General features: G+C 51.2%; 53 protein-coding genes (2 of these 53 only partly in view). 32 read left to right on the forward strand and 21 right to left on the reverse strand.

The genetic code is table 11. The annotated features are described in order from the left end of the window. Both deoD and LQV63_RS18260 read right to left on the reverse strand, forming a co-directional pair. Positions 1-525: the 5' portion of a purine-nucleoside phosphorylase gene (gene deoD / locus LQV63_RS18255; RefSeq protein WP_233697805.1), read on the reverse strand. It extends 180 nt beyond the left edge of the window; 525 of the gene's 705 nt are visible here — the first part of the coding sequence; its start codon is at positions 523-525; its stop codon lies beyond the left edge, outside the window. 273 nt (positions 526-798) lie between these two features. Next, positions 799-1,539 (reverse strand): Crp/Fnr family transcriptional regulator, encoded by a 741-nt coding sequence (locus LQV63_RS18260; protein WP_233697806.1) that lies wholly within the window; start codon positions 1,537-1,539, stop codon positions 799-801. A gap of 163 nt (positions 1,540-1,702) precedes the next feature. Here LQV63_RS18260 and deoB point away from each other — a divergent pair, with 163 nt between their 5' ends. The 7 genes from deoB (at position 1,703) to LQV63_RS18295 (ending at position 12,158) form a co-directional block, all read left to right on the forward strand. Continuing rightward, entirely contained in the window at positions 1,703-2,884 is a 1,182-nt protein-coding gene (gene deoB / locus LQV63_RS18265; protein WP_233697807.1) for a phosphopentomutase, read from the forward strand. Positions 2,885-3,021: 137 nt separating this feature from the next. Further along, positions 3,022-4,056 (forward strand): BMP family lipoprotein, encoded by a 1,035-nt coding sequence (locus LQV63_RS18270; protein WP_233697808.1) that lies wholly within the window; start codon positions 3,022-3,024, stop codon positions 4,054-4,056. 64 nt (positions 4,057-4,120) lie between these two features. After that, positions 4,121-5,653: an ABC transporter ATP-binding protein gene (locus LQV63_RS18275; RefSeq protein WP_233697809.1), complete on the forward strand. Its 1,533-nt coding sequence runs from the start codon at positions 4,121-4,123 to the stop codon at positions 5,651-5,653. Beyond that, positions 5,650-6,726, forward strand: a complete 1,077-nt coding sequence (locus LQV63_RS18280) for an ABC transporter permease (RefSeq protein ID WP_019422761.1) — start codon at positions 5,650-5,652, stop codon at positions 6,724-6,726. The genes LQV63_RS18275 and LQV63_RS18280 overlap by 4 nt, the downstream gene beginning before the upstream one ends. A gap of 3 nt (positions 6,727-6,729) precedes the next feature. Continuing rightward, a complete protein-coding gene (locus tag LQV63_RS18285; RefSeq protein ID WP_019422762.1) occupies positions 6,730-7,683 on the forward strand; it encodes an ABC transporter permease in 954 nt (317 codons plus the stop codon). Positions 7,684-8,001: 318 nt separating this feature from the next. Continuing rightward, on the forward strand, positions 8,002-10,683 hold the full coding sequence (locus tag LQV63_RS18290; RefSeq protein ID WP_233697810.1) for a YhgE/Pip family protein: 2,682 nt from the start codon (positions 8,002-8,004) through the stop codon (positions 10,681-10,683). A gap of 140 nt (positions 10,684-10,823) precedes the next feature. Next, complete coding sequence (locus tag LQV63_RS18295) at positions 10,824-12,158, forward strand: DRTGG domain-containing protein (protein WP_233697811.1); 1,335 nt, start codon at positions 10,824-10,826, stop codon at positions 12,156-12,158. Between the two features lie 54 nt (positions 12,159-12,212). Here LQV63_RS18295 and LQV63_RS18300 read toward each other — a convergent pair whose 3' ends face one another. The 3 genes from LQV63_RS18300 to LQV63_RS18310 all read right to left on the reverse strand — a co-directional run bounded on the left by LQV63_RS18300 (position 12,213) and on the right by LQV63_RS18310 (position 13,497). Continuing rightward, a complete protein-coding gene (locus tag LQV63_RS18300) occupies positions 12,213-12,518 on the reverse strand; it encodes a YtpI family protein (RefSeq protein WP_019422765.1) in 306 nt (101 codons plus the stop codon). A 113-nt stretch (positions 12,519-12,631) separates the two neighbouring features. After that, positions 12,632-13,135, reverse strand: a complete 504-nt coding sequence (locus LQV63_RS18305; RefSeq protein WP_019422766.1) for a hypothetical protein — start codon at positions 13,133-13,135, stop codon at positions 12,632-12,634. Positions 13,136-13,170: 35 nt separating this feature from the next. Beyond that, the gene (locus LQV63_RS18310) at positions 13,171-13,497 is read right to left on the reverse strand and encodes a YtrH family sporulation protein (protein ID WP_019422767.1); all 327 of its coding nucleotides are present in this window, start codon (positions 13,495-13,497) and stop codon (positions 13,171-13,173) included. 151 nt (positions 13,498-13,648) lie between these two features. Between LQV63_RS18310 and LQV63_RS18315 the strand changes: the two genes are divergently transcribed. The 10 genes from LQV63_RS18315 to LQV63_RS18360 all read left to right on the forward strand — a co-directional run bounded on the left by LQV63_RS18315 (position 13,649) and on the right by LQV63_RS18360 (position 23,888). After that, positions 13,649-17,287, forward strand: a complete 3,639-nt coding sequence (locus LQV63_RS18315) for a DNA polymerase III subunit alpha (protein WP_233697812.1) — start codon at positions 13,649-13,651, stop codon at positions 17,285-17,287. Positions 17,288-17,389: 102 nt separating this feature from the next. Next, positions 17,390-17,890 carry a phosphatidylglycerophosphatase A family protein gene (locus tag LQV63_RS18320; protein ID WP_233697813.1) on the forward strand — a complete coding sequence of 167 codons (501 nt, stop codon included), beginning with the start codon at positions 17,390-17,392 and terminating at the stop codon, positions 17,888-17,890. A gap of 141 nt (positions 17,891-18,031) precedes the next feature. Further along, entirely contained in the window at positions 18,032-18,220 is a 189-nt protein-coding gene (locus LQV63_RS18325) for a hypothetical protein (protein WP_019422770.1), read from the forward strand. Positions 18,221-18,352: 132 nt separating this feature from the next. Continuing rightward, the gene (gene accD / locus LQV63_RS18330) at positions 18,353-19,234 is read left to right on the forward strand and encodes an acetyl-CoA carboxylase, carboxyltransferase subunit beta (protein ID WP_019422771.1); all 882 of its coding nucleotides are present in this window, start codon (positions 18,353-18,355) and stop codon (positions 19,232-19,234) included. Then, positions 19,224-20,189: an acetyl-CoA carboxylase carboxyl transferase subunit alpha gene (accA, locus tag LQV63_RS18335; protein WP_019422772.1), complete on the forward strand. Its 966-nt coding sequence runs from the start codon at positions 19,224-19,226 to the stop codon at positions 20,187-20,189. Before accD ends, accA begins: the two co-directional genes overlap by 11 nt. 161 nt (positions 20,190-20,350) lie before the next feature. Continuing rightward, positions 20,351-21,781 (forward strand): pyruvate kinase, encoded by a 1,431-nt coding sequence (pyk, locus tag LQV63_RS18340; RefSeq protein WP_019422773.1) that lies wholly within the window; start codon positions 20,351-20,353, stop codon positions 21,779-21,781. A gap of 245 nt (positions 21,782-22,026) precedes the next feature. Continuing rightward, positions 22,027-22,524, forward strand: a complete 498-nt coding sequence (locus tag LQV63_RS18345; protein WP_233697814.1) for an acyl-CoA thioesterase — start codon at positions 22,027-22,029, stop codon at positions 22,522-22,524. 94 nt (positions 22,525-22,618) lie between these two features. Then, positions 22,619-23,020, forward strand: coding sequence for an FxsA family protein (locus LQV63_RS18350; RefSeq protein WP_233697815.1), 402 nt, complete (start codon positions 22,619-22,621; stop codon positions 23,018-23,020). 79 nt (positions 23,021-23,099) lie between these two features. Then, complete coding sequence (locus LQV63_RS18355) at positions 23,100-23,579, forward strand: YcxB family protein (RefSeq protein WP_233697816.1); 480 nt, start codon at positions 23,100-23,102, stop codon at positions 23,577-23,579. A 126-nt stretch (positions 23,580-23,705) separates the two neighbouring features. Further along, positions 23,706-23,888 (forward strand): hypothetical protein, encoded by a 183-nt coding sequence (locus tag LQV63_RS18360; protein WP_019422777.1) that lies wholly within the window; start codon positions 23,706-23,708, stop codon positions 23,886-23,888. 110 nt (positions 23,889-23,998) lie between these two features. Here the strand turns inward: LQV63_RS18360 and odhB are convergent, their stop codons facing one another. The 5 genes from odhB to LQV63_RS18385 form a co-directional block, all read right to left on the reverse strand. Then, complete coding sequence (gene odhB, locus LQV63_RS18365) at positions 23,999-25,333, reverse strand: 2-oxoglutarate dehydrogenase complex dihydrolipoyllysine-residue succinyltransferase (protein ID WP_233697817.1); 1,335 nt, start codon at positions 25,331-25,333, stop codon at positions 23,999-24,001. Between the two features lie 84 nt (positions 25,334-25,417). Next, positions 25,418-28,276, reverse strand: coding sequence for a 2-oxoglutarate dehydrogenase E1 component (locus tag LQV63_RS18370; RefSeq protein WP_233697818.1), 2,859 nt, complete (start codon positions 28,274-28,276; stop codon positions 25,418-25,420). A gap of 762 nt (positions 28,277-29,038) precedes the next feature. Next, positions 29,039-30,187 (reverse strand): ABC transporter permease, encoded by a 1,149-nt coding sequence (locus tag LQV63_RS18375; protein ID WP_233697819.1) that lies wholly within the window; start codon positions 30,185-30,187, stop codon positions 29,039-29,041. Continuing rightward, the gene (locus LQV63_RS18380; RefSeq protein ID WP_019422782.1) at positions 30,180-31,385 is read right to left on the reverse strand and encodes an ABC transporter permease; all 1,206 of its coding nucleotides are present in this window, start codon (positions 31,383-31,385) and stop codon (positions 30,180-30,182) included. Before LQV63_RS18380 ends, LQV63_RS18375 begins: the two co-directional genes overlap by 8 nt. 13 nt (positions 31,386-31,398) lie before the next feature. Continuing rightward, the gene (locus tag LQV63_RS18385) at positions 31,399-32,346 is read right to left on the reverse strand and encodes an ABC transporter ATP-binding protein (RefSeq protein WP_019422783.1); all 948 of its coding nucleotides are present in this window, start codon (positions 32,344-32,346) and stop codon (positions 31,399-31,401) included. Positions 32,347-32,553: 207 nt separating this feature from the next. Here LQV63_RS18385 and LQV63_RS18390 point away from each other — a divergent pair, with 207 nt between their 5' ends. Both LQV63_RS18390 and LQV63_RS18395 read left to right on the forward strand, forming a co-directional pair. Beyond that, a complete protein-coding gene (locus tag LQV63_RS18390; RefSeq protein ID WP_233697820.1) occupies positions 32,554-33,711 on the forward strand; it encodes a histidine kinase in 1,158 nt (385 codons plus the stop codon). A 65-nt stretch (positions 33,712-33,776) separates the two neighbouring features. Then, positions 33,777-34,418, forward strand: coding sequence for a response regulator transcription factor (locus LQV63_RS18395; RefSeq protein ID WP_233697851.1), 642 nt, complete (start codon positions 33,777-33,779; stop codon positions 34,416-34,418). Positions 34,419-34,479: 61 nt separating this feature from the next. Here LQV63_RS18395 and ytvI (LQV63_RS18400) read toward each other — a convergent pair whose 3' ends face one another. Then, positions 34,480-35,595, reverse strand: coding sequence for a sporulation integral membrane protein YtvI (gene ytvI, locus LQV63_RS18400; RefSeq protein ID WP_233697821.1), 1,116 nt, complete (start codon positions 35,593-35,595; stop codon positions 34,480-34,482). A gap of 330 nt (positions 35,596-35,925) precedes the next feature. On the opposite strand from ytvI (LQV63_RS18400), the gene citZ reads away from it, so the two are divergent. The 4 genes from citZ to LQV63_RS18420 all read left to right on the forward strand — a co-directional run bounded on the left by citZ (position 35,926) and on the right by LQV63_RS18420 (position 40,244). After that, positions 35,926-37,038: a citrate synthase gene (gene citZ, locus LQV63_RS18405; protein ID WP_019422787.1), complete on the forward strand. Its 1,113-nt coding sequence runs from the start codon at positions 35,926-35,928 to the stop codon at positions 37,036-37,038. A gap of 370 nt (positions 37,039-37,408) precedes the next feature. Continuing rightward, the gene (gene icd, locus LQV63_RS18410) at positions 37,409-38,707 is read left to right on the forward strand and encodes an NADP-dependent isocitrate dehydrogenase (RefSeq protein ID WP_019422788.1); all 1,299 of its coding nucleotides are present in this window, start codon (positions 37,409-37,411) and stop codon (positions 38,705-38,707) included. Positions 38,708-38,722: 15 nt separating this feature from the next. Next, positions 38,723-39,664 (forward strand): malate dehydrogenase, encoded by a 942-nt coding sequence (gene mdh / locus LQV63_RS18415; RefSeq protein ID WP_019422789.1) that lies wholly within the window; start codon positions 38,723-38,725, stop codon positions 39,662-39,664. A gap of 145 nt (positions 39,665-39,809) precedes the next feature. After that, positions 39,810-40,244, forward strand: coding sequence for a hypothetical protein (locus LQV63_RS18420; RefSeq protein ID WP_233697822.1), 435 nt, complete (start codon positions 39,810-39,812; stop codon positions 40,242-40,244). 69 nt (positions 40,245-40,313) lie between these two features. Here LQV63_RS18420 and LQV63_RS18425 read toward each other — a convergent pair whose 3' ends face one another. The 5 genes from LQV63_RS18425 to LQV63_RS18445 form a co-directional block, all read right to left on the reverse strand. Further along, positions 40,314-40,484, reverse strand: a complete 171-nt coding sequence (locus LQV63_RS18425; protein ID WP_233697823.1) for a hypothetical protein — start codon at positions 40,482-40,484, stop codon at positions 40,314-40,316. 45 nt (positions 40,485-40,529) lie between these two features. Beyond that, positions 40,530-41,936, reverse strand: a complete 1,407-nt coding sequence (locus LQV63_RS18430; RefSeq protein ID WP_233697824.1) for an ABC transporter substrate-binding protein — start codon at positions 41,934-41,936, stop codon at positions 40,530-40,532. 283 nt (positions 41,937-42,219) lie between these two features. Then, complete coding sequence (locus LQV63_RS18435) at positions 42,220-43,632, reverse strand: ABC transporter substrate-binding protein (protein ID WP_233697825.1); 1,413 nt, start codon at positions 43,630-43,632, stop codon at positions 42,220-42,222. A 210-nt stretch (positions 43,633-43,842) separates the two neighbouring features. Continuing rightward, entirely contained in the window at positions 43,843-45,291 is a 1,449-nt protein-coding gene (locus LQV63_RS18440; RefSeq protein ID WP_233697826.1) for an ABC transporter substrate-binding protein, read from the reverse strand. Between the two features lie 104 nt (positions 45,292-45,395). Next, complete coding sequence (locus tag LQV63_RS18445) at positions 45,396-45,752, reverse strand: disulfide bond formation protein B (RefSeq protein WP_325175901.1); 357 nt, start codon at positions 45,750-45,752, stop codon at positions 45,396-45,398. Here LQV63_RS18445 and LQV63_RS31490 point away from each other — a divergent pair. The 3 genes from LQV63_RS31490 to LQV63_RS18455 all read left to right on the forward strand — a co-directional run bounded on the left by LQV63_RS31490 (position 45,715) and on the right by LQV63_RS18455 (position 46,463). Continuing rightward, complete coding sequence (locus LQV63_RS31490; RefSeq protein WP_267934105.1) at positions 45,715-45,846, forward strand: hypothetical protein; 132 nt, start codon at positions 45,715-45,717, stop codon at positions 45,844-45,846. The genes LQV63_RS18445 and LQV63_RS31490 overlap by 38 nt on opposite strands. Positions 45,847-46,056: 210 nt before the next feature. Continuing rightward, the gene (locus tag LQV63_RS18450; protein ID WP_233697828.1) at positions 46,057-46,269 is read left to right on the forward strand and encodes a hypothetical protein; all 213 of its coding nucleotides are present in this window, start codon (positions 46,057-46,059) and stop codon (positions 46,267-46,269) included. 23 nt (positions 46,270-46,292) lie between these two features. Beyond that, positions 46,293-46,463: a hypothetical protein gene (locus LQV63_RS18455; protein ID WP_233697829.1), complete on the forward strand. Its 171-nt coding sequence runs from the start codon at positions 46,293-46,295 to the stop codon at positions 46,461-46,463. Between the two features lie 66 nt (positions 46,464-46,529). Here the strand turns inward: LQV63_RS18455 and ytvI (LQV63_RS18460) are convergent, their stop codons facing one another. Then, positions 46,530-47,648, reverse strand: coding sequence for a sporulation integral membrane protein YtvI (gene ytvI / locus LQV63_RS18460; protein ID WP_233697830.1), 1,119 nt, complete (start codon positions 47,646-47,648; stop codon positions 46,530-46,532). Positions 47,649-47,778: 130 nt separating this feature from the next. After that, positions 47,779-48,399 (reverse strand): 5'-deoxynucleotidase, encoded by a 621-nt coding sequence (gene yfbR, locus LQV63_RS18465; RefSeq protein ID WP_233697831.1) that lies wholly within the window; start codon positions 48,397-48,399, stop codon positions 47,779-47,781. Between the two features lie 256 nt (positions 48,400-48,655). On the opposite strand from yfbR, the gene LQV63_RS18470 reads away from it, so the two are divergent. From LQV63_RS18470 to LQV63_RS18495, 6 genes are all read left to right on the forward strand, one after another. Next, on the forward strand, positions 48,656-50,209 hold the full coding sequence (locus tag LQV63_RS18470; protein WP_233697832.1) for a fumarate hydratase: 1,554 nt from the start codon (positions 48,656-48,658) through the stop codon (positions 50,207-50,209). Then, on the forward strand, positions 50,206-50,343 hold the full coding sequence (locus LQV63_RS18475) for a hypothetical protein (protein WP_233697833.1): 138 nt from the start codon (positions 50,206-50,208) through the stop codon (positions 50,341-50,343). Before LQV63_RS18470 ends, LQV63_RS18475 begins: the two co-directional genes overlap by 4 nt. Before the next feature lie 195 nt (positions 50,344-50,538). Then, the gene (gene pnpS, locus LQV63_RS18480; protein WP_233697834.1) at positions 50,539-52,359 is read left to right on the forward strand and encodes a two-component system histidine kinase PnpS; all 1,821 of its coding nucleotides are present in this window, start codon (positions 50,539-50,541) and stop codon (positions 52,357-52,359) included. Positions 52,360-52,528: 169 nt separating this feature from the next. Beyond that, positions 52,529-53,254: a response regulator transcription factor gene (locus LQV63_RS18485; protein ID WP_019422804.1), complete on the forward strand. Its 726-nt coding sequence runs from the start codon at positions 52,529-52,531 to the stop codon at positions 53,252-53,254. A 549-nt stretch (positions 53,255-53,803) separates the two neighbouring features. After that, positions 53,804-54,796, forward strand: a complete 993-nt coding sequence (locus LQV63_RS18490) for a helix-turn-helix transcriptional regulator (RefSeq protein WP_233697835.1) — start codon at positions 53,804-53,806, stop codon at positions 54,794-54,796. Positions 54,797-54,855: 59 nt separating this feature from the next. Further along, positions 54,856-55,389, forward strand: a complete 534-nt coding sequence (locus LQV63_RS18495; RefSeq protein ID WP_233697836.1) for a DinB family protein — start codon at positions 54,856-54,858, stop codon at positions 55,387-55,389. 111 nt (positions 55,390-55,500) lie between these two features. Here the strand turns inward: LQV63_RS18495 and cydS are convergent, their stop codons facing one another. The 3 genes in view from cydS to LQV63_RS18505 are tightly spaced (at most 14 nt apart) and all read right to left on the reverse strand, a layout consistent with a single transcriptional unit that may run on beyond the window. Further along, a complete protein-coding gene (gene cydS, locus LQV63_RS32100) occupies positions 55,501-55,602 on the reverse strand; it encodes a cytochrome bd oxidase small subunit CydS (RefSeq protein ID WP_019422808.1) in 102 nt (33 codons plus the stop codon). A 14-nt stretch (positions 55,603-55,616) separates the two neighbouring features. Continuing rightward, positions 55,617-56,639 carry a cytochrome d ubiquinol oxidase subunit II gene (locus tag LQV63_RS18500; RefSeq protein WP_019422809.1) on the reverse strand — a complete coding sequence of 341 codons (1,023 nt, stop codon included), beginning with the start codon at positions 56,637-56,639 and terminating at the stop codon, positions 55,617-55,619. Next, positions 56,636-57,671 carry the 3' portion of a cytochrome ubiquinol oxidase subunit I gene (locus LQV63_RS18505; RefSeq protein WP_233697837.1) on the reverse strand. The gene runs 329 nt beyond the window's last position, so 1,036 of the gene's 1,365 nt are visible here — the last part of the coding sequence; the start codon falls outside the window, past its right edge; it ends in the stop codon at positions 56,636-56,638. The genes LQV63_RS18500 and LQV63_RS18505 overlap by 4 nt, the downstream gene beginning before the upstream one ends.

Here is a 57,671-nt window from a genome sequence, read left to right on the forward strand (position 1 = left end):
CACACCGTACCGTCCCAGCTTCATCGTCATTTCTTCATTGCCGCCATAGAAGAAATCAGAAGACAGAATATTGCCGACGCGCAGGTTCAACCCTTTCGCGACACCGATATCATAAGCGCTCCGCAGCAGGTCGAAGCTGGCAATTGGCGAGTAATCATACCCAGGGAACGTATGCTGATTAAGGGAAGAGTCCGTGCATACGGCTTGTGCCAGCAGGACGTCGCGCAGCTTGACGTCTTGTTGAATTGCACCGCATGTGCCTACGCGAATGAGCGTTTTGCAGCCGTAATCTTGAATGAGCTCCGTAGCGTAAATGGAGAATGAAGGAATCCCCATTCCTGAGCCCTGCACGGACACAGGCTGCCCTTTATACGTGCCGGTATACCCCAGCATGCCTCTGACTTGATTATAACAGACGGCATCCGTTAGAAACGTCTCTGCAATATACTTCGCCCGCAGCGGATCTCCCGGCATCAAGACGATGGGGGCGATGTCTCCGGCTTTCGCTTCCAAGTGAACACTCATGTTGAATCCCTCCATGTTATCGTTAATAGTGAACCAAGCGCCTTCCATTTTAAACACTCACATATTTGAAAGCGGTTACTACCTATTCTTAACGATACCATGAATCTCAATCCTGTTTCCGTGAAGCAGTCGCCCCAGATTCTGTGAACAATTTCACCAAAATTATGATTGGTATTTAACTGAAACGCTTACATTTTGGATTTATAATGAAGACAAGCCTCGTGACAAAGATAGCTTTAGGTGCGTATTAAAAGGTCGCTTTTGAACAATCCGTTAGCGTAATTTGGACGCCGAACCGCATTCTGAACGCCATTTGCGGGATGACGTAACGTCCTGCATGTCGTCGCACATGGATTGAAGCCGTTCCAAATCGGTAATGTAAATATACTTTTGCTGCATGACTAAGATGCCTTCTTCATGGAAGTCGCGCATCACTTTGGAAATGGATTCGCGTGTTACCCCAATCATGGTGGACAGCAGGTGATGCGTTAATTTACATTCAATTTTGTAAGCGGATTCATGAGGCTTTCCTAAATTGTAGTACAGATCCAGAATCAAGTTGGCTGCTTTCAGCCTAACGTCCAAATAGGACAAGTAGCGCACTTTATGATTCATTACGCGCAAATGGTCGAGTAAGCGTTGGTATGCGCGGCGCAATATTGCGGGATGCTCGTCCATCACACGCAGAAAGTCCGGTCGGCTGATGACCCAGAAGTGAGAAGGCTCCATCGTCTCGATCGAAGCGACGCGATGCTGATGGTCTGCAATCGCTTCCATTTCTCCGACGACATCGCCGGGAAACTGAAAGTTGAAAATAATTTCTTTATCTTGATGAAGGCGGTACACCTTGACCAAGCCTTCGCGAAGAATATATAAGTCTGTGCCTTGATCTTCTTCATAAATTAAAATCTGACTCTTCTTATAGCTGCGAGCTTTAAGCAAGGGGGCGATGTCTTCGCATTCTGCAGCAGTCAAATCTTGAAACATGAAGACATCGCGCAAATCATCAATCATGGGTGCCTCCTATCCCGACAGGATTGCCGGATGCAAGGACCTGTCGCAGAACTGTATTTATCTTCTATCCACATATTACATGACGGGGGCAAGTTAATCCAATAGAACGTCTTGGCAAGAACGGCGACACCAAGAAAAGGACATGAGACAGGAGTGGTTACAAATGTTCGAACGAGTATGTGTTATCGTCATGGACAGCGTAGGAATCGGGGAGATGCCTGATGCGGAAGCCTTCGGAGACCAAGGTGCGCACACGCTCGGCCATATTGCGGAGCGGGTGCCTTCCATGCGTTTGCCGAACTTGCAGGCGCTTGGGCTCAGCAATATATCCCCGCTGCCGCATATGGAAGAGGGTCCTTCCCCATCAGCATTCTACGGCAAGATGGCGGAGACGTCGGTCGGCAAGGATACGATGACGGGACATTGGGAGCTGATGGGCTTGCATGTCGCGATCCCGTTTCAAGTGTATCCTTCTGGCTTTCCTGAACCGCTTATCCGCATCTTTGAAGAGCGGACAGGACGGAAGGTGATCTGCAACCGTCCGGCTTCCGGTACCGCTGTATTGGACGAATACGGGGAAGAGCAGATGCGCACAGGGGCATGGATTGTGTACACCTCCGCGGACAGCGTATTTCAAATCGCGGCACATGAGGAAATCATTCCACTCGAAGAGCTGTATGCCGCCTGTCATGTTGCCCGAGAGCTGACGCTCGAAGCTCCATACGCCGTCGGGCGGATTATAGCGAGACCTTACGTCGGAAGTCCAGGGCAGTTCATCCGGACCCCGAACCGGCACGATTACGCCCTTGCCCCGCCAGGGAAGACACTGCTCAACCATCTGTCGGAGCACGGCTATGATGTGCTCTCTGTGGGCAAGATTAACGACATTTTCTCGGGCAGCGGCATTACGCAGTCCTATCCGACCAAGAGCAACGCTCATGGCATCGAGACAACGCTGGCGCAGTTGGATGCCCATTTCCGCGGCTTGTTGTTTACGAATTTAGTTGATTTTGATTCGCTATATGGTCACCGGCGCGATCCTATAGGCTATGCCAGCTGTCTGGAGGCTTTCGATCAGTCGCTGCCCGAGTTGATGCAGCGCATCGGGGAACGGGACCTGCTCATCATTACGGCGGATCACGGAAACGATCCGATTCATGCGGGAACTGATCATACACGTGAATACGTGCCGATTTTGCTATATAATCCGCGGTTCGCGCAGAGCGGCGCTTCCATCGGCATCCGCTCCACCTTTGCCGACTTGGCTGCCACGTTGGCTGATAACTTCGGCGTCCCGAGTACGGGTCATGGGACCAGCTTTCTTTCGTTGCTTGCGGTCCAGTGACGCGCTCAATCCTATACATTGAACTACCGAATTGGATGGTTTTAAGAGTGCGTGTTCGAAAAGGGACTTTTTGAATGGCCTCAAAAAGGGGCTATGTATTCAGAAAGATATTAATGACACTCAAGGGGGAAAAGGTCATGAAAAAATCAATGCTGCTCGTATTATCCGCTATTCTGTTATTCTCGTTTGCGCTGGCAGGCTGTGGAAGCAAGTCTGGCGAATCGTCATCCAGTGGTTCAGCACCTGAAGAGAGCGGAGGCAAAAAGCTGAAGGTCGGCATGGTTACCGACATGGGAAGCGTCAATGACAAATCGTTCAACCAAAGCGCATGGGAAGGTCTGCAGAAGCTGAAGGAGGACTTCGGCTATGAAGTGAAATTTTTAGAGCCGAAGAACGACGCGGAAGTCATTCCAAGCTTGAACCAATTCGTGAAGAATAAATACGACTTGACATGGGCTACGGCCGAAACACTCGATGCGGCAGTGAAGCAGATCGCTTCCGAGAATCCAGATGCGAAGCTCGGTATCATTGACGCAGGGGTGGAAGTTCCAAACGTAGCTTCGGTCTTGTTCAAAGAAAATGAAGGAGCCTTCTTAGTAGGGGTTATTGCTGGATTAATGACAAAATCCAATAAAATCGGTTTTGTTGGCGGCATGGAAATCCCGGTCATCAAGCGCTTCGAGGCTGGATTCCGGGAAGGGATCAAGGCGGTAAATCCGGATGCGTCGTTCAAGCCGCTCTACACCGGGCAATTCGTCCGCGTAGATATGGGGAAATCAGCAGCTTCCACGCTGTATAACGAGGGCGTCGATATTATTTTCCACGCATCCGGCTTAACGGGCAACGGCGTGTTCAATGAAGCGAAAGAGCGCGTAGCCCGCGGTGAACGTGTCTGGGTCATCGGCGTCGACAAGGATCAGTCGCTTGAATTCGGAGATGAAATTACGCTGACGTCGATGATTAAGAAAGTGGATGAAGCGGTATATCAAATCTCGAAGGATTTGGCTGACGGGAATTTCCCTGACGGCAAAATCACTTATATGGGCTTAAAGGAAAAAGGGGTCGACGTGGCGCCGACTTCTAGCAAGAACGTGCCGCAAGACATTCTCGATAAGGTAGAACAATATCGTGAACAGATTATTGAAGGTAAAATCCAAGTGCCAACGACGTAATTAACCATTTTCGTTTCCCCGCCAGCAGTATGTGGCGGGGAAACTCGTTACGGAGGGGAACGCCATGCATAACGGAGAAATCGTACTGGAGCTCAAAGGGATCACGAAGCGTTTTCCCGGAATTGTTGCTAACGATCAAATTAGCCTGCAGCTCAGAAAAGGAGAGATCCATGCTCTCCTTGGAGAGAACGGCGCGGGGAAATCGACGCTGATGAATATTGTATTCGGCTTGTACCAGCCAGATGAAGGGATTATCGAACTAAACGGACAGCCCATCGTGATGGATGGCCCGAATAAAGCGATCGAGTGCGGTATAGGCATGGTGCATCAGCATTTCAAGCTAGTTCCTCCGTTTACCGTGACGGAGAATATCATTCTTGGCATGGAACCAAAGCGCGGCTTCGGCACGGACTTGAAGGGCGCCGCCAGCCGGATTGCTGAGCTGTCTAAGCAATACGGGCTGAATGTTAATCCGGAGGCCAAGATTGAATCGATTTCGATAGGCATGCAGCAACGAGTTGAAATAATGAAGACACTGTACCGAGGGGCGGAGATCATTATCTTCGACGAGCCGACTGCGGTACTTACTCCGCAGGAAATCACCGAGCTGCTTCAAATCATGAAGAGACTCGTGGATGAAGGGAAATCGATTCTGCTCATCACGCACAAATTGAAGGAAATTATGGATGTCGCTGACCGCTGCACCATTATCCGCCGCGGGAAAATGATAGAAACCGTGACGGTAGCCGATACGAATCAGGAAACGCTGGCGGAGAAGATGGTTGGGCACCGCGTGCAGTTCAAGACCGACAAGAGGCCCGCGAATCCGCAAGATTCGCTGCTCGACATTGCCAATCTGGTCGTGACAGCCGAGAACGGGCAGCGGGCGGTCGACGGGATCTCTCTATCCATCCGTGCGGGGGAAGTTGTAGGTATCGCCGGCGTAGATGGCAATGGTCAAACGGAGCTGATCGAAGCCATTACCGGCATGCGGCCGATTGAGTCGGGCACCATTCGGCTTGAAGGCCGGGATGTCAAGCACGGTTCGCCGCGAACGGCGTCCGAAGCGGGTATTTCGTATATTCCACAGGATCGCCACAAGCACGGACTCGTTCTCGATTTCGACGTTAGCGAGAATGCGGTGCTGAAGTCATATTATGAGGAACGCTTCAATCACAAAGGTCTGCTGGATCGGCAGGCGATAGAGGAGGTTGCGGAGCGGCATGTCGAGCAATTCGACATCCGTACGCCAGGCATTCATACACCGGTGCGCTCCATGTCCGGCGGCAACCAGCAGAAGCTGATTATCGCTCGGGAAATCGCCAAGGAGCCGAAGCTGCTCATCGCGGCTCAGCCCACGCGAGGCCTCGATGTTGGGGCTATCGAGTTCGTGCATAAGCAGTTGATTGCCGAGCGTGATAAGGGGAAGGCGGTCCTGCTCGTGTCGTTCGAGCTGGATGAAATCATTAACGTCTCCGATCGGATTCTAGTTATGTTCAATGGCAGGTTCGTAGGCGAGACGACCCCGGAGACGACATCGGATCAAGAGCTCGGTCTGTTGATGGCGGGCAAGCATCAAGGAGGGGATCGGGGATGAACAAGCTTAAAGCGCTGTTTGCGGGAGAATCTGTTAAAATCTCGTTATTATCGATCGTCTTGGGCCTGCTTATCGGCGCTATCGTCATGATCGCCGGAGGCTATAATCCGCTGCTCGCCTATCAGTCCATGCTGGAGAAAATTTTCGGCAATGCCTACGATATGGGTGAGGCGCTGCGCGCGATTGTGCCGCTTATCTTCACTGGGCTTGCCGTCGCAATCGCATTTCGCGCCGGGATGTTCAACATTGGGGTAGACGGTCAAATTGTGATGGGCTCACTCGGCGCGCTCATGGTCGGCAATATGATTTCTATGCCGCCGATCATTCATGCGATTGTAGCTATCATTGCCGGAACACTGCTTGGCGGATTATGGGGTGCCTTGGTTGGAGTGTTGAAGACGAAGCGGGGCATTAATGAAGTCATATCCTGCATCATGCTGAACTGGACGGCATTGTACCTTAGCCATATGGTCATCAAAGCGTTCATGGCCGAAGAGGGGACATCACGCTCGCAGAGCATTCAGGAATCGGCCAGTATTCAAATTAATTGGTTGAGCGGACTGCTGGACGGAGCGCGCATTCATTGGGGCTTCGCGCTGGCGGTTGTTGCGCTGATCGCTTACCACTTCTATATGAACCGGACGAAGTGGGGATACGAGATTCGTGCGGTGGGGAACAACAATCATGCAGCCAAATATGCAGGGATGAACGTGTCGCAAGTCGTCATTCGCACGTTCTTCCTGTCGGGCATGCTGGGAGGTATGGTCGGGACGTTCGAGGTGCTCGGCGTCTTCAAATATATGGCGATCGCTTCAGCGACATCGGGACTTGGCTTCGACGGCATTGCGGTTGCGTTGCTCGGCATGAACGGGGCCTTGGGCATATTGCTGGCCGCGGCGCTGTTCGGTTCATTGATGTACGGCGCCCAAGGAATGAGCTTCGGTGCGAATGTTCCGGGGGAAGTAATTAAGATGGTCATTAGCATTATTATTTTCTTCGCTGCGGCTCCGGGCATGATCCGCTGGCTGCTCAATAAGACGAAGCGTTCCAAACAGGCGAATCGGGAGGGATAGCAGATGGAGATACTAGGGTTTTTGATAAACGGCACTCTCGTATTTGCAACGGCTCTTATTTTCGCTGCGTTGGGCGGCCTTATCGCCGAACGATCGGGTGTCATTAATTTGGGATTGGAAGGCTTTATGGTATCCGGCGCCTTTTCTTCCGCAGTTACTGCTTACTATGCGGAGCAAGCTGGACTCGGAGCGGCAGCGCCATGGCTCGGTTGCTTGGCCGCGCTGGTATTTACCGTCATCTTCTCCGGTATCCATGTCATCGCATCGGTCCGGTTCAAGGCCAATCAAGTTATTAGTGGTATCGTCGTCAATATGCTGGCTGCAAGCTCTACCTTCTTCATGGTGAAGCTGCTGTTTGACGGCGCGGCGGACACGCCGGTTATTACGAATGTATTCCATCGCATCCACATTCCGTGGCTGAGCGATATTCCGTTTCTTGGCAAAGCGCTGTTTCAGACGTATCCAACGACGTACATTGCTTTCATTCTAGTCATTATCGTCTATTACGTCATGTTCAAGACGCCGCTCGGGCTTCGCATGCGGGCGGTAGGGGAACATCCAGGCGCGGCGGACACAGCTGGGGTCAACGTGAACCGGCTGCGTGCATGGAGCGTTATGGTGGGCGGCTCGATTGCGGCGCTCGGTGGTGCTACGATCGCGCTGACGGCGAACAGCAGCTTTGCGTTCAATACGATTTCAGGGCAAGGATATATAGCGCTAGCCGCTGTTATATTCGGCCGTTGGCATCCGGTAGGGGCCATGGGCGCAGCTCTTTTCTTCGGCTTTGCTCAAGCACTGAAGGATCAGGTGCAGCTGTATGAATTCGCAAGGGCCATACCGACGGAAGTGTTCTATATGCTCCCCTATGTGCTGACGCTCATTGCGCTCATCTTTACGGTAGGCAAAGGCAGTTCCCCTGCCGCGTTGGGCCAGCCGTATGAACCAGGGAAACGGTAATCCCGACAGGACGGTACTGAATGTAGGATGCAATTGAATAGGAATCAGTTGAACCCGCTCCTTTCTAGAATAAAGAGCGGGTTTTTCATGTTTTAAAAATATAAGAATTGCACTTTATTAAATGTTATGGATAATGGAATAAGTGTGCGTTTTGAGAACAATATTTCGAATTTTAATGTTTTTTTGGAAAATGTAGCTGCAGCATTCCTTGAAAATGCTATTTGAAATTTTCAGAACGAAGGAGTATAATAACTTTCATCTGCTAATTCAGAACTCATTTAACAAATTGGTCATTTGGTCATTTAAGGAGGTGACAGTATGAAAACTCTTCGTTTTTTTTGGTCGGAATTGATGGCAATAGTTCGGTCCAAGGACGCCTTGATTCCGGTTCTTGGACTCCTGGTTATCCCCCTTATGTACAGTGGTGTATATTTGGTAGCTAACTGGGATCCATACAGCAATGTCAAAAACATACCTGTCGCTGTCGTCAATGAGGACCGGCCGGTTATGTTCGAAGGAAAGGAAATTGCCATCGGTCGCGAGCTTATTGAAAAGCTGCACGACAATGATGCGGTCCAATTTCACTTTGTAACGCGCCAGGAAGGGGAGCGCGGATTAAGCGAGAATAAATTTTACCTCTTAATTCGTATCCCAGAGGTGATGTCGCACAACGCGACGACGATTCTGGACACCAATCCCGAACCGATGAATCTCATTTATACAGAGAACAGCAGCTTTAACTTCTTGTCTGGGCAAATTTCAGATAAAGTGGTTCAAAACATCAAGTCGGAATTGTCGCAAAAAGTGACAGAGACGTATGTGGAGCAGATGTTCAATGCGATTGGGACGGTTGCGGAAGGGCTCGGTACGGCAAGTGACGGGGCCGGAATGATTGAGGATGGTCTGGGCCAATTAGGCGAAGGATTACAGAAATTCCGCGACGAGCTTAATTCTCAAGTGAATTCCAAAACTTCGGAAGCCGATTCGATGGTTCAGAAAATGATCGATGAGAACCGAGAGAAGCTGGATGAATTAATACATCAAGAGATTGATGAAGCGATGGATAAGAACAAGCCGAAGTTCGTTGATAAAATCCATCAGGAAATCGATACGGAAGCAAACAGATATACCGATATCGTGCATGACACCGTGCATGTCAAAATTGATGAGCTTGTCAATGAATATTCACTGCCAACGAAAGAGAAGCTGCATGAACAAATTGATAAGCAGTCAGTTAAATACGGAGATGAAATTCGCAAGAAATTACATGATGAAATTGATAATGCCTATGAGAAAAATATAAACAAGGTAATGTCAACAATCAGCCGGGAGCTCGACAAATCCATTAAAGATATGGAGCCGGTAGCTCGCACGAAGATGCATACCATCATTGATCGCGAATACGGCAAAATCGAAAGTTCTATCCAGAGCTCTATTCATAAATACATTGATGAGAAGGTCGACAAGCTGTTCGATGACGCGATTCAAAAGGGAAAAACGCAGCTCGAGCAAATTCAGGCCGATCTCGATCAATTGGAAGAGAAGCTGAAGCCTATCGGCGAGCAGCTGCCTCCGGATATGCAGCAGCAATGGGAAGATATGAAGAAGAAGCTGGAAGATGTCCGTGCCAAGATAGAAACGAGTCTGACTCCGGATAATCTGGAACAGCTGAAAAAGAAAGTCAAACAAGATTTGACTAACATGGTTGACAATGAATTGAACAAGGTTGGCAAGAAGCTTGTCAGCAAGCTGCATCACACAGCCGATACGAAATTTGACGAGATCTATCCGAAGGTTCGCTCGATGGCTCAGCAGGTCGCGATGTCCAAAACAAATGAACTCGCGCCGGCGTTGCTTGCCAAGGCGCACACGTTCGCGGAAGATACGTATCAGGAGAAATCGAAGCTGTTGACCGACAAATTGCATAAGCTCGTTGACGATAAATGGACGGAATATGAGCCTAAAGTGGTCAACAATGTTCATCACAAAGTGAATGATGAGCTGGATCGTGTCATGCCAGAAGTTATCGCGAAGATTCATCAGGCTACCGACGACAAGGTGAATAGTCTCGAACCTATGGCACGCGATATGATGCACGAAATGGCGGAAATGAAGCTGGATGATGCCGCCAAAAAAGTGCAGACGCTTATTTTTGAGAAAATGAGCGACATGCTGAATCAGGTAGAGAAGGCGCAAGATGCGATCAACGATGGATTCGCACAGCTGTTGGACGGTCAACAGAAGTTACTATCCGGCGGCGCAGAGCTGCGCGACAAGCTGAGGGAAGGTGCGGAGAAGGCAACACAGGATACAACCGACAAAACGTATCAATTCATTACGTCCCCTGTGAACAGCAGCAAGCAGGAAAATCATGATGTAACTACGTACGGTGTAGGAATGGCGCCTTATTTCCTGTCACTGGGCTTCTTCGTTGGAGCTTTAATGTTCTCGATGATTTATCCATTGTATGAGACGAGTGGACGTCCGCCTTCCGGGTTTGCATGGATGATGAGCAAGTACGGATTTATGATGGTAGAGAGCTCCCTTCAGGTTCTCATTTCGGGTCTCGTTGTTTTGAACGTGATCGGATTGCCAGTCATGAACGTTACGATGTTCTTTGTCGTCTGCGTGATGTCGAGCTTGACTTTCTTTGCTATGGTACAATTTTTCATAACGTCATTTGGAAATGTAGGGCGTTTTATTATCGTTATACTGCTGGTGCTCCAATTGTCATCGACAGCAGGATCGTTCCCAATCGAAATGGCGCCTGAGTTTTTCCAAATGCTGCATCCTTGGTTCCCGATGACGTACACGATCCGCGCTTTCCGCGGTGTCATTGCGCTTGAAGATATGGGCTATGTATGGATGAATTTGAGCAAGCTGTCAATCTTCCTTGTGCTTTCGTTAATCGGAAGCTTCGTCTTCTTCAGAATCAGCCATCGCAAGCTGGTGAAGCGTGAGCGAGTGGAGGCGGAAACGGGTACAGTAGTAACTGGTTAATTTGTAGATACGCGCACAATCTCAAAGACAGGCTGACGCTGGAATGTTTCTAGCGTCGCTTGTCTTTTTTTGCAACCGACTTTAAATATATGGTAATATAAAGACAGAGTACAACAGTTCGGTTATTAGGGGTGTAACAGATGGATGGACACGATGCGACGTTAACGAAGCACGAGCAGCTGCTTCATCATATTGAAAGTCTGAAGCCAGGGACGAAGATTTCCGTACGTAAATTGGCGAAGGAAATGTTGGTGAGCGAAGGTACGGCCTATCGAGCGGTAAAAGAGGCGGAAAGCATCGGCATCGTGATTACGAAGGAACGCATTGGAACGGTGCGGGTCGAGAAGAAGCCGCGCAATATGTCCGAACAGCTGACATTCGGCGAAGTGGTGGACATACTAGGCGGGCACGTGCTTGGCGGAAGCAGGGGACTCAGCAAGACGCTCAATAAATATGTCATCGGTGCGATGAAGCTCGATGCGATGGCCCGTTACATCGATGCCGGCAGCTTGCTTATCGTGGGGAACCGGGAAGATGCGCATCGTCTTGCGCTGCAACACGGATCGGGCGTGCTTATTACAGGAGGGTTCGGTACGAGCCGGGAAGTGAAGCTGCTTGCGGATGCACTGGATCTGCCCATTATTTCTTCGAAGTATGATACATTTACGGTCGGATCGATGATTAACCGGGCGCTGTTCGACCGGCTCATCAAGAAAAAGATAATGATTATCGAAGATGTCGTGGCGTTGAAGGCGCAGATGTATGTGCTGCGACCGGTGAGCACGGTGCAAGATTTCGAGCGGATGCGGGAGGAGACGGGGCATAGCCGATTTCCAATCGTCGACGAATGGTACCGGGTTATCGGCATGATTACGTACAAAGATATATTAGGCGCAGCTTCCGATCAGACGATTGATAAACTGTATACGCGCAATCCGATTACGGTTAATTTACAGACGACGCTCGCATCGGCGGCCCATACGATGGTATGGGAGGGGGTGGATTTGCTTCCGATTGTGGACCGCAACCGGAAGCTCATCGCCGTCGTAACAAGACGTCAAGTGCTGCAGGCGATGCGGGATGCGCGGAAGGAACCGCAGCTTGGAGAAACGTTCGATGACTTGATCTGGAACGGGTTTGATGAAGAACGCGACGATCAAGGCCGGTTGTTCTTCCGTGGTGTCATTACGCCGCAGATGGTGAACGGCTTCGGCTCTGTATCTGAAGGCATCTTGACGACGATTATAACCCAGGCCGCATTGCGGGCTGTCAAAGATGAGAGAAGTTATGATCATGTGATGGAAAATATGACGACATATTTCGTTCGGCCGCTACAGATTGAGGATGTAGTGACGCTTCATCCCGAATTTATTGAAATGAGCCGGAAATTTTGCAAGCTCGAGCTGGAAATTCGACATGGCGAGCATCTCGTCGCCAAGGCGATGATGACCGCGCAATCCATCGATCATGATTAAGGCACGTACTAATAGGGGAGGGACAGCGAATGGCACGCTGTCCCTTCTGCGCATTTATTTTTGCGGTGACATCAGTCTCTGAAAATGGCCGTGATTGCGCAGCCCTGCAAACAGGTTGAACAGCCCGATAACGAGCAGGACGGCGCCGACGATGACGCGGACCGTAGAACCGGTATAAATGAGCATTTGAATCGATGCCATAAATATAAGCATTAGCCCCATGCATACATTCATGCGTGCCGCATATAAGCCGCGCAGCATAGGCTCCTTCTGGCGCCTTGAACGGAAGCTGTAAAAAACGGACAGCGCCGATGTGAGACAAATGAGCAGCAGCAGGGCCCATTGTATCCATTCCGTCATGAAAGCAACTCTCCTTCATTGATGATGATGTGGGTCATTTTTCCTTAATAGTATCATAATTTGGGAGGCTGTCCTATTGGCTCGTGTTCAAAAAGAGGCTTTTTGAACAACTTCTATTGGAATGACAAATTTGTTGGCAGATACGTTTTGACGTCGACCCAGACGTGAAGCACTCCTTCTGTCAACAGCATTGTGCGCATCTGTACCGTATAATCCTTCGCATTGATATCCGGGTAAATTTTACGGGCGAGCAGGCCTTCCACAAGCTTGCTGTACTCGTCGATTTGGAACACGTCCCTACCTTTCAATCCCGCTAAATCTTTCAGCAAACGCCGGCGGATTTCGGTTTCATCCGCTTGCGGAATGTCAGCATCGCTGCCTGATTTGTAAATATGCAGATCGATGCTGCGAATGATCGTCTTATGGTTTTTGTAGCGCAGCAAATCTTCCGTCTTCGCCTGATATTGGACCAAGCGGTCCTTCAAGTTCATATTCATCATCATCAGCTGATTGAACTGATGCAAATATACGGCATGGTAGATCGCTGCACCTACCACGATGCCGACGATGACGAGCGCCGTGTCGCTTAACCACCGTGGCACTGTATTGAGGCGCATGCTGCACCGTCTCCTTTCAACTTAGGAATGTCCGTTTACGAGCGTCCGCGGCAAATCCATTGAATGAGTTCCGTACCGAGATGCGCACCAACAAAGGAAACAAAAATGTACAGCAGCTGCTTGAACACAGGAGACAAATTGCCGAGCCAGAAGTTGCTCTCAATGACACGTATTGGATCGATGGTGCCGCCGACCGCGGCAACGACCGCCCATATTTTTAAATGCTCAGCGATGTGCTTCATCGTATCGACCGGCGACTGCAGCGCAATCACGGCCCCGATGCCGGCCAGCATGGAACCACCGAGCACCACGCCGAAGGCGATGAAGAAGTCCAGCAATGCCTTGGACATAAATGAGCCCATCATGGCCGCTCCTTTCGAATAGCTGAATGTCGGGGCTGCCAGCTAAGGACAAGAACCCCCTTGTACATGTATAGGATCTGTTCGCGGAAATATGATACAATAAGAGACGAAAATATGTTCGCATGATGCATTGGGATGAGGAGTGAATGGGATGGACCAGTTCGTGCATTTGCACGTACATAGTGAATACAGCTTGCTCGACGGGGCGGCGCGTATCGAAGCGCTTGCCGCACGAGCGGCCGCATGCGGCATGAAGGCGATTGCCCTCACGGATCATGGGGTTATGTATGGCACCATCGCCTTCTACAAAGCATGTGTGGCACATGGCATAAAGCCTATTATCGGCATGGAAGCGTACGTGACGACCGGTTCTCTACATGAGAAGGGCTCGCGTAAGGATCAGCCGATTTATCATTTGATTCTCCTTGCGAAGAGTGAGCAGGGCTATCGCAATTTAATGAAGATTTGCTCAGTCGGGCATCTGGAAGGATTTCATTATAAGCCGCGGGTCGATATGGCCACGTTGCGCAAGTATTCTGAGGGGATCATCGGGCTCAGCGCCTGCCTTGGGGGAGAAGTGTCCCAGCATGTGCTGCACGGCCGGAGCGAGGAAGCTCGCCAAGCGGCGGAGCGGTACCGGGATATTTTCCAGGAAGGGTTCTATTTGGAGCTTCAGGATCACGGATTGACTGAGCAGAAGAAGGTCAACATTGGACTTATCGCCTTGAGTGAAGCGACGGGAATTCCGCTTGCCGCGACCAATGACGTTCACTATATGAAGCAGGAAGATGCAGCGGTGCAAGACGTGCTCATCTGTATCGGCACCGGCAAGACGATTGAAGATGAAGGCCGTATGCGCATGGGCACGGATCAGCTGTATTTTAAATCTCAGGAAGAGATGAATGCGCTGTTCAGACATGTGCCGGAGGCGATTGCCAATACTTCGCGCATCGCAGAGCAGTGTCATGTGGAGCTGGACTTTGAGAAATCGGTGCTGCCGGCTTTTGAGCCGATCCCGGATGGGATGAAAGCTGCGGAATATTTGCGCCAGCTGTGCGAGGAAGGCTTGCAGAGCCGTTATTCAGGCCAGGCGGAGTGGTCTCAGGAAGCGTTCCGCCGCAGCGCTCAGGAGCGGCTGCATTATGAATTGAACACGATCGAGAAGATGGGGTTTTCCGATTATTTTTTAATCGTCTGGGACTTCATTCGCTTTGCCCATGAGCAAGGCATCATGACCGGTCCTGGCCGGGGTTCTTCCGCAGGCAGTCTCGTTGCCTACAGCCTTCGCATTACGAATGTCGATCCATTGAAATATAAGCTGTTGTTCGAGCGGTTTTTGAATCCGGAACGGATTACGATGCCGGATATCGATATCGATTTCAACGACGAGCGCCGGGATGAAGTCATTGCCTATGTGGCGGATAAGTACGGCCATGACCGCGTCGCGCAAATCATAACGTTCGGCACGATGGCCGCCCGCGCGGCGGTGCGCGACGTAGGCCGCGTGCTGAATGTGCCGTACAATGAGACAGATCGCGTAGCGAAGCTCATTCCGAACCAGATCGGCATAACGCTCGATAAAGCGCAGCGAACGAGCAGCGAGCTGCGGGAATGGTCGGAGCGGGAGCCACGCATTGGCGAGCTTCTGACGATGGCATCGAAGGTGGAGCGGACGCCGCGCCATGCTTCTACGCATGCGGCTGGTGTCGTCATCAGCAAGGAGCCCTTGACGCATTACGTTCCGCTGCAGGCGGGTACAGAGGATATTGCGCTCACGCAGTACTCGATGGAGCATCTGGAAGCGATCGGTATGCTCAAGATGGATTTCCTCGGACTGCGTACGTTATCTATCATTGAGCGCACGTTGGAATGGGTGGAGAGCCGCACCGGATCTGCGCTTGATTTGAATGCGCTCGACGATTCAGATGCAGCAACGTATGCGCTGCTCACACGCGGCGACACGACAGGGCTGTTTCAGTTGGAATCGGCCGGAGTACGGCGCGTGCTGCGGGAGCTGAAGCCTTCCGTATTCGAGGACATTGTATCCGTGGTGGCGCTGTATCGCCCGGGTCCAATGGAATTTATTCCGAACTACATTCAGAGCAAGCACGGGCTGAAGCCTGTGGAGTACCCGCACCCTGACTTGGAGCCGATTCTTCAAGATACGTACGGCATTATCGTCTATCAGGAGCAAATTATGCACATCGCCTCGAAGATGGCCGGTTTCTCCTTGGGCGAAGCTGATCTGTTGCGTCGTGCTGTGTCGAAAAAGAAGCGCGAAGTGCTTGACAAAGAGCGACAGCATTTTGTCGAAGGAAGTCGACGTCAGGGATATACGGAGGAAGAGGCGAATCGGGTTTACGACATGATCGTGCGGTTTGCGGACTATGGCTTCCCGCGTGCGCATGCAGCAGCATACGGGGTGTTGGCGTTCCAAACTTCATATTTGAAGGCACATTATCCGATGGAATTCATGGCTTCCATGCTGACGGCCAATATGGGCAGCCACCGGAAAATTGCGGAATATATCGAGGATTGCCGGCGACTGCACATCGAGCTGCTTCCGCCTGACGTGAACGAGAGCCTGGTTCACTTTACACCGCTTGAAGGGGCGATTCGCTTCGGTCTCGGCGCGATTAAAAATGTTGGAACGACAGCGATCGAGAGCATTATTCAAGAACGTAAGGAGAAGCCCTACGCGGATTTACTCGATTTTTGTCAACGGGTGGACCTGCGCGTATGCAACCGCCGGGTTATCGAATCGCTGATACAGGCGGGGGCTTTTGACACCATGCCCGGACATCGCGCCCAATTGCTTGCGATGCTGGACGAGACGCTGGAAACGGCAGCGAAGTGGCGCAAGGAACGGGAAGATTTGCAAATCCAGCTGTTCGGGTTCGTGGAGGTGAGCAATTGGACGATTGATTATCCGAACGTTCAAGCCTTTACGATGACTGAGCAGCTTGAGTTGGAACGGGAGCTGCTTGGACTGTATCTGTCCGGCCACCCGCTGGACGATTATACGGATTTGCTGCGCGAGGTGGAGACGGATCGGCTTGTCGATCTGCATGATGCTCCGGACGACAGTGAGTGCATCGTCGCCGGGATGGTCGTATCCATCCGCTCTATTACGACGAAGAAGGGCAAGCCGATGGCGTTCATCGAGCTGGAGGACCGCATCGACCGTGCGGAAGTGGTGCTGTTCCCCGAAGTGTGGCGGCGTGCGGAGCCGCTCATTCATAAGGGCGCGTTGCTGGCGGTGCGCGCCAAGGTGCAGCAGCAGGACGACGATTACAAGCTGTTGGCACACGAAGCGGTACCGCTGGAGCAGCGTGCCGTCGCGGCGCTCGTGAAGCGCCGCCGCGGGCCGCAGAGCGGGCACAGCGTGCCAAGCCCGCATGACGCGCAAGCTGCGAAGTCGCGCGCGGGGGCGGGGCTTGCTGGCACGTCGGAGCGTACAGGCGGCGCCTCTTCAGGCCGCGCCGCTGCTTCGCGCGTTGCTTCCGCGCCGTCGGCTCAGGAGCGCAGCACGCCGTCTGCGCGTTCAGGAGCGCGTTCAGGCGCTCAGCGCGTGTACATCAAGATAACGGCCGATCGCGAACGGCCGGAGCTCTTACAGGAGCTGAAGCAGCTTCTGAAGACGAGCCCCGGTCCGCTGCCTACCGTGCTGTTCTATGAGCGTGAGCAGCAGCTGATCGCGCTTAACGAGGCATATGCATTGAAGCCCTCCCCCGAGTTGTTCAAGCAGATTGAAGCCATATTCGGCGATGGCTCGGTTCGTGTAAAATAACATTAACGGCATGAACATTTCCCTTCCGACCCGCATACATTTAGATACGCCCTGTTCCGAAGAGACAAGTCACAGGAGACGGGGTGAAGGGAGGGGATTTCCTTGACATCCGATATTGCGATACAATGGCTGGAACGGCGTGGAGTTGAACTTGAAGCGATTGCGGATATTGTCCTTCAATTGCAGCGGCCCTATAATGCTTCCTTAACGCTTGCGGATTGCATCGATAGTGTCAAAGCGGTCATTCAAAAGCGTGAAGTGCAGTACACGCTAATGACGGGGATTGCGCTTGATTGGTTAGCGGAGCAGAAGCTCTTGCCGGAACCGCTGCAAGCGATAATGGAGGCGGATGAGCCGTTATATGGGGTGGATGAAACGCTGGCTCTGGGCATTACGAGCGTATATGGTATGATTGGATTGACGAGCTTCGGCTATTTGGATAAGGCAAAGGTCGGCGTGATTCATCAGTTGAACGCGAACAAGCAGCAAATTCACGTCTTCTTGGATGATCTCGTGGCGGGATTGGCTGCTGCGGCATCGGCCCGAATCGCACACAAGAATCATGATGCAAATTTATATGGGCTGTCGAAAGATACAATTTAACGGCGTATTTGCTTATTTTGTCTAATTGTGCATTTGTTCATTGCATGATTGTCAAGGATTTGGTTGCGGTGAAAATGTCAATTATGTTATCATTATGGCATTATATGAGCCGTATTGGAACGTTAGGGGGGTCTCACGCGCATGTGGACCGTTATCTACATCGCACCGACTGCCAAATTAGCAGACAAGATTCAGACAAGATTGACGGAGGAAGGGTTTCTTATTCAGATCCGTCCCATCCATCTTTCTAAACAACAGTTTGAAATTTTAGTGCCTTCCGGGGAAGTTGAAGAAGTTCAGGAAGTGCTCAATTCGATTTTGCATGCATGATGCCGGCTGATTGACGAACGTCACGTTTTTCAAACAGCCGATTTTTGTTGTTTACGGTTAGGACAATCTCCGGCTGTGGACCTAAGTATGTCTCGGTAGCATGGAGAAATCACGCCTAAAGAGGTGTAACGGGTGTTTAAAGACTTATTTCAAAAGAAAAAGTACGCCACGGTGCCATCCGCATCCGTGCATGATGACCGCCCCAAGCGCGAGATACCCGAAGGTTTGATGAACAAATGCCCGAAATGCGGCACGATTCAATATCATAAAGAGTTGGAGAAGAACCTGAAGGTATGTTCGCAGTGTGGACATCATTTGCGTCTGAATGCGCTGGAACGCATTGAAATGACCTTGGATGAAGGCCGTTTCTTCGAATACGACTCGGATATCGTCTCTGAGGATCCGCTCGGCTTCCCGGACTATCCGAAGAAGCTGAAGCAGCAGCAAGCCAAATCAGGATTGGACGAAGCGGTCATTACAGGTGAAGGCACGATCGGCGGATTTCCTGTCGTCGTCGCCGTTATGAGCTTTGATTTCTTTACCGGCAGCATGGGCTCGGTCGTCGGTGAAAAAATAACGAGGGCCATTGAAACAGCCATGCAGAAGCAATATCCGCTCATCATTTTCTCGACATCAGGCGGAGCGCGCATGCAGGAAAGCATCTTAAGCCTTATGCAAATGGCGAAGACGAGCGCTGCGTTGGCCAAGCTGCACGAGGCAGGCGGATTGTATATTTCGGTATTTACCGATCCGACGACAGGCGGCGTGTCCGCCAGCTTTGCTATGCTCGGCGATATCAACCTTGCTGAGCCTGGGGCCCTTGTCGGGTTTGCGGGACGCATCGTAATTGAGCAGACCATACGGCAGAAGCTGCCTGACGAGTTCCAAACGGCGGAGTTCAACATGAAGCACGGGCAGCTCGATTTGGTGGTGCCGCGCAAGGACATGCGTCAGACCTTGATCAAGCTTATTGATTTGCACACGGTGAAAGGAGATGTGACGCATGGCGGGTGAGCTTCCGTTCGAGCAGCCTTTGGTGGAGTTGAAACAGAAAATAGCCGAATTAAAACGGTTCGGAGAGGAAAAAAATATTGACTTTACTGAGGAAATAGCACGGTTGGAGGAGCGTTACGCCAAGTTGGCTGAAGAGATTTATACCAACATCTCCCCATCACAAAAGATGCACTTGGCGAGACATCATCAACGTCCAACCACGCTTGATTTTATTCAGCATATTTTCACCGATTTCATTGAGCTGCACGGTGATCGGCTGTTCGGAGACGACATGGCCATCGTCGGCGGTCTCGCACGGTTAAATGGGGTTCCGGTAACCGTTATCGGCCATCAGCGCGGCAAGGACACGAAGGAAAATATTGCTCGCTTCTTCGGCAGTCCGCACCCGGAAGGGTTCCGCAAAGCGCTGCGGCTCATGCAGCAAGCGGACAAGTTCAAGCGTCCGATTATTACGTTCATCGATACGAAAGGCGCTTACCCAGGGAATACGGCGGAAGAGCGCGGACAATCGGAAGCGATTGCCCGTAATTTACGCGATATGGCGCTGCTGGGCGTTCCTGTCATCTGCGTCGTGATTGGAGAAGGCGGCAGCGGCGGCGCGTTAGCGCTAGGCGTTGGGAACCGTGTGCTTATGCTCGAGAACGCCATTTATGCCGCCATCTCGCCGAATGGCGCGGCTTCCATCCTGTGGAAGGATGCTTCGAGAGCAGATCAGGCCGCAGAAGCGATGAAGATTACCGCTGCCGATCTGAAAGCGATGGATGTCATTGAAGAAATTATTCCTGAGCCTCAGGGAGGCGCGCACAAGGATGTTGAAGCGGCAGCCGCGAATGTGAAAGACGCGCTGTGGCGTCATCTCGCGGAGCTTATGCTGTTGTCAACAGACGAATTGCGCGAAGATCGCTACGGCAAATTCCGCAAAATCGGCAAGTTTGCAACGTACGAACGTGTATGATTATTTCTCATCATAAAAAAGGTGCTTATTGGTAAAACTTATAAATATGATAATCTTCATATACAAATTTTGCTGAGTATAGTAAATTAGATAGATGAGAGCCTTGTTTTAGAAATAAAAATTAGAGATATTAGAGAGCCCACAATTGGAGGAAGCCCATAATGCGTAAAACCAAAATTGTTTGTACTATCGGTCCTTCCAGCGAGTCCTTGGAGAATACGAAGAAGTTGATTCTGGCAGGCATGAACGTCGCTCGCCTTAACTTCTCGCATGGTGACTTTGATGAGCACGGCAACCGGATCAAGAACATTCGTCAAGCTTGCGAAGAAATGAACAAGACAGTTGCGATTCTTCTTGATACGAAAGGCCCGGAAATCCGTACAGGAAAATTGGCAGTGGAGCCAATCGACCTCGTACAAGATGAATATGTGACATTAACGACGGAAGAAATTCTTGGAGACAAAGATCGCATCTCGGTTACATATAATGAGTTGCCGCAGGATGTGGAAGTCGGTTCTACTATTCTTATCGATGATGGTCTCATTGGACTGACAGTCGTTGACGTTCAAGGCACGGAAATCAAGTGTAAGATTGTTAACGGTGGTACAATTAAGAGCCGTAAAGGCGTTAACGTGCCAGGCGTCAAAATCTCGCTTCCGGGCATTACTGAAAAAGATGCAAATGACATCATTTTCGGTATCGAACAAGGGGTTGATTTCATTGCTGCCTCTTTCGTGCGTAAAGCAAGCGACGTTATGGAAATCCGCAATTTGTTGGACAAGCATAACGCGAAACATATCCAAATCATTTCGAAGATTGAGAACCAAGAAGGCGTAGACAACTTGGATGAAATCTTGGAAGCTTCTGACGGCTTGATGGTTGCCCGCGGTGACCTTGGTGTCGAGATTCCTGCGGAAGAAGTGCCACTTGTACAGAAGAGAATGATTGAAAAATGCAATACTGTAGGCAAACCAGTTATTACAGCGACGCAAATGCTTGATTCCATGCAACGCAATCCTCGCCCTACACGCGCGGAAGCAAGTGACGTGGCGAACGCTATCTTCGACGGCACGGATGCAATCATGCTGTCCGGTGAAACGGCTGCAGGGAAATATCCGGTTGAATCCGTTCTGACGATGTCCCGCATCGCGGAAAAAGCGGAATCTGCATTGGAATATCGTGAAATTTTAATTAAACAAAGCTTGAAACAACAAATGACGGTTACGGATGCAATCAGCCAAGCTGTAGCAAATACGGCGCTTGACTTGAATGCAAAGGCGATCATCAGCTCCACGCAAACCGGATATACGGCGCGCATGGTATCGAAATATCGTCCAAAAGCGCCAATCATTGCTGCGACTCCATCCGAGAAAGTGATGCGCGGATTATCCCTGACATGGGGTGTCGTGCCTGTGAAAGTGGAACAAGCTTCCTCCACGGATGAAATGTTCGACGTTGCGGTTTGCGGCGGCGTAAATACAGGCATCGTTTCCGAAGGAGACCTGGTTGTCATTACGGCTGGTGTCCCAACAAGCTGCGCGGGTTCGACGAACCTCGTGAAAGTGAGCCAAATCGGCAAAAGCTGCTCTTAAGACCGAGCTGATTATATAATAGAATGCAAAGCGACAGAAGCAATGGCGATATGCCATTGCTTCTGTTATTGTGAAAGCAGGTTATATGACATTAAGCACCACATTGTCTCGAACGAACACTAACGAACGGCAAGGACAATAGCGTGCCGCTAGACGCGGCCGCTTACCACTCTGAAGGCGCAGATATGAAGTTTTGTTGCATTTGTGAGTTATGATACTTATAAGTTACAATAGGAGGTGCAGCGATGTCTCCAGCATCGTCTCCGTCTGCTGCTTGCTCTTGGTTCGGATTTCCGCTTCGCGTCCGTTATCAAGAGACAGACGGAATGAAAGTGGTCTTTCATGGAAATTATATCACTTGGTTTGAAGTGGGACGTACAGAATGGATACGAGCGTTAGGCTTGAGCTACCGAGAATTGGAGACACGGGGGCTGCTGCTTCCTGTCGTTGATTTGCAGGTTACCTTTAAGCGTCCAGCATTGTATGATGACATGATTATGGTATATACCCGGCTGGAGCAGCGTTCAGCGTTGCGCATGACCTTCGCTTCGGTTGTATGTCGCGTAGGCGAAGCTGAAGCAGACATGGCCTTGGAGCAAGGCTGGCGTGCCGCGCCAATCGGTGAGCGGCTGGTAGAAGGGGCAACAACACTCGCCTGGCTGAATTCGAATTGGCGTCCGGTACGTATTGAACGTGAAGCGAAGGACATCTGGACGCTGCTTGAATCTGTTACGCATGACTGACTATGAAGTCACACCATGCATTCCCTGACATACTTGGCAGTAAGCAAGTGTGCAGATGACGAGAAGCTTAATTATGGGAAGGAGGGGACGCAGGATGAATCCAATCGTATGGATACTTATTGTACTTACGTTAATTCCCGCATTGGAAGTGTACGGTTTCGTCTTGGTCAGCAACTGGGTGGGAGGCTGGAACACATTTTTGCTTATTTTGCTGACGAGTGTAATCGGAGCGATTGTAGCCCGCTATGAAGCTGCCCAAGTGTGGGGTGAAGCCCAGAAGCAGTTGCAGTCCAGGCAAGTACCGGGACGCGCAGTCATTGATGGCTTATGCATTATGGCGGGGGGGATTATGCTCTTAACTCCGGGGTTCTTCACGGATGTCCTCGGTTTCACGCTCGTTTTCCCTCTAACCCGGCCATTATACAGGCACTATTTGTTGAAATGGATCGAGAAAAAAATGAAAGACGGCAATTTCATTTATTTCCGCCGCTTCTAGGAGGCGATATTGCCATTGAAGCAAGGAGCAGCCTATGCACGGTCGTGAATAGGCTGTTTCAGTGTGGGAGGAGATACCTATGCACAGCACGATACATCTGAACTACCAACTGACCATTCGAGATTATATGGATTACCAGTTTCAATTTATTAAGAAGTCATTGCTCACGTTGGGGCTCATTTTGAACGTTGTACTTCTCGTCATATTGCTCGCCATAACCGGATTTCAGGCGGGGGTGAAGGAGTGGAAGTGGATGGTGCCCGTCATCATCGTGGTTAATGGTGCAGCTGGAGCACTATACTATATGTTGATGCGGGCGGTAACGGGCAAGTCTTTCGGCAAGGATGCTTCCGCACATCAGTATGATATTCAACTCTCGGATGAAGGCATCCGTCTCCAGACACCTGCAACGGAGGGCTATTACGCGTGGAGCGAGGTATATAAGGTGGCAGAAAGCCGGAAGCGTTTCTTCATTTTCTTTGCAGAGAACACTGCGTTAATCATACCGAAGGACGAGCATGATTCTGCACTTCGTGCGCTATTTAAGGCACATGCTTAATGTTGCGTCGAAGCTAAAAGGCGGATCACACCTATGGATTGGATATTATTTCATTTTTTCATAAAGAAACACCTAGGCCTCCAACGCATATAAACCTATGATAGGAATGATGCTGGGAGGACAGAAATGGACAGCAAGTTAGACAGATTGGAACAGAAGCTGATTCTAATGCAAAAAAACAATAAAAATCAGAGCGAAATTACCGAGCTGATGAAGATTCTCCATACGTTGCGAGCGGAAAAGCTGGGAAAGACGGGTACATTGACCGAGGATACCGTTCCCATCGAACGAGCGGACACGGATCAGTAGCAGATGACCGCCATGATAAAATTATCGAACAAATACCATTATGTTTTGGGTTTCTCGACAAGCTCAAAAAGCCGCCGAATTGCTCGGCGGCTTTCCTATTTTCCTCATCATTACCCTTCCAGCAGCAGCGTTTCCGGATCTTCAAGCAGTTCTTTCACCGTTCTTAAAAAGCTAACGGCTTCAGCTCCGTCGACGATACGATGGTCGTAGGAGAGGGCGATATACATCATCGGCCGGTTCACGGTCCGCTCTTCATCAATGGCGACTGGGCGCAGCTGTATTGTGTGCATGCCGAGAATACCGACTTGCGGTGAATTCAAAATCGGCGTGGACAGCAGCGATCCAAATACACCGCCGTTCGTTATCGTGAACGTCCCGCCTTGCAGCTCGGACAGTGTCAGCGAGTTGGTGCGTGCTTTCTCCGCCAGTTCCCCGATCTGCTTCTCTATTTCAGCGAACCCGAGCCGATCTGCGTCCCGGACAACCGGTACGACCAAGCCTTCTTTGGCGGCAACGGCAATGCCGATGTCATAATATTTCTTCATGATGATGTCTTCACCATCAATTTCGGCATTCAGCAGCGGATACGCTTTGAGCGCGCCGACGATCGCTTTCGTGAAGAAAGACATGAAGCCAAGTCCTACGTCATGCTTCTCGCGGAACGTCGTTTTGCGCCGTTTGCGGATATCCATGATGGCCGACATGTCGACTTCGTTGAAGGTCGTCAGCATTGCGGCCGTCTGCTGTGCTTCCACGAGGCGCTTGGCAATGGTCTGGCGGCGCCGGGACATCCGAACTCGTTCGGCTGGCTTGGCCGCTGCATCTTGTACTCCGACGACTGGCACCGCTGGTGCTGCCGCCTTAGGTGCTGCTGATGCAGGAGAACGCTTGTCTCCCGCTTCCTTCATCACCGTCTCCCCAGCCGCTGTATGCGCCTGCACGTCTTCCTCGCGGATACGTCCGACTGGATCTTGCGGACGGATATTCCGCAAGTCGATTCCTTGCTCTCTTGCCATCTTGCGGGCCGACGGCGTCGCATGATAGTCGCCCCGCTCCTCATTCGTGTCTACTGCATCAGCAGTGACAGCCGCTGTGCCGCCGCTCGTTGCGGAAGCGCTGCTGGATACCGCATTCACATCGGCACCCGCCGTCTTGCTATCGACAGAATTTTCATCTGCGGCTGGTGGGTTTCCGCCGCTTGCGGCTGACGATTGAGCACTGATAATTCCTATGATCTCGCCAACGGCTACATTCTCGCCTGCGTGCCGCGCGATACGTTCGACTATTCCGTCTTCCTCTGCGCTAATTTCAAGATTTACTTTGTCTGTTTCTAATTCTGCAAGAACATCGCCGAAATGAACCGTATCTCCTTCTTGAACGTGCCACTTGTGCAGTGTGCCTTCCGTAATGGATTCTCCCAATTCGGGTACTTTAATTTCCGCCACAACCGCTACCTCCCTGAGCATTCATGTATTCATCAGTATTATAGTACGTGTTCAAAAAGGCCATAGGGGTTTTTGAACAACCTATTATAGGGTATCAATAAGTTTCAATGCATTCGCAATCAGATTGCGCTGTTCAATATTGTGAACGTCCGCATATCCGCTCGCCGTGCTTGAACGCTCGGCACGGCCGATATAACGAACCGGTATATTTCCTGAAGTCAACTCGCGGAGCCGCGGCTCCATGTAAGTCCAAGCGCCCATATTTTTCGGTTCTTCCTGAACCCAGACGATTTCCTTCAAGGCAGGAAGCCGCTGCAGGACAGCAGTAATGTCTTCGTCCGGGAACGGATAGAGCTGCTCGATGCGGACGATGTGGAGCCAATCCCATTTACGTTCTGGCTCTGCTTCGATTCCAGCCTGCAGGTCGAGTGTAACTTTGCCGCTGCACAGAATCAAGCGCTCCGTCTTCTTCGGCTTGCCGCCAAGCAGAGGTTCTTCCAATATCGGGCGGAAGCTGCCTTCCGTCAGGGATGAGGCTGGAGCCGCGCTGCGCGCATTCCGCAGCAAGCTCTTCGGTGTCATCAGCACTAACGGGCGCGCTTCGGTCGTTCTGCCGCTCGCCGCCTGCCGCCGGAGCAGATGGAAATATTGGGCGGCGCTGCTCAAATTGGCAACCGTCCAATTCCGCTCTGCACAAGACTGCAAGTAGCGCTCCAGCCGGGCGCTTGAATGTTCAGGACCCTGACCTTCGTATCCATGCGGCAATAGCATAACGAGATTGGAATACTGATGCCACTTAGCCAAGCCCGCGGAAATGAATTGGTCAAAGATGACTTGTGCCGCATTGGCGAAATCTCCGAACTGCGCTTCCCAGAGGACGAGCGTCTCGGGAGCGAACACATTGTATCCATATTCGAAGCCGAGCACGGACGCTTCTGAGAGCGGACTGTTATACACGCCGAACGACGCCTTCGCTTGTGGCAAGCGGTGCAGCGGACAGAACGTGTTCCCAGTCTTATAATCGTGCAGCACGAGGTGGCGATGTGCGAACGTGCCGCGCTCTGAGTCCTGGCCGCTTAAACGGATAGGCTGGCCGTCTTCCAGAATAGTAGCGAAGGCGAGTGCCTCCGCCAAGGCCCAATCGACCGCTCCGTCGTCGTTCAGCGCATCAACCCGGCGCTGAAGAATCCGTTCCAGCTTCGGATACACGTGGAAGCCTTCTGGAACCTCCAACAGCTGCCGATTGATATCTTGCAGCCGCTCCAATGGTACGGCTGTCATCTTGGAAGGCGCCGCGTCGGAACGCGGGAACGAATCGGAATGGTAATGATATGGCCGATCCGTCAGCGCTTTCATTCGGTCATAAGCTTGCTGCAGCGTCTCGTCGACTTGCCGCTTCATCGCTTCGATGCGGCTGTCATCCAACAGACCTTTCCGCCGCAATGTCTCGGCATACCGCGTCGCTACGGTCGGATGCTTGGATACTTTCTCGTACACTAGCGACTGGGTCGCGGAAGGATCGTCCATCTCGTTGTGCCCGTGCCGGCGATAGCCGATCAGGTCGATTAGGAAATCCTTCTTGAACTGCTCTCGATATTCGGCTGCCATGCGGATCGCCGCGAGGCAGGCTTCCGGATCGTCTGCATTTACATGCACGATCGGAATCTCAAAGCCTTTGGCCAGGTCGCTCGCGTAGAGTGTGGAACGGGAATCGTGACTGTCCGTCGTGAACCCAATGCGGTTGTTGACGATGATATGCACCGTTCCACCGTTCTGGTACCCTCTAAGCTTGTTGAAGTTGAGCGTCTCCGATACGATGCCTTCACCTGGGAAGGCGGCATCCCCATGAATTAGCACGGCCGCTGCCCGGCCCGCATTTTGTTCCGGATAGCCCGGCTGGCTGCGGTCATCCTGTGCAGCGCGTGTGAAGCCTTCGACGACCGGATTCACGAATTCCAGATGGCTCGGATTGTTCGCGAGCGTAATCGTGGTACGGATGCGATCGCCGTCTTCCAGCGCGCGGTCAGCGCCAAGGTGATATTTGACGTCCCCCGTCCAGCCGTAGTTAATTCCCATCGACCCTTCCGAAGGGAAGAGATCTTTGTTCGGCGAATGGTGGAACTCCGAGAAAATGCTGCCATATGGCTTGCCCAGTACGTGGGCCAAAACATTCAAACGTCCACGATGGGCCATGCCCATTAAAATATGTGCTGCGCCTCCACGCGCAAATACTTGAACGATTTCGTCCAGCATCGGAACGAGGACGTCCGTGCCTTCGATTGAGAATCGTTTCTGGCCTACGAAGGTGCGGTGGAGAAAGGTTTCGAACTGCTCTACTTCAATGAGTCGCTTCAATAGAGCGCTTCGCGCTTCGTCGGTCATCGGCGGTGGAACGAGGCCGGAACTGACCTTTTGTCTGAGCCACAGCCGTTCGCCCAGATCGTGAACATGGCTGAATTCAAAAGCGATGGATTGGGTGTACAGCTCGCGCAAGCGCTGCACTGCGTCCCATGCACTTTCTATTTCATCCGGCGCTTCCTCCCATACGAGGGAAGCCGGTAAGGAACGCAATTCGTCCGCAGTTAACCCGAACGTCTCCGGTTCGAAGCGGCGGGTGTCAGCCTGCGCATTCACTCCGAGCGGATCAAGATCCGCAGCCAGGTGTCCATAGGCGCGAATACTCTCCGCGATTCGTACAGCGGATACCGCTTGCTGGAGCCGTTGTACATCCGTAATCAAGCTAGGTTCCACCGTCGTTGCCGTTCCGGCAGTAGTGCCGCTCGTACCGGGCGGAGCACCGTAACGAGCGAATAGGTCGCGATAATGGGCGTCTACGGAAGCGGGATCCACCGCATAGCGCTCATACTGCTCTTGAATGTAACCCAGATTGGGGCCGTAATACGATTTCCAAACCCCTCCCGAGTGCGTAACATCAGCCGACATGCAATATGACCTCCTAACGGATTCATGCGAGAAATGGGTTGTTTCTCCATTTATAACCCAAAATCTTCATGTCTAATTGTGAACTCCTTCGACAAATATTGCAACTGATATTACAAATTTTTGTTCAAAAGGGCATGAATGCGATTTAAGTAGTTGGAACAAAGGTTTGTTAATGGATGATGGAACATTTTATGTAAATAAATGGGTGTTAAATCATTGCTGTGAAAACCTAATAATGGAATTATTGAGAATGTGGCGGAGTTGAATAAGGATGCCGTTCACATCTCGTTCATACATCATTCATACATGTCATATGTGAATTAAGGATGAGCCGTAAAAGCCGGCCTCCTTTTACTATATAAGTTGATCTATATTGTTGTCCAAGGTGAAGGAGAGCCTATTTACAGTAAAATATGCCGATCGGGCGGCTTAAAGGCATGTGGACTGAATTTTGTGCAGTGGATCGGGCTGCTTTTCAGCATCGCTGCGGAAACCGTGTCAAAACACGGTGTGAATTCCAATGAAACCTACCGTAAAGAGGCATGCGCTGCTGTTTCGCTGTACAAAGTCCAATGCAGGATGAGGCAAGGGGGAGACAGCCGGTCCTTCAGTCTATCTTTTTTAGTTCAAATAGAAGATGGTCGGATGACAATGGTACAGATGCGGCTATGAGGATCCATGTAGATGCGGATCCAGCGGACGCACATGAAAAAACCTCCTTCCTGCCGCATGCAGCGGATCGAAAGGAGGAGGATTCCATAATTATATCGCTTCTCGTGTGGCCGGCCGGAGCACGGTGGAGCCGATGCCAAGCAGGACGACGCCGAACAGGAGCAGCACTATGACATGCAGCGCGATAGCTGACCAGGAACCGCCAGCAGCCAACTGTTCCATCGCATCCAGCACCCAACGCTGCGGTACGAAGTACGAAATCTTTTGCATGTTGTCGTTCATGAATTCAATCGGCCAGTAGCAGCCGCTTATCATGCAGGTCGGTACTACAAGGAAAAAATTCACTCGGGAAAAGTGCTCTGAATTTCCGATGATAGAGCCTAGCATGCAAGCCATCCCCATACCAGCGATCAGGAACAGCTCCAGAAGCACCCATTGCTGAAGCAGTGTCATTGACATGTCGATGCCAATCAGATAACGGGTGATAAGCAGAACGACGGCAATTTGCATCGTGCCGAAGGCGATGCCGCCCAAGAATTGACCTAGAGCGATATGGTAGGCGCGCACCGGCGCGGCATAGGTTCGCATCATCGTGTAGTTTTGCTTGTCTTCCAGCATGATGGAGACGGCGTTCATCAAGGACATGAGCATGAACATCAAGAGCATTCCCATGCTCATGCGCAGCGTCGGCGACACATACAACTGAAAGTCGGTCGTTTCCGCGCGGACGTTCCCTTTTGATTTCTCAGTCAGGACATCAGCCGTTCGTGTCTCTAAGTCATTCCCTTGTAACCCGGACGCCTTCAGGGTATCCACGACACGCATCGCATCCTGCACATGCTGTTCCAGCCGCAACTTGAGCGCGATATTCGCTTCATTTATGCCGAGTTGGATCTGTTCAATAACCGGATGCTCTCCCTGAAGCAGCATGTCGCCGTAGCGTTCTGGAAGGATGAATCCGGCGCTGGCTTTCTGATCGAATACGTTCTCGCGCAGTTCATTCGTGTTCGCAGCCTCCTTCAGCTCAAAGTCGTCTTTAAGCGAGTTGAGCAAATATTGAGCGAGCGGCGAATGGTCGCGGGAGACGACTTCAATCCGCTGCGGCCCTTGCTCGCCGATATGAAGGAGCAGCATGAATGCGGATACGATGATGGCCGGCAGCAGAAACGTGACAATTAGCGAGCGTTTTTGCGAGATCATCCGCTTCAGAAACCATTGTGCAATCCACAGACTAGGCATAGTTGACCACCTTTCTGAATGACCAGACGGCAAGGAGGAACAGTACGCCCGCAATCCCCGCAAGCGGAAGCACATAGTGAAGCGTATCGCTCCATCCCCCGTTCATCATGATGCGGAGCATGCTCTGCATCGCCCAATGGGATAGGGTGAACGGGCCGACGGTTGCCTGAACTTCGCTAATCGGAAAGAATCCGCCGCTTATTGCCGTCATTGTAATGACCAAAAATTGAAACAATCCTTTGATGGATTTTTCTTCTCGGACATAGGCGATGATGACCGACCCGAGCGCCATGGAGCTCACGATGAGAAGCAAGCATACGATGACGAGCGCTCCGATGTCGCGGCCCCAGTCTACGCCGAACAGCCAGTGGCTGAGCGCAATCATGAATATGGCCTGGCAGACCGCGATGAGCGATTGCCCGATCAATTTGCCTGACATGTAGCTGTATGGGCGGACAGGAGCGGCCATAATCCGGTGGAAGGTATAGTTCTGCCGGTCGGCCAGGATAGAAATGGCAAGAGACATGCCCGTATACAGCATATACATGACGAGGATGGATACGGAATAATACTGCATCGCTGTCGGATTGGGCTGATCCTGCATCGGATTCACTTCGACGATTGCAGCCTCGTTCTGCTGTTCTCCCGCACTGCCTTGCATTAACGTTCCAGCTGCCGGCGGGATTCCGTTCTTGGCAGCGCTGCTGCCTGTATGTTCGGCCGTCAGAGCGAGCGCCTGCTGTGTGTTGACAATGTCCAGATAGGCGCCGAATACGGATTTGGCAGCAAGATTATTGGCGTAATCATTGCCCATGATCATTTCCCACGATGCTTGACGTCCGTTCAGCACATCGTCAGAGAACGTGGAAGGGATGACGAGCCCGAAGCCGAGCTTGCCATCACGAATGAGGCGGATAACCTCCTCGCGGTCGGCGTATGCTATAGGCTCAATCCATTGGCGAACGTCATCTGCTGTGAGAAATTGTGCGAACGCTTGTGCCAGCACTCCCTGGTCTTGCTGCACGATACCGGCCTTGAACGGCTCCGGATCACGGGATTCTACCTTGAATTTGCCGGATCCCGATAAGGAAGAGCCGAGCAGAAAGATAAGCAGCAGCGGAACGATGAACGTCACGACCAAAATGGAGATCATCTGCAACTGTCTGCGCAATTCATTGACTGCAATATTCCACATCATGTTCTCGTTCCTCCTAATCCCGCAATTGGCGTCCGGTCAACGACATGAACAGCGTCTCCAGATTCGGTTCTTCCCGTTCGAATGATTGTACCAAAATACGGTGTTTGGACAGGATGAATAAAATATCTTGCAGGCTTCCATCCGCAGAGGGAAGCAAGATTTGCAGGGCGTTCTCCTGCAATGACGCCTGCTTGATGCGCGGATGCTCCAGCAGTTCGCCAATGGCGGCATCGACTTCACTGTCGGGCGACAGACTGATTGTAACCGTTAGTTTGTCGTCCTGACCGATGTCTTCCTTCAGCTGATGCTGCGTGCCGCAGGCGATAAGCCGGCCCTGGTTCATAATGCCGACCTTGGTAGAGATCGCTTCGACTTCTTCCATGTAGTGGCTAGTGTAAATGATGGTGGACCCTGCCTCATTCAGCTGCTTTACCGATTCTAAAATGTGATTGCGCGAATGCGGGTCGATGCCTACAGTCGGTTCATCCATAATGATGAGCCGCGGGCGATGCGCAATCGCACACGCAATGTTCAGGCGCCGTTTCATTCCGCCGGAGAACGATGCCGGTTTGTCTTTCCGCCGATCGGACAGGCCGACCAGCTCGAGCGCTTCATCGACGCCGGCTTCCAGCGCCTTGCCGCGAAGACCGTAGAGCTTGGCGAAGAAGACGATGTTGTCGCGTGCGGACATCTGCTCATAAATCGCCAAATCCTGCGGCACGAGTCCGATGCGCCGCTTGACCTCAAGCGGATTGTGCTTGACGGAGATGCCATCGACGGAGATGTCCCCGCCACTTATCGGCAGCAGTCCAGTCAGCATATGAATGGTCGTGCTCTTGCCTGCTCCATTCGGTCCGAGCAGCCCAAAGATTTCGCCTTCCTCTATCGCTAAATTCAAGTGGTCCACGACGGCTTTGCCGTTATATTTTTTGACCACATTCCGAATCTGTACCATGTTCATTCGGAACACCCTCCCTTACGCTTCAATCGATATCCCCATTATAAAGCGGCTTGCCGGCACGCCACAGGTAGAATACGTCACCTCTTGCACATGACTTTCGTCATGTTTTACAATTTCGTGCGGAAAAAAGTTGCGCGCTAATAACGGTGCGGCAGTATGCTATAATGTGTCTCGTGAAATGAGATTGATTAAAGCGGGTGTTGACCTATGCTGCATCAAGTAAAGATTGGATTGCGCTACGGATTGCTAGTCATCCCCGTTCTGGCTTCAGTATATGTGGAGTCTTACTCCTCTTATGGGATATATACGTTGTGCGCGCTTCTGTTACTGGCTTGGGGAGAGCTGCGCAATTTCGCGCAGAAGGAATATCTCGTTTGGACCTTTTTCGTCGTTGAAATCGGATACCTTACCTGGTTCGGCCACCACTATGCGGGACTGCTGTTCCTTGCTTTCGGTTCCACAGTTGCGTCCCATCCGGTTCAATGGTCCGATCGGAAGCATGCAGTTGCTCTGGCGCTTGCGATGTGCGGGTTGAACGGCTCTCTGGCCGGGCGGCCGTGGGAATGGGTGCTGATGGGCAATATTGTCGTGATCACGATCGGTGTGCTTATGATATGCATCTACGCGAGTGAGAAGGCGCAGTGTGGCATGGAGCGCCTCAACGATGACTTGCGGCAACAAGCATACGAGCTGGAAGCGGCGCGGATGGAGATGATGCAATACGCGCGCCGGGTGGAGCATGCCGCCCAAGCGGAAGAGCGCAACCGCATCGCGCATGAGCTGCACGACGAGCTGGGGCATAAGCTAATCCGCTTGAAGCTGATGATGGATGCGGCCGAGCAGGTGAAAGCCGTGGATTCGGATCGGGCCTTCGGGCTATACGATTCGGTGCGGGAACAGCTGACTGCCAGCATGGAGCTGCTGAGGATGACGGTCCGGCGGATGAAGCCCTCTGAGGGGGACGTCAGGACGTATTCGCTGGAACGGCTTGTCCAAGAGGCGGAGAGCGGTGGAGTGCTGCGGGTTCGCCATCAGGTCAACGGTATTCCGTATGCGTTGTACCCGAGTATCGAAGTCGTCATCTATCAAAATGCGCAGGAAGCGATTACGAATGCGCTCCGGCACGGAGGGGCGACAGAAGTCGATATTTATGTTTCTTATCATCCGGAGGAAGTCGTGCTTCAGGTGGGCAACAACGGCTCCAAGCCGGAGCTGCCGTTGGAACGGGGCATCGGACTGAGAGGGATGGAGGAGCGGACGAACATGATCGGCGGGCGTGTGGAATGGACAGCCGAGCCGTACTTCACGGTACGCACCGTCATTCCGGCGGCGACGAAGAACGTCAGCCGCTCTTCGTCCCGCTGATGTGCGGCTGCGCCGTGCGCATACATAGAGAGCAGATTGAAGCTGTGAAGAAAGGATGCTGCGCAATGATTTCAGTATTGATTGCAGATGACGATGCTTTTATTCGGGAAAGCTTGAAGCTTATCGTCGGCATGCACCCCGATATCGACGTTGTCGGGACATGCGGGAACGGCAAGGAAGCAGAGCGTGCGGTTGCAGAGCTCGGCGCAGATGTCGTCCTGATGGATATGCGCATGCCGGAATACGACGGGGTAGAGGGGACGAGGCGCATCAAGGAGCGTCATCCCGACGTGAAGGTGCTCATTCTAACGACGTTCGACGATGACGAATATATCGTGGAAGCGATGCGTTGCGGGGCTAGCGGTTATTTGCTGAAAAACAATGCCCCCGAACGGATCGTCGAGGGCATACGGACCGTACACGCTGGATCGGTGCTGATGGATCCCGATGTGGCGCGCAAGCTGGCTCAGCTTCTCCAGGCGCCGTCCCATGCGAAGAAGCCTGAATCGATGTGGTCGGAATATGCGTTGACTGCGACGGAGCAGACGATTACTGAGCGGGTGGCCGACGGGATGTCGAACAAGGAGATTGCGGCTGCGCTTCATCTGAGCGAGGGCACCGTGAAAAACTATATTTCCGATATTTTGTCGAAGCTCAGTCTTCGGGATCGCACGCAGCTCGCCATTTTCTACTGGAAGCAGCAATAACAATGCTAACGTCGTTGCAGTTACTTGCAGCGGCGTTTTTCGGATTCAAGCAGCCACCCGCTCAACGCCTGCCGGTCAATATGTAATTGCGCAAATCCCGAAACACGTACGCACGGTTCATTGCGGATACCAGCACCAGTGTGACTGGACCGATGATAAGCCCGAGCACCCCGAACAATTTCAAGCCTACAAACATGGCCACAAGCGTAATCAGAGGATCCAGGCCGACACTGGATGCGAGCACCTTCGGCTCCATGATTTGCCTTGCGACTAGCACGATGGAATATAGCACGGCCAGACCGATTCCAAGCGACGAGCTTCCTGCCGCAAAGCTGTAGATAATCCACGGCACCATAACGGCGCCCACTCCCAAATACGGAAGCAAATCGACCAGCCCGATGAGCAGCCCGATCGTGACCGCATACTCGACATGCAGCACGATTAGCCCGATAATGACGATCAGGGCCGTAATGGAGATAAGGAGGAACTGCGCACGTAAATAGCCGAACAGCGCGTGCTTCAAATCCTGCCATACGTTGCGGGTCGGCTTGCGGACTTGTTCCGGCACCGTCCGGGTGAACGTGTGTGTCCACCGCAGCCAATCTTTGCTAATAAAAAACGCCGCGAGCATAACGATAATGGAGATGGTCGCTACGTTCGGCAAGCTGGAGAGCAAGCGGACGATGCCATCGAGGAACAGTGTGATGAGATTCGTGATCGCTGTCGTAATCGTCTGCGCGGTGTTGGATAGATTGCTGTTAATGGAACCTTGTATATTCGGATTGTCTTTATAGAGTGAACTGATGGAATGAATGAACTGCTGCACGTCCTCATTTTCAACCAACTGCAGGAATAAATCCCGCCACACATTGAGAAAGTATTCCAATGTCATTGACAAGTTATATATTTCCTTCACAATTCGGGTAATGACTGCGGCTGCCACCGTCAGCATTGCCAAGATGAATATCGTTAATGATATGGTGACGCTGAGCCACCTGGGAAACTTGAACTGCAGGGACATCCACTGCACGACGGGATTGAGCACAAGCGCAATCGCCCACGCGATCAGAAACGGATAGAGCAAAGGGAGCAGCATCCAGCTTGCGAACAACACGACTGCCGTGACAAGCAGCACCCAACCGCCACGCCAAATTCGTTTTATTATTAATTGATTCACGAGCCACCTCCTTATGCGTAAGCAACTGCAACCGATTGCGGATTACCCTGTTATGAGCTTGCGTTCATTTGGACGAACCCCTTTTATATATAGCTATGCACAATGTCACAAAACCTGTTCTTTTTCCTATCACAAAAAAACCTTTATGACAGTGATAAAGCATTTCTATCCAAATATTGCACTGAAACCGTTCACAATTCCGACAATATCCTTTATGATCGAGGAAGAGTACACTGCCGATTTACAGTGCAGTAAATATGCACCAGGTGAAGACAGAGAAAAGAGAAAGTTGGGATGTTATAGGTTAGATATGCAAAGGAGAGAGGACAGATGACAGCGACGAAAGGTTTGGAAGGCATTGTTGCAACGACTTCTTCCATTAGTTCGATTATCGATGGCGTGTTGACCTATCGTGGTTACAATATCGACGATTTAGCTGAATACGCAACGTTTGAAGAAGTTGTGTATTTATTGTGGTTTGGAAATTTGCCGAATCAAGACAAATTATCGGAGTTGCGTGAGCGGCTTGATGAATATGCCGCAATACCTTCTGCCGTGATTGATCAAATGAAGTTGTATCCATCGAACGCCAATACGATGGCTGTTCTCCGTTCTGCGATTTCCGCATTGGCTTTGTATGACGTAACGGCAAATGACATGAGCCGTGAAGCGAATGTGGATAAAGCTATCAAGTTGCAAGCTCAACTCCCTACCATTATTGCTGCCTTCGCGCGTATTCGTGAAGGGAAGGAGCCTATTTCACCGAAGGCGGGACACTCTATCGCCTATAATTTTTTGTACATGCTGAACGGCGAGGAACCTGAAAATAGCGCCGTTGTAGCCATGGACAAAGCACTCGTGCTTCATGCCGATCATGAGCTGAACGCTTCGACATTCGCCGCACGGGTGACGGTGGCTACGCTGTCCGACATGTATTCGGGCGTCGTATCGGCTGTCGGCGCACTCAAGGGGCCATTGCACGGAGGCGCCAATGAGGCGGTTATGCAAATGCTCGAAGAGATCGGATCATTGAACCGGGTCGAAGACTACATTCAGCATAAGCTCGACGACAAAGAGAAAATTATGGGATTTGGACACCGCGTATACAAGAACGGCGACCCGCGCGCGAAGCACCTGCAGAAGATGTCGCGTGAACTCGGCAATATGAACGGGAACCTCGAATTGTACGAAATGTCCACCCGTATTGAAGAACTGGTAACTGGACAGAAAGGCTTGAAGCCGAACGTGGACTTCTACTCTGCGTCGGTATATACCATGTTGGGTATTCCGCGCGATCTGTTTACGCCAATCTTCGCCATTAGCCGCGTGTCCGGCTGGACGGCGCACATATTGGAACAGTATGAGAACAACCGCATTATTCGTCCGCGTGCCGAATATACGGGGCCTTTAAGCCAATTGTTCATCCCGATTCAGGAGCGTTAAGACGGTTTATGCTTGGATGAGATGAACATATCGCGATAACTTAGGTTGTCTTTATAAAAGGCGGGTTGCTACAATAAGGATTGTAGCTCCCGTCAGCTGTTGTATATTGCCATCAGGCTCGTGGGAATTAACTTTAAGAGGATGTTCAAAAAGTGCCCTTTTGATCACGTAGTGTGACCGTAAGCAGATTCGACATCGAATCTTGCATTCACCCTCGAAGAGCTTATGCTTCCGGAGTATGTTTCCTGCGGACACATTTCAGGCGCTCATGTAGTCTTGCCTACACTGCGCTCCTCCTTCTTCAGGTTATGCAACCTTCTCGGTGCTGAAAAGTTCACTTTTTGAACACGCAATTTAAGGAGGAACGTTCATGCTTCAATTGGAGAAATTCGAATTACCGACCGAAGGCGAGAAAATTACGATTCAGGGAGACAAGCTTCAAGTTCCCAACCATCCGATTATCCCGTTCATTGAAGGGGACGGAACAGGAAGAGACATTTGGCGCGCTTCCAAACGTGTTCTGGATGCGGCGGTAGAGAAAGCGTATAAGGGGGAGCGCAAGCTCGCTTGGTATGAAGTCTTTGCCGGTGAGAAGGCGTTTAATGCATACGGCGAATGGTTGCCGAACGATACGCTAGAGGCGATTCGCGAATATATTGTTGCGATTAAAGGTCCATTGACAACGCCAATAGGCGGCGGCATCCGCTCGCTTAACGTTGCTCTTCGTCAAGAGCTTGATTTATACGTTTGCTTGCGTCCGGTCCGTTATTTCGACGGCGTGCCTTCGCCGGTGAAGCGTCCGGAGCTCGTCGATATGGTCATTTTCCGCGAGAACACGGAAGATATCTATGCGGGTATCGAATACGCGTCCGGTTCGGAAGAAGTGAAGAAAGTCATTGAATTCCTGCAGCAGGAAATGGGCGTGAAGAAGATCCGTTTCCCGGAAACATCCGGTATTGGTATTAAGCCGGTATCCTCCGACGGGTCCAAGCGTCTGGCACGTGCAGCCATCGAATACGCTATCGAACATAAACGCAAGAGCGTGACGCTCGTGCATAAAGGCAACATTATGAAATATACCGAGGGCGCGTTCAAAAATTGGGGCTACGAAGTTGCGGAGCAGGAGTTCGCTGAACAAACATTCACGTGGGGGCAATATGACCGCATTAAGGAAAGTGATGGCGTAGAAGCGGCTAATAAAGCGCAGGCCGAAGCGGAAGCGGCCGGCAAAATCATCGTTAAAGATGCTATTGCCGATATCGCGCTGCAGCAAGTATTAACCCGTCCGAAGGACTTCGACGTCATCGCGACGCTGAACTTGAACGGCGACTACTTGTCCGATGCGCTGGCTGCCCAAGTAGGTGGCATCGGTATCGCACCGGGTGCCAACATCAACTACGTAACCGGTCATGCGATTTTCGAAGCGACTCACGGAACAGCACCGAAATATGCCGACTTGGATGTCGTTAACCCGGGTTCGGTTATTTTGTCCGGTGTTATGCTGCTCGAACATCTTGGCTGGAATGAAGCAGCCGACCTGATTTACAAAGGAATGGAAACCGCCATCAACAACAAGACTGTAACTTATGATTTCGCGCGGCTCATGGAAGATGCGACTGAAGTGAAATGCTCTCAATTTGCTGACCAAATTATAAATCATATGAACTAGGGGGTCGAATCACAAATGGCCATTCGACGCAATAAGATTACAGTCGTGGGTGCGGGCTTCACAGGCGCCACAACCGCTTTAATGTTGGCTCAGAAAGAACTTGGTGATGTCGTATTAGTTGACATACCCCAGTTGGAGAATCCGACGAAGGGGAAAGCGCTCGACATGCTCGAGGCAAGTCCGGTTCAAGGCTTCGACAGCCAAATTACCGGGACGTCTAACTATGAAGATACGCAAGATTCCGATATTGTCATTATTACCGCAGGAGTTGCGCGCAAGCCGGGCATGAGCCGGGATGACTTGGTGAACACCAATGCCGGTATTGTGAAGTCGGTATGCGAGAATGTAAAGAAATATTGCCCGAATGCCTATGTGATTATTTTGAGCAACCCAGTTGATGCCATGACGTATGCGGCTTTCCAAACACTCGGTTTCCCTAAAAACCGCGTCATTGGCCAATCCGGGGTGCTGGATACGGCTCGTTACTGCACGTTTATTGCGCAAGAGCTGAACGTATCCGTCGAAGACGTGCGCGGCGTCGTATTGGGCGGCCATGGCGACGATATGGTGCCGCTCGTTCGCTATAGCAATGTCGGCGGCGTTCCGATTGAGAAGCTGATTCCGCAAGAGCGCATCGAAGCGATTGTGCAGCGCACGCGTGTCGGCGGCGGCGAGATCGTCAATCTGCTCGGCAATGGCAGCGCCTATTACGCGCCTGCGGCATCGCTCGTGCAGATGGCGGAAGCCATCTTGAAGGATAAGAAGCGCATTCTGCCAGTCATTGCATACCTTGAAGGCGAATACGGCTATGATCGGCTGTTCATGGGCGTGTTGGCCGTGCTCGGCGGAGACGGAATCGAACAGGTTATTGAAGTGGATTTGACGGCAGACGAAAAGGCTGCATTGGATAAATCGGCTGAGTCGGTTCGCAATGTCATTCAAGTTGTATCTGGATAATTTTTTATAATGTGTGATATATATCACTGTAAAGTTCAAAGAGATGCCATTTTTCATGGCATCTCTTCTTTGTTTTTGGAGGGGGGATTTAGTATAATAGAGAACGGTAAGATACATAACATGACTATGGAGGGAATGTATACTTATGTACAGTGCCTTTAACCTATTACACATTTTAGGCGCCGTCTTTATGGGCTTCTATGCGATCGTCCCGTTTATCGTTGGCAAGATGAAGACTGTATCGGGACCTGGACAGGAAGGATTGCTTGTCGGAATTGTGACGGCGAACCGCATCGCGCAGTATTTCTTGATCGTTCAGTTCATTACCGGCGGCTATTTAATGAGCAAGGCACCCTATAGTGTGCTGTGGATGGTGCTGACGACAGTCGTCTTCTTGGCGATTGCGGCATTCAGCGGCATAATGGGCAAGCAATTGAAAGCAGCGCTCCAAGCGGTAAAGTCCGGACAGGCGGATCAAGCGGCAGCCGGCAAGATCAGCACCTTCAGCTTCTTGATTTTCGTGCTGTTCATTGTGATGATTTTGCTGATGGTATTCAGCTACCAGTTTATTACGAGATAACGATGAATTATAGAAGAGCCTTGCTCAGGTGAATGTGCCTGAGCAAGGCTCTTTACGTTCTAGTGCCGTTCAGCTTTCTGATTTCCTGGCAAGGCTGGCACTAAGGAGCAACACGCTGATTGCAGCAGATACGATGGCGAGGACATACATTCCTGCGGTCGTAGCGGTGCAGCAAAGAATCAGTCCCAGCATAGCCATCACCGCAAGCAGCAGCAGGACGGACTTCCACTTTCTTGTCACTTTGCCTTCTCTCCTTCTGTCATTCACCATCTGCCCATCGGCAGCTTATTTCTTCCCGGCCTGCTGCTTCGCTTTCGCCGCCTCCCGCGCCTGCTGGAGGGCCGCATTGCCTTCGGTCTCGATGGCGGCAACGGCTTCTTCGGCAGACTTTCCGTTTTCGACCATCGCCTTCAATTCCTTAATGAGCAGGTTGGAGAAGGCCATACGGAAGCCGTTCGGGACGTTCACGTTCGAGCCGCCCCATAAGGACCCGCCCGAAGCCTTCGGCCGCAGCATATAGAAGGGCTCCATGCTTTTGCCGTCCACCTCTTTCATGGAGTCCACCCTTGTCGGCAGTTGGCCCCGGAAGGAACGGGAAGTGGCCTTCGCCATTTCCGGACCGTTTACGAACTTCACGAATTCCCATGCCGCCCGCTTGTTCTGAGAATCGGCCGCGATCGCATAGATGGAGTCCAAAACCGTAAAGGAAGATTCCTCCGGCGCAGCCGTATCGACGGGAGCCGTAACGAATTCCCAATTGATTTCTTTGATGTCGCTATCATACTTCGGACGGTTCCGAAGATCGCTCATGAGCCAGGCCGATCCGAACATCATCGCGACTTTGCCTTTGAAGAACTGCTCGCTCTGCAAAAAATACATCGTACCTTCTTTTTCCGGCTCCAGAGAAGCCGTATAGACCGCTTTGCCGCGAATCGCGTTGGCTGTCAGCTCCACCGCATTCTTCCAACCATCCGTATTGAACGTGACCTTCTCCCCCTTCGCGTCCAACAATCGCAACGACGAGCTGCTTGCCACATTAAAAAGCATGCCGTCGGCTTGGCCGAGTTCATCAGACAAACCATAAATCTGATCGTCCCCGGAACCGAGGCCCGAGAATCGGCTCGACAATTCGAGCAGTTCTTTCCAGCTCATCTTATTGCGCGGCGGTTCAATATGATGTTCTCGGAACAGATCGGCGTTATAATAGACGACCGAGGCATTAAAGTACGGAGCCAAGCCGTATAGCGAGCCGCCGCCGCGTTCCCGAAGCATATCGATGAGCCCGGGCATATATCCGTCAAGATCGAATTTCTCCTGTTCGATCACCGGATCCAGATTGTACAGCTTGCCTTCCTGCGCCAGCTTCTCGAAGCTGTCCGAACCGGTCATAATGACATCCGGCTTGTGTTTCCCAATAAATTTGAGATATTCTTCCTCATAGGTCGTTCCATTTTCTTGCATATCTTGGTATATTTGATCCGTGTTGATGACCTCGAATTCAATATTGGGATACTTCACATTGAAATTGTTTCCATAATCGCTATAAAAGCTGCCCTCGTCATAATAGAGCACTTTAATTTTCCCCTTGCCCTCTTGACCCAGCTCTTCAAGCGCGGACTTCTCGCTAAAGCAGCCCCCCAGCAAAGAAATCACAGTAAGCAGCAGTATGGCAACCTTCCATTTCTTTCTCAAACCGTTCTCCTCCTTTTCGTCCAAAAAGCAAGTATATCGGCGGTTTCCGCACCATTCAACCTGATAAAGGGAATCTTAATCAAATCGATAGGGGATGTTAAGAACTATTAAGGAAGCCGCGATCGTTCTGCTCCCCCTTTGGAATAACTCTCTTCCTGACACAAAGCAAGAAATGGCCGCCAACTTGCGTCAGCGGCCGCACACCCTGTCTTCAATGGGAAGCCTTCGTCAAGCTTTGCCTGCTGCCTCCCATTGTAATCAGGCTTTCCGTGCTTCCTAAGCCCTACTTCTTCGCGGCATTCCCCTTCGCCTTCTGCGCCGCCCGCGCCTGCTTGAGGAGCGCGTTGCCCTCGCCCTCGATGGCGGCCGCAGCCACTTCGGCAGACTTCCCGTTCTCGACCATTTCGTACAATTGTTTTCTCACCAGACTCGGGAAGCCAAAAGTGAACTCATCCGGGCGGTTCACGTTCGAGCCTCCCCAGATGGAACCGCCCCCGGCCTTCGGCCGCAGCATATAGAAGCTCTCCGTGCTTTTGCCGGCCACTTCTTTGGTGAAGCCGGATCTTGTCTGCAGGCCGGCATGCGGGGAGCGGGAAACGGCCTTCGCCATTTCCGGGCTGTTCACGAACTTCATGAATTCCCACGCCGCCCGCTTGTTCGCGGAATCGGCCGCGATCGCATAGATGCCGTTCAAATCCACGAATGGAGATTCGTTCGGCGAAGCCGGATCGACGGGAACGGTGACCATGTTCCACTCAATTTCCTTCACATTTTCCTGTCTCGTCCCTTGCAAAATTTGGTTCAGGAACATGGATGATCCGAGCACCATCGCGACTTCGCCCCCGAAGAACGGCTCGCTCTGCAAATAATAACTCACGCCCTCTTCCCCCAAAGGATGCGTAAATACCGCTTTGCTGCGAACCGCATCGGCCACCAGCTCCATCGCTTCCTTCCAGCCCTCCGTGTTAAACGCAAGCTTCTCTCCCTTCGCGTCAAGCGCGCGCAGCGACGAGGTCGCCGCCATCCCGAAAAGGAGATCGTCCGCCCGGCCGAACTCCTCCGTCAAGCCATAAATGGGCTTATCCTCGGAACCCAAGCCGGCGAAGCGTTTCGATAACTCCAACACCTCTTTCCAGCTCATCTGATTGCGCGGCGGATCAATATGATATTCCCGGAACAGATCGGCGTTATAGTAAAGGTTCTGCGTATAAAAGGACGGAGCCAGGCCGTATAGCGAGCCTTCGCCATAACCCCGCAGCATATCGATGAGCCCGGGCATGTAGCCGTCAACATCTAATTTCTCCTGTGCGATGATCGGGTCCAGATTGTACAGCTTGCCTTCCTGCGCCAGCTTCTCGAATAGGTCGGTTTTTTCGGTAAACAGGACATCCGGTTTGTTGTTCTCAATTAGTTTGAGATACTCTTCCTCATAGCTCGTCCCATTCTTCTCGATATCCCGGTACATTTTAATGAGGCTGATGACTTCAAACTCAATGTTGGGGTATTTCTCATTAAAGTTCGCATCAAAGCCATTGCCATAATCCCTATAAAAGCTTTCCTCGTTGTGGTACATTACTTTAATTTTCACCTTGCCCTCCGGATCCAACTCTTCGAGCACCGGCTTCTCGGCAAAGCAGCCTCCCAGCAAAGAGATTACCGTTAGCAGCAAAATGGCTGCCTTCCATTTCTGTCTCAACTCGTTGTCCTCCCTTTCATTCCAGAGCAAGTATAGCGGCCGCTCCCGGACGATTCAGCCAGACAAAGGAAACCTTAAGCGAATCACAAAGTGAATGTTAAGAATAGTAAGAATCTCCACTCGTTCCCGCACCCTCTTGAAGCGTCCCTGTCTGCCGAAAAAAAGACCGCCGCCTTGTGTCAGCGGCCTCAGATCCAGCCTTCCTCGTGTCTACTTCTTCGCGCCGTTCTCCTGCGCTTTCTCCCGCGCCTTCTCTGCCTCCGCCTTGTCTCTCTCCCGCTCTTGCTTGAGGATAACGTTGCCTTCGGCCTCGATCTTGGCAACGGCGGCTTCGGCCGGTTTATTGTTCTCGATCATGTCTCTCAGTTCCTGCTTAATCAGGTTCGCGAAGTGCCAGTAGAAGCCCGGCGGAATCTTCACGTTCGGTCCGCCCCATACAGTTCCGCTCGATGCCTTCGGTCTCAGCATAAAGAAAGGCTCCAGGCTTTTGCCGTCCAGCTCTTTCATGTACTCCCCTCTTGTCGGCAGCTCGTCCCGCAAGTCCCGCAAGGAACGGGAAGCGGCCTTCGCCCTCTCTGGACCGTTCACGTACTTCACGAATTCCCAGGCGGCCCGCTTGTTCGGGGAATCGGCCAGGATAGCGAATTCGTCGTGAAGAGACACATACTGTGATTCATCCGGATTCCCCGGATCGACAGGCGCGGTCACGATGCCCCAGTCGATTGGCGTTGCTTCTTTATCATATTTCGGATGCTCCCTAATCTCGTGCATGAACCAGGGCGATCCGAGCACCATTGCGACCTTGCCTTTGAAGAAATTCTCGCTCTGTACAGCCTCAACCTCACCATAGAGGTATTGCGGTTCCAACAGCGTCGAAAAAACCGCTTTGCCGCGTATCGCATTGGCTGTCAGCTCCATCGCTTCCTTCCAGCCGTCCGTATTAAACGCGATTTTTTCCCCTTTCGCATCAAACAGCCGCAACGACAAGCTGCCGGCCACATCAAAAAAAATGCTGTCGGCTCGTCCGTACTGATTAACCAAACCGTAGATCGGATCGTCTTCGGAACCGGATTCCGCAAACCGGCTCGCCAGTTCGATCAGATCCTTCCAGCTCATCTTATTGCGCGGCGGTTCAATATGATGCTCCCGGAACAGATCGGCGTTATAGAAGACGACCGAGGTCGAAAAGTACGGTGCCAGGCCGTATAGCGAGCCGCCCCCGCGTTCCCGCAGCAAATCGACGAACCCGGGCAAATAGCCGTCAAGATCGAACTTCTCCTGTTCGATAATCGCCTCCAAATTATACAGCTTGTCTTCCTCCGCCAGCTTATCGAACAGGTCGCGTCTGCTCACAATCAGAACATCCGGCTTGTTCTTCTCGATATGTTTGAGATATTCTTCCTCATAGGTCGTGCCGTTAGCCTGCATTTCCCGGCCAATTGGAGCGGTGCTCACAACCTCCAACTCAATATTGGGGTACTTCAAATTAAATTGGTTTCCAAATTCCTTAAAAAAACTGTCCTCGTCATAATAGAGCACTTTCATTTTCCCCTTGCCCTCTGGCCCCAGCTCTTCGAACACCGGTTTCTCGGCGAAGCAGCCCCCCAGCAAAGAAATCACAGCAAGCAGCAGGATAACAGCTTTCCATTTCTGTCTCAATTCTTTCTCCTCCATTTCGTTCCAGACCAAGTATATCGGCCGTTCCCGGACTCTTCAACCAGATAAAGGGAAAGTTAAGAGAGAGTATCAGTAAATCTTAAGAATTACGAAGGAAATGATAAGAAGACCGCTGACTTGTGCCAGCGGCCATAATGATACAAGACAACACCAAATCCAACGATTGACAATGGGTATGCTGTCTGTGCATACTTTCTGTCTTCTTTAAAGGCAGCATAACCAAGGATCACTGTTAGCGGGTACATACAGATACGCTGAAGCCAGCATAACTTACAAGGTTCAAAATGCATTATTTCGCTAAAGAACAGGCTTCCACATGTAGCTATAACCGACACAACCCAGGCGAATAGAAAAGGCGTCGCTTTGCTCCCGTCGCCTGTTCGGGAGGAGGAATCTGCTATCGTCATGCTGTCTATTGAAGAGCCGGTATGTCTGCGCTCCATTCAGCTTGCATGGGCAGATCAGCCTTACCTGTCTCCAGCAGCCTGTATGTTTCGCGGCTACGTTACCGGTTATTACGCCGAATGCTTGCGATAGTGTAAGCTTACGGCTCGATACTGTAAGAGAGTTGAATGGTTGCGAGAGCGCCGACCTTGTACAATAAAGACATAAGCCAGTTAAGCTAGACGCTCCAGCCAGCAGATCAGCCGTTCCGGTACATGATTGTATCGAGCCGCTTCAAGGGATGCGGAGCCATACCAGTCGCTGACTTGTCGCAAGTACAATATGTAAAGGAATGGTGCTCTCATGTCTCATGTTACGATCAACATCCATAACCGCAACGTGTTGTTAGTGACTGAGCCTCGGGTTGTCCGCATTGTAAATAATGAAGAGCTTATGGATTTGCTGCAATCGTTCGGCAGTCTGATGGAAGCGGGGAAAGTGATAGCGGATCGCGTGTTGGAGGAACACTGGCTTAGAGAACGCAGAGAACTCCATATTAGTTTAGAGACTCGTTAGCCGCCGAAATTGTCGGACATGCGATGGCCATTCCACTATTGGAGCAGTTGAGGAAGAAGGTGCCCTTTGTTCCAGATCGGATTATCGATACGCTACGTGAAAAAGCGGAGCATCACGTGGACGTCATCGATTGCGGTGAGGGACAAGTTGACAGCAACCGCTGGGTATGGGACATCCTCGGCTTCCTATTTTAAATAACCCATAAATAAGATGAGCTGATCTTATGCAATTTAATTGCACGAGATCAGCTCATTGGTTACTCACTCACTTTGAAATTTACCTGTCATGACATAACGCCATACGTCACGAAATACGTTCGCCTTTTGAAGCGCGGTCAGCACGACGAGCGCGATGATGCCGACAAAAATACCGATGACGCCGAACAGCTTCAACCCCGCAAACAGAAAGATAAGCAGCATGAGCGGATTCAATCCGATGCTGGAGCCGTATACTTTCGGTTCGAACGCATGCCGTGTGACGAGAATGACCGGCCACAATATTAAGAGCCCCGTACCCAAGAAAATATCCCCTTCAAAATAAGCGAATACCGCCCAAGGAACGATGATGGCCGGAATGCCGATCAGTGGAATAAGATCGACGATGCCGCCGATGATGGCAATGGTGAACGCATACGGAACGCCCAGGATGAGCAGTCCGATAAAGAACACGATCGCGGTAATCGTTGACAGAATAATATGTCCCTTTATGTAGCCAAAGATAGCGTTCTGCAAATCGCGCGCGACGACGCCAAATGAGGTGTGTACTTGCTCAGGGATGATTGCAGCGCCCCGTGCTGCAATCTGATTCCATTGCTTGCTGATAAGGAATGTTGCGACCATGATGATAACGGTAATAACAGCGAACTTCGGCAGAAACAAGATGGTGGATTTCAAAAACATAAATAAATAGGCGACGATTGTCGTCCCTGCACCAGCAATCGTACTCGTATATTTGGATAACGAGGATTGGATATCGACCGAGCTAAGCGTGTTATTTAACTCCAGTAATAAATTTTGAAAATCCGCGGATTGATAATAATCGATTAATAGATCTTTCCATTCTACAATTTGTTCTTGCACAATCCCCATAATATGCCAGGATTCTGCGATGATTTTTGTAGCGAACACAAATACCGCGAACGCAATGATGGCCGCAAACAGCAGCAATGAAGCAGTGACGGCGAGCCAACGCGGAAACTTCCAGCGACGTTCCAGAAAGCGTACGACTGGATTCATCATGTAAGCGAGTAACCATGCGACAAGGAACGGATAGATGATAGGAAATCCGTAATAGAATAGCGCAATGGCGGCTGCAAGTACGATGGCGACCCATGCAGCGCGAAAAATTCGGTGGACCAGTGTGACGTTGAAGATGGGCATAGCACTCTCCTTTTCGTGATGACTCTTTAACCTAGGCAATTGTCTTCGTTTATGATACTGCCTTTATTTTATCAGACTTGATTCGAGAAACCCAAATGATACAGCTGCAGAAGGAGAAGCGTGTGCAGCATTAGTCCATAAGAGACATTTCATCGAGCGTCATATCGAAGCTCGGCGCCAGCTTCTCCAGCACATAATCGATCTCGGGCAGACCTAATTGCTTCAACTTTTCCTCCGTCTGATGTTTTGCTACCTCAAATTCACGATTGCCGGCAGCCAGTTCGCTGCCGCATTTGAAATACGCATCCAATAAGTCGGCCGCTTTGACATATAAGCGAACTTCCTTCTCCAGTTCAGACTTCGGATCGATGAGCGGGGCATAGACGGATTGCAGCTCCTCAGGAATCATGCGGATAAGCCGTTCGGCTGCCAACTGCTCGATCTCGCGGAAGTTCGACAAAATGCGGGCATTATGATGTTTCACTGGCGTTGGAATATCCCCAGTGAACACTTCTGTTGCATCATGAAACAACGCATACGTAACCGCTTTGCCCGTATCGATTTCTTTGTGGAACACTTCATTGGCTATCGTGCAGAGCATATGTGTTGTCATCGCGACATGAAAGGAATGCTCGGCGACGTTTTCTTTATTCGTATTGCGCATCAGGCTCCACCGTTCGATATGCTTCAACCGGTACATATAAGCAAAAAAGTGATGGGGCAGCGCGGATTGGTTGTCTGATCGATGCATTTGAGTTCCATCCTTTCATTAAGTGCGCATGAACAACCTAATATAAATAGTGTTTCCAAAGTGGGCCGAAGGTCGCTCTGATTGGAAAATGCTTCGAAGAAATTGTGCTCTTATGTTATTATATTACTATTGAGATGTGATTGTCGTCATAGATAAATGATACGTGCATTGCCTCGTTCCCGCCGCAACCAGACTTCGCATCATGATCAATCGTTTTCCGGGACATGACATGCGATGAGAGGAGCTACGTCTAATTATGAAATCGTTTTTACAGAGTGTGTATGAGCTGATTGTAGAGACTTCGACGAACCTGCCAGGGGATGTTCGCCGGGCCATTGCACGGGCGCAGGAGCGCGAAGATGCCGCAACCCGTTCGGGTCTGTCGCTAAGCACGATTGCGCGCAACATTAAGATGGCGGAAAATAACGTGTCGCCTATCTGCCAAGATACGGGCATGCCGACCTTTATCGTGCATACGCCAGTCGGTGCGAACCAACTCGTGATGAAGGAGCAAATCCGCGAGGCGATTAGCCGCGCGACGAAGGAGGGCAAGCTGCGCACGAATTCGGTAGATTCGCTTACAGGGTCGAACAGCGGGGATAACCTGGGACCGGGAACGCCGGTCATCCATTTCGAGCAATGGGACAAAGATATGATTGAGGTGCGGCTCGTCTTAAAGGGCGGCGGCTGCGAAAATAAAAATATCCAATATAGCCTTCCGGCGGAGCTGGAGGGGCTGGGCAAAGCCGGACGCGACTTGGACGGCATCCGCAAATGCATCATGCATGCGGTATATCAAGCGCAAGGCCAAGGCTGCAGCGCCGGGTTTATCGGCGTCGGCATCGGCGGCGACCGCACGACTGGGTACGAATTGGCGAAGCAGCAGCTGTTCCGCAAGGTTGAGGATACGAACCCGATTTCAGAATTGCATAATCTGGAATATTATGTGATGGATAAAGCGAATCAGCTCGGCATTGGAACGATGGGCTTCGGCGGTGAAGTAACGCTGCTGGGCTGCAAGATTGGCGTCATGAACAGGCTGCCGGCCAGCTTTTTCGTATCAGTAGCATATAACTGCTGGGCATTCCGCCGTCAAGGCGTCCTCATCGACAGCACGACCGGCGAGATTCAAGAATGGGTGTATGAGCGCGGCACGGAAGTAGAAATGCAAGAGTCGGCTGCTACAGCTGCGAACGGACAAGCCAAGGCAGCTGACACAGGCAATGAAAGCCGGCAAATCGTGCTGACGACGCCAATCACGGAAGAGGCTATTCGTTCGCTTCGAGTCGGTGACGTCGTAATTATTAACGGCGAGATGCATACCGGCCGCGACGCGCTGCACAAGCACTTAATGGATCATGAGGCTCCGGTGGACTTGAACGGCGCGGTCATTTATCACTGCGGTCCAGTCATGCTGAAGGATGAAGAAGGCTGGCATGTAAAAGCGGCTGGACCGACGACTAGCATCCGGGAGGAGCCTTATCAAGGCGATATCATCAAGAAGTTCGGCATCCGCGCAGTCATCGGCAAGGGCGGCATGGGCGCAAAGACGTTGGCGGCGCTCGGTGAACACGGCGCGGTATATTTGAATGCGATTGGCGGTGCAGCTCAATATTACGCGGAATGCATCAAGAAGGTAAATAGTGTGGACTTCATCGAATTTGGTATTCCGGAAGCAATGTGGCATTTGCAGGTCGAAGGCTTCGCAGCGATCGTAACGATGGATGCGCACGGCAACAGCCTGCATGCGGACGTCGATCGCGACTCGTTCGAGAAGCTGGCTCAATTGAAGGAGCCTGTATTCATATGAGTGGCAAGCCTCCGCTTGGATTACAAATAAATGATTGGTTCGAACGTTATATGTTTATTCTTGTCCCCGGCAGTCTGATGCTGGGGGTTCTTTTTAATGAAATGCTGATTTCCTCTATCTGGCTCATTCCCTGACTGTTCGGGCTCGTTACGTTCGTGATGGGACTCGGCTGCGGGAGGCGAGACATTGCGGGAGAATTTCGCCAACCCATCATTGTTTTAACGGTTTTTACAAAAGCTTAATATACTACCATCTAGCCAAACCGAAGCGCGATAAGTACGATGAATACGTAGATAAGAAACTTAGACAGATGGAGTGGAGAGATGAGCATGTCACGCTTTCGCACGCGTTTGACCCTTATTTTTGTGCTGCTAATCGGCATTTCTGTATTGACGGCGGGCATTTATATGGCGTCTTCCTTTAAAGAAAGCCATATCCGGCAGTTGGAGCAAAATATGTCCCGGGAAATCAAGCTCATTGAACAGACGCTTGTATGGCAGCGCGGAAACGATGCAACCGACATGGTTGAATATTACAGCAGTTGGGCCCGTAAGCTGCACGAAAGCGCTGCTGCCCGTGTCACCTTTATACTGGCGGACGGAACGGTCGTGGGAGATTCGGATCATAACGCAGCCAACATGGATAACCATCTTGCCCGCGAGGAGATTGCCGCTGCTCACCAAGAAGGCTTGGGCTCAAATATACGCTACAGTGACACACTGAAGCAGAACATGCTATATGTGGCGAGTCCGGTGCACACTCCCAATTTCGAAGGCTATATTCGGCTGGCGATGAGCCTTGAGGATGTAGAGGTGAGCGTACGTGAACTGTGGGCTTATTTGGCGCTCGGACTGGCTGCATTATTTGTGGTCGCCGTGCTCGTCAGCTACCGTATCGCTTATAATTTGACGCGTCCGATTGAGAATATGACGCGTGTCGCCCTTCGTTTCGCCCATATGGATTATAAAGCTCGAGCCCAAGCTGTCGGCAAAGACGAGATAGGCCAGCTTGGATCGGCCATCAATGCGATGGCAGACAGCCTCCAAATTCAGATGACGCAAATTCGTGAAAAGGAAAGCCGGCTGCAAACGGTGATGGAGCATATGATCAACGGCATCGTCATGATTGATGCGGAAGGTCAAGTCGCCCTGTTGAACCGGAAAGCGGAGCATATTCTCGGCGTGAAGAGCATTGAATGGCTTGGTCGATCGTTCCAGGACGTGCACGCTCCGCACGAGCTGCTGCATATGACAGCCGAAGTATTGGAACGAAAGCTTTTGCGGCATGATGAAATTACGATTTACTATCCGGAGGAGCGGCTGCTCGATGTCAGTGTCGTGCCTATCTATTTCACTGATAGCGAATGGGCAGGTATTCTTCTTGTCATGCAGGACGTATCCGAAATTCGTCGCTTGGAGCGAATGCGAAGCGAGTTCGTCGCCAACGTATCGCATGAATTGAAGACACCGATAGCAGCAGTGAAAGGCTTTGCGGAAACGCTGATGAACGGGGCAATGAACGATCCGGAAATTGCAAAAACCTTCTTACAAATCATTCATGATGAGAGCGAACGGTTAAACCGTCTTATCGGAGATATTCTTGAATTATCCAAAATTGAATCGAAGCGGGTGCCGCTGCAGTTCTCGCCGGTGCACGTCGACAGCTTCTTGGAGCAGACAGTGGAAATGCTGCAGAAGGAAGCGGAGAAGAAACGGATTGATATTCACCTGCAAGCAGAGCAAGACTTATACGTAGAAGCTGATGAAGATCGCTTCCGCCAGATCGTGCTCAATCTGCTGTCCAATGCGATTAACTATACCCCGGAAGGCGGGCACGTCAAGGTAACCGCAGCGTCTGTCCAGCATAACGAGCAGGGGGAGGCGGAACGCATCCAAATCACGATTGCGGATACGGGAATCGGAATACCTAAAAAAGATGTGCCACGCATCTTCGAACGGTTCTATCGGGTGGACAAAGCGCGCTCCCGCAGTTCAGGCGGGACGGGATTGGGGTTGTCCATTGTGAAGCACTTAGTTGAGTCCCATCATGGGGCCATTTCCGTGGTAAGTGAATTGGGCGTAGGCACGACGTTTACCATTGAACTTCCGGTACTACAGGATATGCTGCCGCCATCCAATGCAATGAGTTAGTCAGGTGAGGCGTGTATACGGCATGAAAGAGAATACAGGTGTTTTCATGTTGTTTGCAGCTGGTTTCAAAAAAACTGGTCGACATCGTTAAAAATATGTTAGGATAATGTTGAGATACGATGAAGAAAGACGAGAACGATGAAGTGAATCGACTTTCGGAGGAATAGTTATGTCTGAGCTTAAAGTATTAGTTGTTGAAGATGAACCAACACTTGCACGGCTGCTGTCGTACAACTTAACATTAGAAGGCTATGAGACGACTGTGGTTGACCATGGTACCCAAGGACTGCAAATGGCCCTTCACCGCAAATTCGATCTTATTATACTGGACATCATGCTTCCTGGCATGAATGGCTTTGAAGTATTGTCCAAGGCAAGACAGGCAGGGGTTCGGACACCGGTCATTATTTTGACCGCGCGCAATGCAGAGGAAGAAGTAGTGCAAGGACTCAAGTATGGAGCGGATGACTACATTACGAAGCCGTTCGGAGTGGCCGAGCTGCTTGCACGTGTTGGAGCTGTGCTCCGCCGCACATCTAACGATGCTCCGGCCAATGCGATGGATGAAGAGGGCGATGATAAAGTAATCGTGCTTGGCGATTTACGCATCTATCCGGAGAAATACGAGGTGACGCTGCACCGTGATCTAATTCCATTGCGTCCGAAAGAATTTGAAGTGTTGCTCTATCTCGTCCAGCGTCCAGGGACGGTTATCACACGGGATGATTTGATGAATGCTGTGTGGGGATTTGACTATATTGGCGGGCAGCGAACGGTGGATGTGCATGTCAGTTCTTTGCGTAAGAAGCTGGAGATGAATCAGCAATCTGTGCAGATTGATTCGATACGCGGAGTTGGCTACAAGCTGGTTGTCCAGAAGAAGCAGACGGTGTAAGTGCCACATCCATAGATTCGGATTATAATAACAGGCTCCTTCTCGCGAAGGAGCTTTTTTACTTCTATTAGATAATGGGGAAAATACGTCTCTGGTCTTGGAGCTGCCCCTTGTCCCTTCCATGGAGCAAATATGCCTGTAATATCTCTTGCCTCACTCTCCCCTTCATTCAGAATGGCTGCCTCTTTTTTAAAACGAGAATATTGTTAACGGACCTTTGTGCAATGGCCCTTATGTCCATTCTCCCGCATAGTCAGGAATGGTAACGACGGAAGAAATGATACATGTCGTTTCGTATAGAAACCCTGCCATGAAGCGGCCGACAACAGCAGTGAGCCAGAATCGTCCTTGGTGTGCCGTCTTCTGATGGAAGGGGAGAACGAAGCAAAGGGGCGAGTGAAGCAAATCACCGTCAGCCAGAATGCGACGCAGCACGAGTGAAAGGGCGTATTAGTGCCGCAGTGCGCGAACCATAGTGGATGTACAAGCTGGAGCCATAAGGTGATTCAGGTTATCATAAGGTTATATCAGATGTAAAAAGGTGATGCGATGAATCGGACGGATCGGTTGCTCGCTATGCTTCTCGAACTTCGCAGCAGGAAGCTGTGCCGAGCAGAGGATTTAGCGGAACAGTTTGAAATTAGTGTAAGAACGGTATATCGGGACATGCTGGCGCTGTCGGAAGCAGGGGTTCCGATTTGCGCGGTGCCGGGACAAGGCTACTCTTTAATGGAAGGCTACTTTCTGCCGCCAGTGTCGTTGCTGCCCGAGGAAGCAATTCTATTGCTTTGCGGCGGGGAACTGGTGGAATCGATTTTCTATTCTCCATGGAAGGAGCATGCTCGCACGGCTCATCGAAAAATCGAGGCGTTGCTGAGCAGCAGTCAGCGAGATCAGGTGGATGAGCTGCGTCAACAGGTACGGATTTTGCCTGCCCCTTACGCAGAGTCTTCGGCATTGCACGGTCAAGATATAGAGGCGGATACGCGCCTCTTCGGAATGATTCGTGAAGGCGTCCAGGAGAATCGCGTGCTGCAAATCGATTACCATGGGAAGCGCAGCGGCCGCGACGGCGACTTGTCGTCGACCCGCAGAAAGATTCATCCGTATGGACTTATATATGTTGGAGGCGGATGGGTGCTCGTTGCGTATTGCGAGCTTCGGCAGGATATGCGTCATTTTCGTCTCGACCGCATCGGAGCTTTGCTGCCGACGGAAGAGAAGTTTCTGCGAGATCCGAACTTTTCTCTGACAGCATATAAGAAGGAGAATGATCGAACCGTTCAAGTTCGGGTTTGTTTCACGCTTGATATTGCGCCACAGGTGTTGGCTTCTCGATATTTCTATATCGATTCGTATGTAGAGCAGGCAGAGCGGCTTCTCGTGACCTTGCTTGTCCGTCGCGAGGATGAGGTGCTAAGCTGGATTCTTGGCTGGGGGCATCGTGCGAAGGTGCTGGAACCAGCGTCTTTGGTCCAGCGAATCGAGGAGGAAATTGCCGCGCTCCAAAAAGTATACATGACTTCCGCGCTCCTGACATAAGGTTGTCAGGAGCTATCTTTTATGATGTATGTATAACCAACAGAAAGAGGGATATAGTCATGGCAGAAAATCGGCAATCGCTTGAAGGATTAGAAAACATCGGAGCGCTCGTAGAACAGTATCGGAATGGACTTGATCCATATACGATCGAGCAGCTGCGTTATAAGGCAAACGATGATCAGTGGTCGCTCGGACAAATGTACAATCACCTGATTCAATCGGCTATGTTCATGCAGATCGGCGCGATTGCCAAGTGCGCCGAAGCAGAATCAACGGATACGGCAGAAGGAAAGAGCGAAGACGGGCAGCGAATTTTTCAAATGGGCTCTTTTCCGCCAATCAAAATCAAAGTTCCGGATTCACCGCAATATACGCCGTCTCAGCCGGAGAGCAAGGAACAGCTGGCAGAAGGCTTGGAAAAGGTGTGGGAGCAGGCACAATCGTGGGTGGCGAAGCTGCATGAGATTCCCGGGAATCGGAAAGTCAAGCATCCAAAGCTCGGTTATTTAAACGCGCTGGAATGGTTTCAGCTGATTGAAATGCACCTCCGCCATCATTTGCGGCAGCAAGCAACGCTTGAACAGGAGCTATAGAATCCTCATAAAAATACAGCCCTCAGCGAATTCTCTTCGCGAGGGCTGTTGCCGTTATAAAGTCAGTCTTCGTTGCAAAAGGCGCACGCACGGGCCAATGCGCTAGCCTGTTTACTCCTCATCCGTCTTAACGCGGGCGCCCCACCAGAATACGAATCCGATGGACAAGGCCACGATGATCAGCGGGGCGTAGAAAATAAGAAAGTTCTCCATTGCCGAATCCTCCTTTAAGCCTTGGTTTTGTTGCCTTTCACATAGTTCGCATCGAACAGGAACAAGCGAAGCAGCAAGAACAATGACGGTATCAGTATAAGCAAGCCCAGTATGAATACGACGATTAGCGCGGTCGCCATCGAAGGATTCGTAATGCTGTCGTGGATGTTGACGTACGGATAAAGCACATATGGCAGATGGGCTTTTCCGTAACCGAACCAGGCGAATCCGAACTGCAGAACGACGCAAGCGAACGCCCAGCCATAATTGCGGCGTTTCCAGACGCAGAAGACTGCAATGAGGAAGAACAAGAACGACAGAATGAACATCCATGCATTCGACACCATGTTGTTAAAGTGATCTAAGTTATGTCCTCGAATCGCATAGAATACGAACAAGCTAGCCAGAATCGTCGGTGTAGACCAGAATAAGGCATATTTGCGCACGACTTCGAGCGCTGCGCTGTCCTCTGCTTTCGCAGCGTAGTATGTCAAGAACATAGCTGAAATGTACAACACGCTCACGAGGGCAAGCAGGATAACGGAATACGGATAAATGTTCGTAAACAGTTTCCCGAAGGCGAATGTGATGGAGCCTCCCTGTTCCGTAATATATCCGCCTTCCGAGACGGCCAGCACCGTCGACAATGCCGCGGGGATGAGCCATCCGCTGACACCGTACAAGAACATATAGACACGGTTGTTCTTGAAGCCGTATGTGCTGAACGCATAATAAGAACCGCGAATCGCCAGCAGTATTGTCGCCAAGCTTCCCGGGACAAGCAGTGCCGTACCGTAGTAATAAGCGGCATCCGGGAAAAATCCGACCAGTCCGACATAGAAGAAGATGAGAAAGACGTTCGTCACTTCCCAGACCGGAGACAAATAGCGTTCGATGACATTGTTGATAATATGGCGCTTGCCTGTAATGGAGCTTACATAGCTGAAAAATCCAGCGCCGAAATCAATCGACGCCACGATGAGATAGCCGAACAGAAATATCCAAAGCACCGTAATTCCTAGCAGTTCGTAACTCATATCTTCGTGCCTCCTTCAATCCCGAGCGCAGCAATTTCCTCTTCTGCAGGATTGTCCTTGAACATCCGGATCAGGACTCTAATCGCGGTCAGAGTAAGTACGGCATAGAGCAAGGCGAACAGCCATAGCATCGTATCGACGTGGTTCGATGTCGTCGCGCCTTCGGCTACCGTCATGACCTTCCATAAAATCCATGGCTGACGGCCGATCTCCGCGAACATCCAACCGGATTCGATAGCCATAACCGCCAGCGGCGCGCCAATGACGATGGCCCAGAGCAGCATACGGCTAATCGGCTTGCCTGTCTTGCGCTTCCGGCGTTGCCATATGACGTACCAGAGTGCGACAAGCGTCAAATAGATACCAATGAACACCATGGAATCAAAGAAATAATGCGTTGGCCGCAGCGGCGGAAGCTCGTCTGGCGGAACTTCGTTCAAGCCTTTCACAACCGTATCCGGTGTGCTTCCGGCCAGAATGCTGAGCGCAAATGGAATTTTGATTGCAAATTTGACTTCATTCTCTTCCGTTAAAATGCCGCCGAGAATGAGCGATGCTTTATCTGTCGTCTCAAAGTGCCATTCGGCCGCCGCGAGCTTCTCGGGCTGATATTCATGCAAATATTTTCCGGACAAATCCCCAATAAGGGCGGAAGCAAGCGCAAAGACAAGCGCCGAAGTCATCGTCAGACGCAACGCCTTCTTGTAGTACGTATGATTGCGGCCGCGCAGCATCGCAATCGCTGCAATCGCCGCAATCGCCGCCAGCAGAAAGGCGGACGTGACGTATGCCGTGACGAGCACGTGGCTGACCTTCGTCGGCATAGCCGGGTTGAACATGGCGAGCAGCGGTTGGATATTTGTCATTTGACCTTCTACCATATCGAATCCGCGCGGCGCATTCATGAATGCGTTCACGGTAGTAATGAAGAACGCCGATGCGGAAGAGCCAATGGCAACCGGGATAAGCAACAGGAAGTGAACCATCCGGTTTTTGAAGCGATCCCAGGTATACAAGTAAATCCCCAAGAAA

The organism is Paenibacillus profundus, assembly GCF_021369635.1.
Classification (GTDB): Bacteria; Bacillota; Bacilli; order Paenibacillales; family Paenibacillaceae; genus Paenibacillus_B; species Paenibacillus_B profundus.

Bases quoted from the DNA above. Each gene is read 5' to 3' on its own strand.
- LQV63_RS18260 (WP_233697806.1), bottom strand. From the start codon at position 1,539: ATGATTGATGATTTGCGCGATGTCTTCATGTTTCAAGATTTGACTGCT.
- deoB (WP_233697807.1), top strand. From the start codon at position 1,703: ATGTTCGAACGAGTATGTGTTATCGTCATGGACAGCGTAGGAATCGGG.
- LQV63_RS18270 (WP_233697808.1), top strand. From the start codon at position 3,022: ATGAAAAAATCAATGCTGCTCGTATTATCCGCTATTCTGTTATTCTCG.
- LQV63_RS18275 (WP_233697809.1), top strand. From the start codon at position 4,121: ATGCATAACGGAGAAATCGTACTGGAGCTCAAAGGGATCACGAAGCGT.
- LQV63_RS18280 (WP_019422761.1), top strand. From the start codon at position 5,650: ATGAACAAGCTTAAAGCGCTGTTTGCGGGAGAATCTGTTAAAATCTCG.
- LQV63_RS18285 (WP_019422762.1), top strand. From the start codon at position 6,730: ATGGAGATACTAGGGTTTTTGATAAACGGCACTCTCGTATTTGCAACG.
- LQV63_RS18290 (WP_233697810.1), top strand. From the start codon at position 8,002: ATGAAAACTCTTCGTTTTTTTTGGTCGGAATTGATGGCAATAGTTCGG.
- LQV63_RS18295 (WP_233697811.1), top strand. From the start codon at position 10,824: ATGGATGGACACGATGCGACGTTAACGAAGCACGAGCAGCTGCTTCAT.
- LQV63_RS18300 (WP_019422765.1), bottom strand. From the start codon at position 12,518: ATGACGGAATGGATACAATGGGCCCTGCTGCTGCTCATTTGTCTCACA.
- LQV63_RS18305 (WP_019422766.1), bottom strand. From the start codon at position 13,135: ATGCGCCTCAATACAGTGCCACGGTGGTTAAGCGACACGGCGCTCGTC.
- LQV63_RS18310 (WP_019422767.1), bottom strand. From the start codon at position 13,497: ATGGGCTCATTTATGTCCAAGGCATTGCTGGACTTCTTCATCGCCTTC.
- LQV63_RS18315 (WP_233697812.1), top strand. From the start codon at position 13,649: ATGGACCAGTTCGTGCATTTGCACGTACATAGTGAATACAGCTTGCTC.
- LQV63_RS18325 (WP_019422770.1), top strand. From the start codon at position 18,032: ATGTGGACCGTTATCTACATCGCACCGACTGCCAAATTAGCAGACAAG.
- accA (WP_019422772.1), top strand. From the start codon at position 19,224: ATGGCGGGTGAGCTTCCGTTCGAGCAGCCTTTGGTGGAGTTGAAACAG.
- pyk (WP_019422773.1), top strand. From the start codon at position 20,351: ATGCGTAAAACCAAAATTGTTTGTACTATCGGTCCTTCCAGCGAGTCC.
- LQV63_RS18345 (WP_233697814.1), top strand. From the start codon at position 22,027: ATGTCTCCAGCATCGTCTCCGTCTGCTGCTTGCTCTTGGTTCGGATTT.
- LQV63_RS18350 (WP_233697815.1), top strand. From the start codon at position 22,619: ATGAATCCAATCGTATGGATACTTATTGTACTTACGTTAATTCCCGCA.
- LQV63_RS18355 (WP_233697816.1), top strand. From the start codon at position 23,100: ATGCACAGCACGATACATCTGAACTACCAACTGACCATTCGAGATTAT.
- LQV63_RS18360 (WP_019422777.1), top strand. From the start codon at position 23,706: ATGGACAGCAAGTTAGACAGATTGGAACAGAAGCTGATTCTAATGCAA.
- LQV63_RS18370 (WP_233697818.1), bottom strand. From the start codon at position 28,276: ATGTCGGCTGATGTTACGCACTCGGGAGGGGTTTGGAAATCGTATTAC.
- LQV63_RS18375 (WP_233697819.1), bottom strand. From the start codon at position 30,187: ATGCCTAGTCTGTGGATTGCACAATGGTTTCTGAAGCGGATGATCTCG.
- LQV63_RS18380 (WP_019422782.1), bottom strand. From the start codon at position 31,385: ATGATGTGGAATATTGCAGTCAATGAATTGCGCAGACAGTTGCAGATG.
- LQV63_RS18385 (WP_019422783.1), bottom strand. From the start codon at position 32,346: ATGAACATGGTACAGATTCGGAATGTGGTCAAAAAATATAACGGCAAA.
- LQV63_RS18390 (WP_233697820.1), top strand. From the start codon at position 32,554: ATGCTGCATCAAGTAAAGATTGGATTGCGCTACGGATTGCTAGTCATC.
- LQV63_RS18395 (WP_233697851.1), top strand. From the start codon at position 33,777: ATGATTTCAGTATTGATTGCAGATGACGATGCTTTTATTCGGGAAAGC.
- citZ (WP_019422787.1), top strand. From the start codon at position 35,926: ATGACAGCGACGAAAGGTTTGGAAGGCATTGTTGCAACGACTTCTTCC.
- icd (WP_019422788.1), top strand. From the start codon at position 37,409: ATGCTTCAATTGGAGAAATTCGAATTACCGACCGAAGGCGAGAAAATT.
- mdh (WP_019422789.1), top strand. From the start codon at position 38,723: ATGGCCATTCGACGCAATAAGATTACAGTCGTGGGTGCGGGCTTCACA.
- LQV63_RS18420 (WP_233697822.1), top strand. From the start codon at position 39,810: ATGTACAGTGCCTTTAACCTATTACACATTTTAGGCGCCGTCTTTATG.
- LQV63_RS31490 (WP_267934105.1), top strand. From the start codon at position 45,715: ATGCTGTCTATTGAAGAGCCGGTATGTCTGCGCTCCATTCAGCTTGCA.
- LQV63_RS18445 (WP_325175901.1), bottom strand. From the start codon at position 45,752: ATGGAGCGCAGACATACCGGCTCTTCAATAGACAGCATGACGATAGCA.
- LQV63_RS18450 (WP_233697828.1), top strand. From the start codon at position 46,057: ATGTCTCATGTTACGATCAACATCCATAACCGCAACGTGTTGTTAGTG.
- LQV63_RS18455 (WP_233697829.1), top strand. From the start codon at position 46,293: ATGGCCATTCCACTATTGGAGCAGTTGAGGAAGAAGGTGCCCTTTGTT.
- ytvI (WP_233697830.1), bottom strand. From the start codon at position 47,648: ATGCCCATCTTCAACGTCACACTGGTCCACCGAATTTTTCGCGCTGCA.
- yfbR (WP_233697831.1), bottom strand. From the start codon at position 48,399: ATGCATCGATCAGACAACCAATCCGCGCTGCCCCATCACTTTTTTGCT.
- LQV63_RS18470 (WP_233697832.1), top strand. From the start codon at position 48,656: ATGAAATCGTTTTTACAGAGTGTGTATGAGCTGATTGTAGAGACTTCG.
- LQV63_RS18475 (WP_233697833.1), top strand. From the start codon at position 50,206: ATGAGTGGCAAGCCTCCGCTTGGATTACAAATAAATGATTGGTTCGAA.
- pnpS (WP_233697834.1), top strand. From the start codon at position 50,539: ATGTCACGCTTTCGCACGCGTTTGACCCTTATTTTTGTGCTGCTAATC.
- LQV63_RS18485 (WP_019422804.1), top strand. From the start codon at position 52,529: ATGTCTGAGCTTAAAGTATTAGTTGTTGAAGATGAACCAACACTTGCA.
- LQV63_RS18490 (WP_233697835.1), top strand. From the start codon at position 53,804: ATGAATCGGACGGATCGGTTGCTCGCTATGCTTCTCGAACTTCGCAGC.
- LQV63_RS18495 (WP_233697836.1), top strand. From the start codon at position 54,856: ATGGCAGAAAATCGGCAATCGCTTGAAGGATTAGAAAACATCGGAGCG.
- cydS (WP_019422808.1), bottom strand. From the start codon at position 55,602: ATGGAGAACTTTCTTATTTTCTACGCCCCGCTGATCATCGTGGCCTTG.
- LQV63_RS18500 (WP_019422809.1), bottom strand. From the start codon at position 56,639: ATGAGTTACGAACTGCTAGGAATTACGGTGCTTTGGATATTTCTGTTC.